The organism is Methanofollis liminatans DSM 4140 (genome assembly GCF_000275865.1).
Lineage (GTDB): Archaea > Halobacteriota > Methanomicrobia > Methanomicrobiales > Methanofollaceae > Methanofollis > Methanofollis liminatans.
In genome coordinates, this window is sequence record NZ_CM001555.1 from 827,706 (window position 1) to 884,101 (window position 56,396).

At 57.0% G+C, this 56,396-nt stretch carries 56 protein-coding genes and 1 tRNA gene; 33 read left to right on the forward strand and 24 right to left on the reverse strand.

The window, feature by feature from the left end:
- Positions 1-471: 471 nt before the first annotated feature.
- Positions 472-1,668 carry a DUF92 domain-containing protein gene (locus METLI_RS04165; protein WP_004038311.1) on the reverse strand — a complete coding sequence of 399 codons (1,197 nt, stop codon included), beginning with the start codon at positions 1,666-1,668 and terminating at the stop codon, positions 472-474.
- 117 nt (positions 1,669-1,785) lie between these two features.
- Between METLI_RS04165 and METLI_RS04170 the strand changes: the two genes are divergently transcribed.
- Both METLI_RS04170 and METLI_RS04175 read left to right on the forward strand, forming a co-directional pair.
- A complete protein-coding gene (locus METLI_RS04170) occupies positions 1,786-4,374 on the forward strand; it encodes a valine--tRNA ligase (protein WP_004038312.1) in 2,589 nt (862 codons plus the stop codon).
- Positions 4,375-4,460: 86 nt separating this feature from the next.
- Complete coding sequence (locus tag METLI_RS04175) at positions 4,461-4,667, forward strand: hypothetical protein (RefSeq protein ID WP_004038313.1); 207 nt, start codon at positions 4,461-4,463, stop codon at positions 4,665-4,667.
- 349 nt (positions 4,668-5,016) lie between these two features.
- On the opposite strand, the gene tmk is transcribed toward METLI_RS04175, so the two are convergent.
- The gene (tmk, locus tag METLI_RS04180) at positions 5,017-5,604 is read right to left on the reverse strand and encodes a dTMP kinase (RefSeq protein WP_004038314.1); all 588 of its coding nucleotides are present in this window, start codon (positions 5,602-5,604) and stop codon (positions 5,017-5,019) included.
- Positions 5,595-6,260, reverse strand: a complete 666-nt coding sequence (locus METLI_RS04185; protein WP_004038315.1) for a HisA/HisF-related TIM barrel protein — start codon at positions 6,258-6,260, stop codon at positions 5,595-5,597. The genes tmk and METLI_RS04185 overlap by 10 nt, the downstream gene beginning before the upstream one ends.
- A 44-nt stretch (positions 6,261-6,304) precedes the next feature.
- On the opposite strand from METLI_RS04185, the gene METLI_RS04190 reads away from it, so the two are divergent.
- Genes METLI_RS04190 through METLI_RS04205 form a run of 4 tightly spaced genes read left to right on the forward strand, consistent with a single transcriptional unit; the run spans position 6,305 to position 9,529 of the window.
- Positions 6,305-6,991 (forward strand): (5-formylfuran-3-yl)methyl phosphate synthase, encoded by a 687-nt coding sequence (locus METLI_RS04190; RefSeq protein ID WP_004038316.1) that lies wholly within the window; start codon positions 6,305-6,307, stop codon positions 6,989-6,991.
- A 5-nt stretch (positions 6,992-6,996) separates the two neighbouring features.
- Entirely contained in the window at positions 6,997-8,463 is a 1,467-nt protein-coding gene (guaB, locus tag METLI_RS04195; RefSeq protein ID WP_048104057.1) for an IMP dehydrogenase, read from the forward strand.
- A 42-nt stretch (positions 8,464-8,505) separates the two neighbouring features.
- Positions 8,506-9,138, forward strand: a complete 633-nt coding sequence (locus METLI_RS04200) for an ArsR/SmtB family transcription factor (RefSeq protein WP_004038318.1) — start codon at positions 8,506-8,508, stop codon at positions 9,136-9,138.
- A complete protein-coding gene (locus METLI_RS04205) occupies positions 9,119-9,529 on the forward strand; it encodes a CS domain-containing protein (protein ID WP_004038319.1) in 411 nt (136 codons plus the stop codon). The genes METLI_RS04200 and METLI_RS04205 overlap by 20 nt, the downstream gene beginning before the upstream one ends.
- A gap of 63 nt (positions 9,530-9,592) precedes the next feature.
- Here the strand turns inward: METLI_RS04205 and METLI_RS04210 are convergent, their stop codons facing one another.
- Positions 9,593-10,528 (reverse strand): SDR family oxidoreductase, encoded by a 936-nt coding sequence (locus tag METLI_RS04210; RefSeq protein WP_004038320.1) that lies wholly within the window; start codon positions 10,526-10,528, stop codon positions 9,593-9,595.
- A gap of 623 nt (positions 10,529-11,151) precedes the next feature.
- Here METLI_RS04210 and METLI_RS12735 point away from each other — a divergent pair.
- Together METLI_RS12735 and METLI_RS12740 are read left to right on the forward strand one after the other, a co-directional pair.
- Positions 11,152-12,339, forward strand: coding sequence for a polysaccharide pyruvyl transferase family protein (locus METLI_RS12735; RefSeq protein WP_004038321.1), 1,188 nt, complete (start codon positions 11,152-11,154; stop codon positions 12,337-12,339).
- Positions 12,336-13,637: a Coenzyme F420 hydrogenase/dehydrogenase, beta subunit C-terminal domain gene (locus tag METLI_RS12740; protein ID WP_004038322.1), complete on the forward strand. Its 1,302-nt coding sequence runs from the start codon at positions 12,336-12,338 to the stop codon at positions 13,635-13,637. Before METLI_RS12735 ends, METLI_RS12740 begins: the two co-directional genes overlap by 4 nt.
- A gap of 34 nt (positions 13,638-13,671) precedes the next feature.
- Here METLI_RS12740 and METLI_RS04225 read toward each other — a convergent pair whose 3' ends face one another.
- Positions 13,672-15,045 (reverse strand): lipopolysaccharide biosynthesis protein, encoded by a 1,374-nt coding sequence (locus METLI_RS04225; RefSeq protein ID WP_004038323.1) that lies wholly within the window; start codon positions 15,043-15,045, stop codon positions 13,672-13,674.
- Positions 15,046-15,259: 214 nt separating this feature from the next.
- Between METLI_RS04225 and METLI_RS04230 the strand changes: the two genes are divergently transcribed.
- Together METLI_RS04230 and METLI_RS04235 are read left to right on the forward strand one after the other, a co-directional pair.
- Positions 15,260-16,480, forward strand: coding sequence for a glycosyltransferase family protein (locus METLI_RS04230; RefSeq protein ID WP_004038324.1), 1,221 nt, complete (start codon positions 15,260-15,262; stop codon positions 16,478-16,480).
- 375 nt (positions 16,481-16,855) lie between these two features.
- Entirely contained in the window at positions 16,856-17,821 is a 966-nt protein-coding gene (locus METLI_RS04235) for a glycosyltransferase family 2 protein (protein WP_004038325.1), read from the forward strand.
- A 41-nt stretch (positions 17,822-17,862) separates the two neighbouring features.
- On the opposite strand, the gene METLI_RS04240 is transcribed toward METLI_RS04235, so the two are convergent.
- From METLI_RS04240 to METLI_RS04285, 10 genes are all read right to left on the reverse strand, one after another.
- Positions 17,863-19,761, reverse strand: a complete 1,899-nt coding sequence (locus METLI_RS04240; protein ID WP_004038326.1) for a hypothetical protein — start codon at positions 19,759-19,761, stop codon at positions 17,863-17,865.
- 262 nt (positions 19,762-20,023) lie between these two features.
- Positions 20,024-21,214 carry a glycosyltransferase family 4 protein gene (locus METLI_RS04245; RefSeq protein WP_157203212.1) on the reverse strand — a complete coding sequence of 397 codons (1,191 nt, stop codon included), beginning with the start codon at positions 21,212-21,214 and terminating at the stop codon, positions 20,024-20,026.
- Positions 21,215-21,229: 15 nt separating this feature from the next.
- Positions 21,230-21,661, reverse strand: coding sequence for a Rossmann-fold NAD(P)-binding domain-containing protein (locus METLI_RS04250; protein ID WP_004038328.1), 432 nt, complete (start codon positions 21,659-21,661; stop codon positions 21,230-21,232).
- A complete protein-coding gene (locus tag METLI_RS04255; protein WP_004038329.1) occupies positions 21,658-22,758 on the reverse strand; it encodes a DUF354 domain-containing protein in 1,101 nt (366 codons plus the stop codon). Before METLI_RS04255 ends, METLI_RS04250 begins: the two co-directional genes overlap by 4 nt.
- Before the next feature lie 61 nt (positions 22,759-22,819).
- Entirely contained in the window at positions 22,820-23,866 is a 1,047-nt protein-coding gene (locus METLI_RS04260) for a glycosyltransferase family 2 protein (RefSeq protein WP_004038330.1), read from the reverse strand.
- 403 nt (positions 23,867-24,269) lie between these two features.
- On the reverse strand, positions 24,270-25,472 hold the full coding sequence (locus tag METLI_RS04265; protein ID WP_004038331.1) for a magnesium transporter: 1,203 nt from the start codon (positions 25,470-25,472) through the stop codon (positions 24,270-24,272).
- Between the two features lie 26 nt (positions 25,473-25,498).
- Positions 25,499-26,437: a ribonuclease Z gene (gene rnz, locus METLI_RS04270; protein ID WP_048104059.1), complete on the reverse strand. Its 939-nt coding sequence runs from the start codon at positions 26,435-26,437 to the stop codon at positions 25,499-25,501.
- Positions 26,434-27,210: a sugar phosphate isomerase/epimerase family protein gene (locus METLI_RS04275; RefSeq protein ID WP_004038333.1), complete on the reverse strand. Its 777-nt coding sequence runs from the start codon at positions 27,208-27,210 to the stop codon at positions 26,434-26,436. Before METLI_RS04275 ends, rnz begins: the two co-directional genes overlap by 4 nt.
- Entirely contained in the window at positions 27,207-27,755 is a 549-nt protein-coding gene (locus METLI_RS04280) for an AAA family ATPase (protein WP_004038334.1), read from the reverse strand. The genes METLI_RS04275 and METLI_RS04280 overlap by 4 nt, the downstream gene beginning before the upstream one ends.
- Entirely contained in the window at positions 27,752-28,558 is an 807-nt protein-coding gene (locus METLI_RS04285; protein ID WP_004038335.1) for an anaerobic ribonucleoside-triphosphate reductase activating protein, read from the reverse strand. Before METLI_RS04285 ends, METLI_RS04280 begins: the two co-directional genes overlap by 4 nt.
- A gap of 242 nt (positions 28,559-28,800) precedes the next feature.
- On the opposite strand from METLI_RS04285, the gene thiC reads away from it, so the two are divergent.
- The 12 genes from thiC (at position 28,801) to METLI_RS04345 (ending at position 40,797) form a co-directional block, all read left to right on the forward strand.
- Entirely contained in the window at positions 28,801-30,075 is a 1,275-nt protein-coding gene (gene thiC, locus METLI_RS04290; protein WP_004038336.1) for a phosphomethylpyrimidine synthase ThiC, read from the forward strand.
- A 240-nt stretch (positions 30,076-30,315) separates the two neighbouring features.
- Positions 30,316-30,750 (forward strand): carboxymuconolactone decarboxylase family protein, encoded by a 435-nt coding sequence (locus METLI_RS04295; RefSeq protein ID WP_004038337.1) that lies wholly within the window; start codon positions 30,316-30,318, stop codon positions 30,748-30,750.
- Positions 30,750-31,337, forward strand: coding sequence for a 5-formyltetrahydrofolate cyclo-ligase (locus METLI_RS04300; RefSeq protein WP_004038338.1), 588 nt, complete (start codon positions 30,750-30,752; stop codon positions 31,335-31,337). The genes METLI_RS04295 and METLI_RS04300 overlap by 1 nt, the downstream gene beginning before the upstream one ends.
- A 71-nt stretch (positions 31,338-31,408) precedes the next feature.
- Positions 31,409-33,841: a CDC48 family AAA ATPase gene (locus METLI_RS04305; protein ID WP_004038339.1), complete on the forward strand. Its 2,433-nt coding sequence runs from the start codon at positions 31,409-31,411 to the stop codon at positions 33,839-33,841.
- A gap of 163 nt (positions 33,842-34,004) precedes the next feature.
- Positions 34,005-34,781, forward strand: a complete 777-nt coding sequence (locus METLI_RS04310; RefSeq protein WP_004038340.1) for a tetratricopeptide repeat protein — start codon at positions 34,005-34,007, stop codon at positions 34,779-34,781.
- A 96-nt stretch (positions 34,782-34,877) separates the two neighbouring features.
- Positions 34,878-35,795 (forward strand): beta/alpha barrel domain-containing protein, encoded by a 918-nt coding sequence (locus METLI_RS04315; RefSeq protein WP_004038341.1) that lies wholly within the window; start codon positions 34,878-34,880, stop codon positions 35,793-35,795.
- A gap of 75 nt (positions 35,796-35,870) precedes the next feature.
- A complete protein-coding gene (locus METLI_RS04320) occupies positions 35,871-36,776 on the forward strand; it encodes a class 1 fructose-bisphosphatase (protein ID WP_004038342.1) in 906 nt (301 codons plus the stop codon).
- Positions 36,773-37,555: a fructose 1,6-bisphosphatase gene (locus METLI_RS04325; protein ID WP_004038343.1), complete on the forward strand. Its 783-nt coding sequence runs from the start codon at positions 36,773-36,775 to the stop codon at positions 37,553-37,555. Before METLI_RS04320 ends, METLI_RS04325 begins: the two co-directional genes overlap by 4 nt.
- A gap of 121 nt (positions 37,556-37,676) precedes the next feature.
- Entirely contained in the window at positions 37,677-37,913 is a 237-nt protein-coding gene (locus METLI_RS04330; protein WP_004038344.1) for an LSM domain-containing protein, read from the forward strand.
- Between the two features lie 7 nt (positions 37,914-37,920).
- Positions 37,921-38,262, forward strand: coding sequence for a helix-turn-helix transcriptional regulator (locus tag METLI_RS04335; protein ID WP_004038345.1), 342 nt, complete (start codon positions 37,921-37,923; stop codon positions 38,260-38,262).
- 224 nt (positions 38,263-38,486) lie between these two features.
- On the forward strand, positions 38,487-39,059 hold the full coding sequence (locus METLI_RS04340; protein ID WP_004038346.1) for a flavin reductase family protein: 573 nt from the start codon (positions 38,487-38,489) through the stop codon (positions 39,057-39,059).
- 121 nt (positions 39,060-39,180) lie between these two features.
- Complete coding sequence (locus METLI_RS04345; protein WP_004038347.1) at positions 39,181-40,797, forward strand: putative manganese-dependent inorganic diphosphatase; 1,617 nt, start codon at positions 39,181-39,183, stop codon at positions 40,795-40,797.
- A gap of 897 nt (positions 40,798-41,694) precedes the next feature.
- Here the strand turns inward: METLI_RS04345 and METLI_RS04350 are convergent.
- From METLI_RS04350 to METLI_RS04380, 7 genes are all read right to left on the reverse strand, one after another.
- Positions 41,695-43,392: a CHASE4 domain-containing protein gene (locus tag METLI_RS04350; RefSeq protein ID WP_004038348.1), complete on the reverse strand. Its 1,698-nt coding sequence runs from the start codon at positions 43,390-43,392 to the stop codon at positions 41,695-41,697.
- 269 nt (positions 43,393-43,661) lie between these two features.
- Positions 43,662-43,733 (reverse strand) — tRNA-Arg (locus METLI_RS04355).
- 70 nt (positions 43,734-43,803) lie between these two features.
- Positions 43,804-44,466 carry a hypothetical protein gene (locus METLI_RS04360; RefSeq protein WP_004038349.1) on the reverse strand — a complete coding sequence of 221 codons (663 nt, stop codon included), beginning with the start codon at positions 44,464-44,466 and terminating at the stop codon, positions 43,804-43,806.
- 126 nt (positions 44,467-44,592) lie between these two features.
- Positions 44,593-45,759 (reverse strand): ArgE/DapE family deacylase, encoded by a 1,167-nt coding sequence (locus METLI_RS04365; RefSeq protein ID WP_004038350.1) that lies wholly within the window; start codon positions 45,757-45,759, stop codon positions 44,593-44,595.
- A gap of 11 nt (positions 45,760-45,770) precedes the next feature.
- Positions 45,771-46,286: a hypothetical protein gene (locus tag METLI_RS04370; protein WP_004038351.1), complete on the reverse strand. Its 516-nt coding sequence runs from the start codon at positions 46,284-46,286 to the stop codon at positions 45,771-45,773.
- A 100-nt stretch (positions 46,287-46,386) separates the two neighbouring features.
- Complete coding sequence (gene moaA, locus METLI_RS04375; RefSeq protein ID WP_004038352.1) at positions 46,387-47,265, reverse strand: GTP 3',8-cyclase MoaA; 879 nt, start codon at positions 47,263-47,265, stop codon at positions 46,387-46,389.
- Positions 47,252-47,854, reverse strand: coding sequence for an RlmE family RNA methyltransferase (locus METLI_RS04380; RefSeq protein ID WP_004038353.1), 603 nt, complete (start codon positions 47,852-47,854; stop codon positions 47,252-47,254). Before METLI_RS04380 ends, moaA begins: the two co-directional genes overlap by 14 nt.
- Positions 47,855-47,954: 100 nt before the next feature.
- Between METLI_RS04380 and METLI_RS04385 the strand changes: the two genes are divergently transcribed.
- Both METLI_RS04385 and METLI_RS04390 read left to right on the forward strand, forming a co-directional pair.
- A complete protein-coding gene (locus METLI_RS04385) occupies positions 47,955-48,698 on the forward strand; it encodes a DNA polymerase sliding clamp (protein WP_004038354.1) in 744 nt (247 codons plus the stop codon).
- Between the two features lie 2 nt (positions 48,699-48,700).
- Entirely contained in the window at positions 48,701-49,684 is a 984-nt protein-coding gene (locus METLI_RS04390; RefSeq protein WP_004038355.1) for a DNA primase large subunit PriL, read from the forward strand.
- Between the two features lie 8 nt (positions 49,685-49,692).
- Here the strand turns inward: METLI_RS04390 and METLI_RS04395 are convergent, their stop codons facing one another.
- Positions 49,693-49,875, reverse strand: a complete 183-nt coding sequence (locus METLI_RS04395; protein ID WP_004038356.1) for a hypothetical protein — start codon at positions 49,873-49,875, stop codon at positions 49,693-49,695.
- Between the two features lie 80 nt (positions 49,876-49,955).
- On the opposite strand from METLI_RS04395, the gene METLI_RS04400 reads away from it, so the two are divergent.
- The 9 genes from METLI_RS04400 (at position 49,956) to METLI_RS04440 (ending at position 55,264) form a co-directional block, all read left to right on the forward strand.
- Positions 49,956-50,504 carry an HD domain-containing protein gene (locus METLI_RS04400; RefSeq protein ID WP_004038357.1) on the forward strand — a complete coding sequence of 183 codons (549 nt, stop codon included), beginning with the start codon at positions 49,956-49,958 and terminating at the stop codon, positions 50,502-50,504.
- 32 nt (positions 50,505-50,536) lie between these two features.
- The gene (locus tag METLI_RS04405) at positions 50,537-51,109 is read left to right on the forward strand and encodes a thiamine-phosphate synthase family protein (RefSeq protein ID WP_004038358.1); all 573 of its coding nucleotides are present in this window, start codon (positions 50,537-50,539) and stop codon (positions 51,107-51,109) included.
- Positions 51,100-51,294 carry a 30S ribosomal protein S17e gene (locus METLI_RS04410; protein WP_004038359.1) on the forward strand — a complete coding sequence of 65 codons (195 nt, stop codon included), beginning with the start codon at positions 51,100-51,102 and terminating at the stop codon, positions 51,292-51,294. The genes METLI_RS04405 and METLI_RS04410 overlap by 10 nt, the downstream gene beginning before the upstream one ends.
- A gap of 11 nt (positions 51,295-51,305) precedes the next feature.
- Positions 51,306-52,181, forward strand: a complete 876-nt coding sequence (dapA, locus tag METLI_RS04415; protein ID WP_004038360.1) for a 4-hydroxy-tetrahydrodipicolinate synthase — start codon at positions 51,306-51,308, stop codon at positions 52,179-52,181.
- A complete protein-coding gene (gene dapB, locus METLI_RS04420; RefSeq protein WP_004038361.1) occupies positions 52,174-52,938 on the forward strand; it encodes a 4-hydroxy-tetrahydrodipicolinate reductase in 765 nt (254 codons plus the stop codon). The genes dapA and dapB overlap by 8 nt, the downstream gene beginning before the upstream one ends.
- A 61-nt stretch (positions 52,939-52,999) precedes the next feature.
- Positions 53,000-53,173, forward strand: coding sequence for a DUF362 domain-containing protein (locus METLI_RS04425; RefSeq protein WP_004038362.1), 174 nt, complete (start codon positions 53,000-53,002; stop codon positions 53,171-53,173).
- Positions 53,174-53,427: 254 nt separating this feature from the next.
- The gene (gene asd / locus METLI_RS04430) at positions 53,428-54,444 is read left to right on the forward strand and encodes an aspartate-semialdehyde dehydrogenase (RefSeq protein WP_004038363.1); all 1,017 of its coding nucleotides are present in this window, start codon (positions 53,428-53,430) and stop codon (positions 54,442-54,444) included.
- Positions 54,445-54,471: 27 nt separating this feature from the next.
- A complete protein-coding gene (albA, locus tag METLI_RS04435) occupies positions 54,472-54,750 on the forward strand; it encodes a DNA-binding protein Alba (RefSeq protein WP_004038364.1) in 279 nt (92 codons plus the stop codon).
- Positions 54,751-54,817: 67 nt separating this feature from the next.
- A complete protein-coding gene (locus METLI_RS04440) occupies positions 54,818-55,264 on the forward strand; it encodes a hypothetical protein (RefSeq protein ID WP_004038365.1) in 447 nt (148 codons plus the stop codon).
- Here the strand turns inward: METLI_RS04440 and METLI_RS04445 are convergent.
- Complete coding sequence (locus tag METLI_RS04445) at positions 55,254-56,390, reverse strand: DUF373 family protein (protein WP_004038366.1); 1,137 nt, start codon at positions 56,388-56,390, stop codon at positions 55,254-55,256. The two genes, METLI_RS04440 and METLI_RS04445, sit on opposite strands and share 11 nt — an antisense overlap.
- Positions 56,391-56,396 lie beyond the last annotated feature (6 nt).

Sequence of the window (56,396 nt, forward strand, 5' to 3'; positions counted from 1 at the left end):
TGTGTCGGGGGGCAGCCAGCCCCCCGGCTGGTGTCATCTCGATTTTCAGGAACCCTCACGCTCTCAGCGCGAAGATTTGGAACTTGTTCTGTGAGTGGAGCGGACACCGCGCCGGGGTTGCACCCCCGGACCCCTGCATACGATTGCCCCGAATATGCGGGGACGGGAGGGGCGGAGCATCTGTCGATGAAAACTGATGGGCCGGCGAGCCGGCGTGGTTTTCCCGTTCCTGCCCCAATCGGAGTTCTGATGGGCAGCAGGCCCTCGGCAGAGGCGTAAAGGCTCCCATCTGCTCCTGGAAACGGTCGGGCGAATGGCTTCGCCCAGACCATCTCGTAGCCCGGTTCCACGATAAAGGGAAGATCTGTCATACCCTCACCAGGGCACCTTCAAGCGATCTCGATCGTTGCTGGAGGGGAGCTGTTCAACAGAGCCGAAAATCGTGATTTTCTATCATCCCTGCGACTGCGCTCAGACGAGCAGCGCCAGCACCAGCGCGAAGATCCCGCCGGCAAGGGTGGCGACGAGGTTTGTCCCGGCATTCCCGAAGACGCCCTTATTCTCCAGGGTCGCCCCGACGAGGCTGTCCACGTTCGTCCCGAAAAACCCGGCAAGAATGCCGATGATGGCGACGTCTGGACCGACGACCCCGAGCGCCCATGCCGCGAGGGAGATTGCCACGGCAGCGGCCAGGGCCACTCCCTCGCCGAGCACCGTCACCCCGCCGTTCGTGCCCGGGCGCACCCGTTCGAGGGTCGTGATCAGGTAGGGGTCGCCGCCCATGACGCCGATCTCCGACGCAACGGTATCGGCAGCCGCCGATGCCACGCTCCCCAGAAACAGGGCGATGAAGGCCGGGTGCCCGGTGATCCCGAAGAGGACGGCCCCGGCCGTTCCCACCAGCCCGTTTGCAAAGACGTTAAAGTAGCCGCGCACCCCGCCGTGGGACTGGGCGACGCCCAGGGCGTCCTTCTCCCGGTACCGAAACTTCGTCGCCAGCGACCCCAGCATCATGAACAGGAGCATGATCAGGAACCACCTGACATCTGCAAAGACGATGAGGAGGATGCCGATGATCGCCGCCGAGAAGAGGCCTGAGAGGTCTGCGACCCTGAACCGGTAGGAGAGGACGACGAAGACGAGGGTGATCACGGCCGCCATCGTCAGAATGCCGAGGTCGACCGAGTAATCGATCTCGTAGAAGAGCTGCATCGCCATCGCCACCCCGAGCCCCTCGATCATCAGGGTGTCGTCCCTGCCGTTCAAGGCGGCCCTGAGGAGGACGGCGACCAGCACCCCCAGGATCACGGTGAGGGGCGAGAAGACGCCCACGTACCACATGGCGAGGACTGCCGTTATGCATGCGGTGAGGATGAACGGGACATATGACCGGGCGTGATCGCCGCTGAGCCTGAAGGCGAACTCGCCGATGACGACGATCGCAAGCGTCGCTGCAAAGACTGCAAGGGAGAGGAGCCCCAGACCGTACAGGGCGGCGATGACGATGATGGATATGGAGGCATATCTTGTCCCCTTGATCAGGAGCAGCACCCCTGAGAAGAGGATCACCAGGAGGGACAGGAGCCATGCGGGCTGGATCAGCGGCGCTATCAGGATCCCAAGAAGGGCAAGGACAGTGGCAAGCGCCGGCCCGGTTTCCCGTATCATTCAGTGTTATCATAGGGGGTTCTCAGACATGAACTTTGTAGTGCGATGCGGCCGCCGCCCTTCATTCTGCGGAGCGTATAATTCTTTTAAAAACTTGAAAATACAATAGGAATGAAGATGTCATCCTCGCATACAATCCCAAAAAACTATGACTTCCGGGAAGTGGAGGACCGGTGGCAGCGCACCTGGCGCGACGAGGACAATTACTTCGACCCGTCTTCTCCAAAACCGCAGTTCGTCATCGATACGCCCCCGCCCTACCCCACGGGCAACTTCCATATCGGCAACGCCCTCAACTGGTGTTATATCGACTTCATCGCGCGCTACAAGCGGATGTGCGGCTATAACGTCATGTTCCCGCAGGGCTGGGACTGCCACGGCCTCCCCACCGAGGTCAAGGTGGAGGAGATCCACGGGATCACGAAAAACGACGTCTCCCGCGAGGAATTCAGGCAGATGTGCCGGGACCTCACCATCGGCAATATCGAGAAGATGCGCGCCACCCTCCGCCGGTGCGGCTTCTCGACCGACTGGAGCCACGAGTACATCACGATGCTCCCTGAATACTACCGCAAGACGCAGCTCTCCTTTTTACGGATGCTCAATGCGGGCTATATCTACCAGAGCGAACACCCGGTGAACTTCTGCACCCGTTGCGAGACGGCGATCGCCTTTGCCGAGGTCAGCTACGAGCCCAGGGAGACGAAGCTCAACTTCTTCGACTTCGACGGCGTCGAGATCGCCACCACGCGCCCCGAGCTCCTCGCGGCCTGCGTCGCCGTCGCCGTCCACCCCGAAGACGAACGCTACCGTCCCCTCGCCGGGAAACACCTGAAGGTTCCCCTCTTCGGCCACGACGTTCCGGTGCTGCAGGACGGGGCCGTCGACCCCTCCTTCGGGTCGGGCGCCGTGATGATCTGCACCTTCGGCGACAAGCAGGACGTCCACTGGTGGAAGGAGTACGACCTTCCCTTGAGAAAGGCGATCGACCGGGCAGGGCGGATGACGGCGCTCTGCGGCCGGTACCAGGGGATGAACGCGAAGGAGTGCCGGGAAGCGATCCTCGCCGATATGGAGAAGGCCGGGATCCTGCGGAGGCAGGAGACGATCGAGCAGCGCGTCGGCACCTGCTGGCGGTGCAAGACCCCGATCGAGATCCTCTCCGAGCGGCAGTGGTTCATCAGGGTGAAATCCGACGAGATCCTGGAGGCAGCGCACCAGGTCTCCTGGTACCCCGAGCACATGCGCACCAGGCTGGAGAACTGGGCCGGGCAGATGGAATGGGACTGGTGCATATCCCGCCAGCGGATCTTTGCGACCCCGATTCCGGTCTGGTCCTGCGCGCAGTGCGGCGCAATCGTGACGCCTGACGAGGCCGACCTCCCGGTCGACCCGACGACCGAGCGCCCGAAGCGCCCCTGTCCGCAGTGCGGCTGCGAGGAGTTCGTGGCCGAGCACGACGTCCTGGACACCTGGATGGACTCTTCGATCTCGGTGCTGAACATCACCGGCTGGGACGGCAGCGGCACCCCGCCGATCTTCCCGGCGCAGATCCGGCCGCAGGGCCACGATATCATCAGGACCTGGGCCTTCTACACGATCCTGCGCTCGGTCGCCCTCACCGGCCAGAAACCGTGGGACTCGATCCTGGTCAACGGCATGGTGCTCGGCGAGGACGGCTTCAAGATGTCCAAGAGCCGGAACAACATCATCGCCCCGGAGACCGTGGTCGTCGAGTACGGCGCCGACGCCTTCAGGCAGTGGGGGGCGATGGGGGCGGCCACCGGCCAGGACATCATGTTCAACTGGAACGACGTGGTCGCCGCCTCCCGGTTCCAGACGAAGATGTGGAATATCGTCCGCTTCGTGCTCACCCAGATCGAGCGCGAGCCGGTTGAAGACGGCCCGGTCACCGCCGTGCTCGACCGCTGGCTCCTTGCAAAACTCTCAGAGACCGTTGCCGAGGTGACGAACGCCCTCGATACCTACCAGTTCGACCAGGGGCTGCGGGCGATCCGTGACTTCACCAGGAACATCCTTGCCGACGACTACATCGAGCTCGTGAAAGGGCGGCTCTACTCAGACGACGCCGAGCGCGCCAGCGCCTGCCGCGCCCTGACCACCACCCTCGACGCCCTCTGCCGCCTCCTGGCCCCCTATGTGCCGCACTTCGCCGAGGAGTGCTGGGCGCAGTTCAGAGAGGGGAGCGTGCTCGTCCAGCCCTGGCCGGCATTTTCCTGCGAGGACGAGGAGGCCGAGCGTATTGGCGACCGCCTTGTCTCCCTCACCGCCGAGCTCCGCCGGTACAAGCACGACCTCGGGCTTGCCCTGAACGCCCCCTTCGGTAACCTCGCCATCTACGCCCCCGAAAAGGTCGATGACGCCGGAGACGTTGCCCGGGCCCTGAACGCCGCCATCGCCTGGCGGACCGGGGAGCCGCGGCTTGAAAAGGTGCCCGCGGGCGTGGAGTTCAACATGGCGGTGATCGGTCCCGCGCTCCGCAAGGGGGCAAAGGGCTTCATGCAGGCCGTCGAAGCCCTGCCGGCCGACCAGCTCCAGAACCCGCCGGCGACGGTCATCGTGGACGGCGCCGAGGTCGCCGTACCCGAAAACGCCTTCACCCCGAAGTTCGCCTACCAGGTGGAGGGCGAGGCGGTGGACGTCCTCACGATCGGCGAGGTCACCGTCACCCTGCGGCGGGCCTGAAACGCCCCCGCACTTTTTTTCGCGCAACCTCTATCTTCCGGGAGGGGCACACTTCTGCATGGACAGGGCCGGAAGAAGGGATTGCGATGTCTCGTGACGCGTTGCTCATCGGTATCGCCTGCGTGGTTGTGGGTGTCGGCGTCTGGGCGGTTTCGGGGAACCTGGCCGTCGGCGGCCTGCTCTTCCTTCTCGGTGCGGTCCTGGTCGTTATCGGGCTCGCTCCTTCGGAGTACGATGAAGAGGAACAACTGGACACCGAAGAGGAGATCCTGAACGTCTATGATGAGGAGTGAGGGGCAGGCTAGGTTCGCCGTAAAAAGGGAGGATTTGTTGGCTCTTTTGAAATCCGATTCTGGCGTTCTTGAGCCGGGGGAATGGTGCCCCCGGACCCCCGCTCAGGATAGGTGGGGATACGGCCCTCTCCCTCCCCGGATGTCCTGTTCGCTCTTCCCGGAGCCCATCGCAATGGGGGGTCGGGGTTGAAACCCCCGGCAGGCAGTATGGGGAAGGCGGGGGATCCGCGCTCCCTCCCTGCGATTACAGGAGAGACATCAAACTCAGTATGAAGGTTTCAACAAAGCCGAAAAAGAGTATACTGATAGATTCTATTCCTGTCTGAACTGCGCCCCTGATGGCCGGGTTTTACTGCGCCCGCCGCCTGATCTCGTCAGCCACAAACCCGCAGACGTCCTCCTGCGGGAGCAGGGCGTCGACGAGCACAAACCGTTCGGGCTCGGCCCGGGCGAAGGCGAGATAGTTTTTCTGCACCCGCTCGAGCACCTCTGCGTCCTCGAAATGTTCCCTCTTTGCCTTGAGCCGTTTTTCCGCCTCACTAACCGGCAGGACGCAGAGGAAGGTGAGGTCGGGAACGAGGGTGAAGGGGGCATGGACGGCCCTGAGCCATGTGATGGGATCGGGGATGACGCCCTCCAGGGTCACGCCCTGGTAGGCGTAGCGGCTGTCTGAATAACGGTCAGAGACGACGATTTGCCCTCTGGCGAGGGCCGGGCGGACGACGTGCGCAAGGTGGGCGGCATGATCGGCGACAAAGAGGAGGCACTCGGTGACCGGGTCGGTGTTCTCGGCGATCGACCGGCGCACCGCCTCGCCCACCCAGGTGGCCCCGGGCTCGCGGGTGATCACCGGGTCGAGATCGGCGAGGGCGGCATGCAGGCCTTCGACAAGGGTGCTCTTCCCGCTCCCGTCGATCCCCTCGATCGTCACGAGCATGTCCGCCCCTCCCGCAGCCATTCGAGAGGAATCGTCCCGCGGTGCACGCCGGTCGCCACGATGGCGCCGTCGAACCCGGCCCCTTCGAGGGTGTCGAGGTCGCGCACCCCCGCGACCCCGCCGCCCCAGAGGAGGCGCCCGCTATATGCGGCCCTGAGGTCTTCGAGATCGGCAGGAAGGCCGCACGCGGTCCCGACGCCGGAGATATGGAGGAGGATGCAGCCGGCAAAGGGCAGATCTTCGGCCCGCTCCAGGACCGAGAGCGGCGCCTCGCCCGAGGGGATCACCTGCCCGTCCTTGATGTCCACCGAGAGGTAGCAGCCCGCATACCCGGCGAGATCCTCTCCGGCGGTCTCGGTCCCGATCACATTGACCACGCCCTCCATCAGGTCGGCAGGGGACCGGCAGCCCCGGTCCACATAGCACCGCCGCACCATCCCGGCGAGGTCTCTCACGATTCGGTCGTGGTCCCCCACCCCGCAGATCCGGTCGAGATCGGCGATATAGAGGTATTCTGGCTGCATGTCCGCAAGGTATGCCATCGGTTCAGCCGAGGCGGCCAGCCCCCAGTTGAGCGGGGCATAGGTCTCCCGCTTCCCTTTTGCCCCGTGGACGACAACGCCGTCTTTCAGGTCCATTGCAAGGATACATTCCATGTGTTCAACGTAATCACTATTAGGATTAAGGATCATTAATTCCTATGCGATTATTGGTCAGCCCTAGCAGTATCGAAGAGGCCCGATCCGCACTCGCCGCAGACATTATCGATGTCAAAAAGCCGTCCGAGGGATCGCTTGGGGCCAACTTTCCCTGGGTGATCCGCGCGATCAAGGAGATGGCGGAAAAACCGGTCAGTGCTGCTATTGGTGATTTTGACTATAAACCGGGCTGCGCATCCCTTGCAGCGTATGGGGCGGCCTGCGCCGGTGCCGATTTCATCAAGGTCGGGCTCATGTTCGACGGCAGGGACCGGGCCTTTGACCTCGCCAGAGCGGTTGTGAGGGCGGTCAAGGACGATTTTCCGGAAAAAACCGTTGTTATTGCAGCATATTCCGACTATGAGCGCCTTGGCACGATATCACCCTTCGCTGCCGCGGAGGCCGCGGCTGAGGCCGGCGCCGACATCGCCATGATCGATACCGGGATGAAAGACGGTAAAAGCACCTTTGAATTCATGGACGCCGACACCCTCGCCTCCTATACCGAGGAGAACCGGAGTCTCGGGCTTGCAACTGCCCTTGCAGGTTCGCTGAAGTTCGAGGATCTCTCTGCCCTCAAGATCATCGACCCTGAGATCATCGGGGTCAGGGGCATGGTCTGCGGCGGCGACCGGAGTTGTGTCATCAGGCCCGAACTGGTGGAAAAAGCACTCGCGATGATCAGGTGATCATGATGTATGCGGAAAAACTCGCTGTCCCGACGGCTCTCACCTTCGACGACGTTCTGCTCGTTCCCGCCGCTTCGTATGTGGAGCCGAACGATGCCGATGTGCACTCGATCTTCTCAAAGAACATCCCGCTGAATATCCCGCTCGTCTCGTCGGCGATGGATACCGTGACCGAGGCGGGAATGGCGATCGCCATCGCCCGTCTCGGCGGCATCGGCGTCATTCACCGGAACATGCGGCCGGAGCGTTCGGTGGACGAGGTAATCAGGGTGAAGCGCGCCGAAGACCTGATCGAGCGCGAGGTGCTCTCGGTCGGCCCCGAGACCACTCTCTCCGAGGTTGAGGAGTTGATGAACAAGCACGGTATCGGCGGCGTCCCGGTGATCGAGGATAAAAAACTCATCGGGATCGTTTCTCGCCGTGACATCAGGGCGATCGTGCACCGGCGCGGGAAAGAGTCGATCCGCACGATCATGACCCAGTCTCCGATCACGGCCCAGGAGGACGTCACCGCGGAGGCGGCGCTTGAGACGATGTACGCAAACAAGGTCGAGCGCCTGCCGGTCACGAACGGCGACGGCCGTCTGCTCGGGATCATCACGATGCAGGACATCCTGGAGAAGCGCTCGTACCCCCTCGCCAATCGCGATGCAAAGGGCAGCCTCCGCGTCGCCGCCGCCGTTGGCCCCTTCGACTTTGAACGGGCGACGATGCTCGACGAGGCGGGCGTCGACGCCCTGGTGGTGGACTGCGCCCACGGCCACAATATGCATGTGGTCAAGGCCGTGCGCGAGATCAAGGGGAGCGTGAAAGCCGACGTGGTCGCCGGCAACATCGCCACCTCAGAAGCGGCGATGGAACTTGCCGACACCGTCGACGGGCTCAAGGTCGGGATCGGGCCGGGATCGATCTGCACCACCCGGATCGTCGCCGGCGTCGGCGTTCCGCAGGTCTCGGCGATCGCGAGTGTCGCCGACGTCGCCGCCCCGCTCGGGCTCCCGGTGATCGCCGACGGCGGTGTCCGTTACTCGGGCGATATCGCAAAGGCGATCGCCGCCGGTGCCAACGCGGTGATGATGGGCAGCCTCTTTGCCGGGACCGACGAGGCGCCCGGGCGGATCATCGCGATCCAGGGGCGCAAGTACAAGCAGTACCGCGGCATGGGCTCGCTTGGCGTGATGAGCCATGGCGAGTCCTCAGACCGCTACTTCCAGAAGAAGGGGATCGGGAGGACGAAGTATGTCCCTGAAGGCGTTGAAGGGGCAATTCCCTACGTCGGGAATGTCTCCGACGTGATCTACCAGCTGGTGGGCGGGCTGAAGTCGGCGATGGGCTACACCGGCTCGGCCACGATCGACGACCTGCGCACGAAGGGCAGGTTCGTGCGGATCACCGCGGCCGGTATGGGCGAGTCGCACCCGCACAATATCCTGATCACCGACGAGGCCCCGAACTACCGGCTGACCGGGTGATCCTCTTCTTTTTTATAGTGGTGTCACTAACATAAAGTAAAGATGTTTGATGATGGAGAGACCTCCCGTCTCCTTGATATTCTCGGCAACCGGAACCGGAGGCGTATCATCGATCTTCTCAGGCAGAAGCCCTGCTTTGTCACCGAGATCTCGGACAAGCTGATGGTCTCGCCCAAGGCCGTGATCGAACATCTCCAGATGATGGAGGAGGAGCAGATCCTCTCCTCGTTCCATGACAACCGCCGGCGGAAATACTACAGCCTTACGCGCGAGATCTGCATCGATATCCGCTATGGCGGGGAGGACACGGCTCAGGCTGTTTTGCCGGGCGGATCGCGTGAGGAGAAGTATCTCGCCGCCCTGTCGATGCTTGCCCGGATGCTCCGCACGCGCGATACCCTGATCGCCAACCTTGAGGAGATCGAGCGCGATATCGATGCACGGATGGACGAGGTCGTCAGGTACAGCCAGGACCTGCTCTCCAGCGAGACCGAGATGGACCTTGTGCTGGCGCTCGCCCACTGCACGCTCTCCCTCCGCGACCTTGAGGATTACACCGGCCTTGAGGCCGGGCCCGTGGAGCAGATGCTTCAGGACCTGATGGTAAAAGGTATCGTCGAACAGAACGGAAACCAGTACATGCTGCGTGGTCCCTATGCCGAACAACCCCTATGACGAGATATTCAGGAGCATCGCGAAGATCCTTGAAGACGTCCTCGGCGAGAACGGGGAGCCGCCCAGGATCATCGGGTGCACGATCATCGCCTCAGGCGGTTCTCCTGGCCGCGCCCCCGGACAGGACGATGCCGGCCCGGATTTCTCGTACGAACTGACCGAGAGCGAACGGTGCGTCTATATCACGGCCCGGGTGCCGCCGGCCTGCGAGGGGCGGGCGTCGGTGGCCTTCGGGCCTCAGGCTGTCACCGTTACGATGGGCGAGCGTCAGGTGACGATCGATCTCGACGACGAGATCGATCCCGGGCAGAGTTCGGTCTCGGTGAACCATGGCGTGCTCGATGTCGTGTGCGTGAAACTACCGCGAGAGGGGCCTGTCTCCTCTCTCTGAGGAGACATCTTTTTTGCAGGCTTGCACCGCTCCTTCTTCCGTGAAAAAAAGTGCTGTTCCTGCTCAGGCACTGCGGGGGTTCTCCGCCCCTTCTTCGATCCAGCGCATCGTTTCTGCGAGGCCTTCCTGGATTGTAAATTCCGGCCTCCAGCCGAGCACCTCGCGAGCTCGCGAGATCTCGGCAAGCGAGTGACGGATGTCGCCGCCCCTTGGCGGGCCGTAGCGTATCGCCACCTCCTGTCCGGCCGCCTGCATCATGCTCCTGGCAAGGGTGTTCAGGTCGGTCTGCTCGCCGCGGGCGATGTTGAAGACCCCTTCTGCGTCTGAGGCCATCGCACGCAGGTTCGCCTGCACGACGTCCCTGACATAGACGAAGTCCCTGGTCTGGCCGCCATCGCCGTGGATGGCGATCGGATCCCCGTTCAGGATCCGGGAGGCGAAGATCGAGATCACGCCCGAGTAAGGCGAGGAGGGGTCCTGTCTGGGGCCGAAGACGTTGAAGTAGCGGAGGCAGACGGTCGAAAGTCCGTAAAGCCTCGAAAAGACGGCGGCGTAATGCTCGTCCGAGAGTTTCTGGGCGGCGTAGGGCGAGAGGAGGTCGGGCGCCATCTCCTCCCTCTTCGGGAGTTCGGGGTTTTCGCCGTAGACTGCGGCGGACGAGGCCATCACGACCTTTCGCACGCCGCAGTCCCTCGCTGCGATGAGGACGTTGAGGGTGCCGGTCAGGTTTACCGCGTGCGTTGCAAGGGGGTCTTCGACCGATCGCGGCACCGAGGCGATCGCTGCCTGGTGGAAGACGCCGTCGGCTCCGGCGAAGGTCTCCTGCAGGAGGGGGAGGTCGGTGATGCTCCCTTCGACGAACTCGCAGTCGATGCCCGTGAGGTTCTCGCAGTGCCCGGACGAGAGGTCGTCGATGACGACGACCTCGTGCTCTCCTGAGAGCACCTCGGCGATATGGGAGCCGATGAATCCGGCTCCGCCGGTGACGATGTAGCGCATGGGAATGGGTGAATAGTGGAGGGGGGATGGAGATATGCCTGTCGATTGATGGGTGAAGACGATTGTTAAGGATACATTTTTTTATTATGGTGGGTGTGGCTCTTCTGGCGTTTTTTTCTAGATTAGTGCTGGATCTCTTCAAGGCAGGAGAGACTCTGGCGGATTTTCCTGTTGTCCGTGTCCGGTCGGTGTCTAACCGATGCCTGCCCCCCCTCACCAGATTAATATAAAATGAACATTATTCTCTGTGTATTAATGGAGGTATGCTCACCTGTTGTATCGCCCATTCGGGTATCAATTGTCCACCGGATCCCCGTCGTACATGGAAGAATATAGGGGGGCAAATATAGTGGATAATAGGGTCCATCGTTTTCCTGACCATATGATCTCAGAGGATCTTTCATATTCTTAAGGGGCAGGACGTTGCAGATCCAGGCGCACCGGAGTTTTGCCGTTCAATGATCTCATGGGATGTACGATGCAGATGTATAACATTCTCCGGCAGAATGCTGAGATTTTCTTCACCTGCCGGGAAGAGTACGGTGAATCTGTAACAGCCAACCAAAATCATGGATTAAAAAAATTCCTTACTGCTGCACAAACGGGGGGTTGAAGAGATCAGCATGGTAAAAATATTAGCAACAGGTGTACAAATTGAAGAGAATTTTGGGGGTCCATCGATATTACATGGTCTTCAGGAAGTCCTGGCGGAACTCTATGGTAACGATTATGAATTAATTTATTATCAGATAACTCCATTCGACGGCTACGCGTCACGAGATTTTAACTTTAAAGTACGAACTGTACCACTCTCATTTAAAAATTTTAGTTTTTCTCTTCTGAGAAACAAGGAAATAAAAGAATTTATCCAAGATCTAAAATCTTCGGATATTATTGTAGATTTGTATGGAATTTGTTTTTCTGATAATTTAAACGCTCAGAAGTTTAGTTATTTGAAGTTTTTTTTAAATACTCTCTATGCATTCAGGATTTTAGCCATTGCAAAACTTTTTCATAAAAAAACAGTTAAGAACACCTGTAGTTTTGGACCAATGAAAAAGAAATTAAACCAGAAGTCTGCAGCGTTTGCCTGTAAATATCTGTTCGATGTGGTGTCTGCAAGAGAGACGAAAAGTCGTGATGCTCTCATTTATGATGCAAAAGTAAAAAAAGAGATTATTTTATCGCCAGATATTGCAAATATGATGACATTCTCAAAGGATAAAATATCTGGTGAGAAAAAAGTAGGAATCTCTACCAGTCACCAGATAATCCGGCAATGGAAAGGAGAAACAGGGTATATTGAATGTATAGTAAATTTATGCAGACATATTTCTCAGACATCTGGAATGCCGATTGTTTTAATTCCCAATGAAATTCAGCCGTTATCTGATATGGATGATATTGTCGTGTCAAGGAAAATTCAAGATATATTAAAAAAAGAAGATATTCCTGTTGAAATCATCGATTCGGCCCATATGTCTAGTAAACAATTAAAAAACATCATCGCATCCTGTGAGGTCCTTATTGCAAGCAGATATCATTCATGTGTTGCTGCTTTGTCTTCTGGAGTTCCAACCCTTGTTGTTGGATGGCACTACAAATATGAAGAACTTCTCCACTGGTATGGTCAGGATGAATGGGGGATATCAGCTGACGAATGTACTTCAGAAAAACTGATTTCAACCTTTAATTCATTCTGGGAAAGCAGAGATAAATCTAAAAGTATAATTGTCGCCAAATATCCTGAAGTGAGAAAAGTGGTTCTTGAAACCGGAAAAAGACTGTTCCAAAAAAACGGTGATGTATGATAATAAATAACATCTCCAACATCTCAAGCAATGCACTTTGCACTGCCTGCGGGGCATGTGCCGGTATCTGTCCATCAAATGCAATTGAAATTGTTACAAACACTGCCGGATATCTTGCTGCAGTTATTAACACCAAATTGTGTATCGATTGCGGGAAGTGTGCGAAAATATGTCCAAGTAATCCAGAAAACAAACCTTCAATTGAGACAGATGACATTTTTCATGGGGTATGTCTTGCAGGATATGTGGGGTGTGCAAGTGATAATATCATCAGACAAAGATCACAGAGTGGTGGAATTGTAACAGCATTGCTCTGCTATCTTTTCGAACAAAAAGAAATTGAAGGTGCAATAGTAAACAATCTAAATCCGGAAACAAAAAGACCTCAAGCAGTTTTTGCATCATCAATGTCTGAGATAATTGAGGCAAGTGGATCATATTATGCCCAGTCATCTGTTGTTAAAACAATTCTTGAACATTCTGACAAAAAATCCGCAGCCGTTGTTCTGGGGTGCCAGGCTGAAAGTCTTCAATTGATTCGGGAAAAATATCCAAATATCAATTTACCGACATATACCATTGGTCTGGTTTGTGCAGGCCAGTACAGCGGGGATATGATTGATGATTTAATTGAGCAAAGTGGATGTGATGGCGAAAAAATATCGGAATTCCGGTTCAGGGATAAACGTGTTGGCTGGCCTGGCGATGTTCATGTCAAAACTCCTAGTGGCGATTATTGGCTTCCAAAGGAAAGACGGCATAGCTTAAAGCAGGTCTATGAACTGCATCGCTGTATGGTCTGTTACGACCAGATGAACATATTCTGTGATATTGTATGCGGGGATCCATGGGGTATTTCTCATAAACAAAATCCTGAAGGGTATACGGTTGTTATTGCCAGAACAACGAAGGGAAAAAAAATCCTGGAATCTGCTGCTAAAGATGGAGCAGTTATACTCGAAGAACTATCGCCGGAAGACATTCTCCGTGGTCAGACCGTTGATGGAAGGCATAAAACGAAATTCTATAATGCCCGTGATATTTTCCGTGAGCATAAATGGTTGTTCCCATACCCGGATGATGATTTCAATAATATTCCATATGCCTCTGTGGAAAACAAAATTAAAATGCAAGGGGAATTAAATGAAAGATTAATATATACGCGTGATCTGTATCTGACTCCAGATAGGGAAGAGTATCTCAGAAAAATTATATTGAAAAAGAAAGAGTTACAGGGAAATATTCTTCGGCACCTGAAAGAGAAGATCAAGCGTTTTGGAAGGGTTATTCTAAGGTAAATATCTTTTAAACGGTGTTCATTCCAATAAATCTTTAAATGTTTGTATTAATTGACGATGTAAAGTTAGATATTGCTTTTAAGTTTAGTCCAATCATAATAATATACATTATAACGATAATCAGTGAATAGGCAATAAGCGTTGTTAAAACATCCGCTCCAAGCACTTTGCACATGTAAAACCCGATAATTACCGCTAACGTACGAGTAATATCGAAGATGAGCTTCCAGTTGTTATACCCATATATATGCAAAAATGATGTCGGAGAGCAAACAAACGCCGCTATAACCATCAACGCCAGCGGCCAGCAATACCACCCTACTTCTGTCCATGCCTCTCCAAATATAATAGGAACAACAAAAGGAGCACATAATGCCGGGACACCTATCAGAGGAATACCAACCACTGTAAGATGTCGAAGCGTCTGTATGTAGAGTGTCCGAAGCTCCCGCGATTTCTCCCGCACCATCTTTGACGCTTCACCAAGGTACGCCTGCCCCATTGATCCAGATATGACATTGCCAGGTAGCACCACCAGTATATGGGCAAGTGCATAGAACCCTACAACCTGTGAGTCATAGAGGGCCAGCAGCATAAGTGGTGGGAGTTGCAATGACATGGTGTTGATAATGGAGGCTGGGAAATTAAATACAGGAAAACTTTTGTACGTTTTTGCAACATTGATCATACCGTTAAGGGATATTGTTTTGAGGCTCTCCTGTTCCTTCCTCCACATGACGCGAGCAAGTGTACCAATTCCAGCGATCTGAGAGACGATATGGCCGATTATCAGCCCTGTAGTTCCAAAAGAGAGAATGCCGAGGAAGATTTTGCAGGTCGAACCTCCGGCACCTTGGTTAATCTTTGTATAGGTGATCCTCTTGTAATCCCTCCGCCGGATAGCCCAGTAATTCAAGATGTTATAGAGCCCCATTCCAAAGAAACCTGCAAGAAGAAACCAGATATACTGCTCGATAGGACCTATATCAAAAATATAGATTAAAAGTTCTTTTCCAAAAAGGAGAGTGAGCGCAAAACCTGCTGTTGTAAGGCAGAGGAGCATCAAGCACAAGCCAAAGAGATTTACTGCATCTTCATCTTCTTTTGGCAATGTATAGGCAAATTCGTACCGGAGAGTGGCGCCGATCCCGAAAATTGCCAATAATGAAGAGTAAACTGCAAGAATTCCCAGATCAGATGGTGTGTAGAGGCGCGTGATGATCGGCATTGAGATGATGCCGATCACCTGGGCAACCGCGGTGCCGCTGCCGAGAATGAGTGCTCCTTTGTAGAGTGGATTATTCAAAATAAACACGATTGCTCGGGTGGCATATGTGTTTCTCTTCACGATTGGAATGAGATGGGAAAAGAAATTGGTTACTCCTCGTTCGTGCTGTTTGCCTGTCATTTACTCTTGGCTCATAGGCCCCTCAATGTGCCGGAAGTATGCTCTCTCATCGATTTTCATCTGGATGTGGACGATCTTGTTTCCATATAATTTTTTTTATCTCAAATGATTGCGGGATACTCTATCTTTACAGGATATCTGAGGTGTAACGTAGTTTGCTGAAATATTGGAGTGGCCCAATAGTATTATAATTGGTTTAAATATATAATCGATTATGAATATTCTTCTTTTAGACATCCACCCTCCAGAGGACAGCCGGATAAAACGGCATATCAGGTATCTGCTGGATGAGGGTTTTAACGTGTATAGCATCAACATCAATCGCCACTATAAGGATCTTGAAGAAGGGGCTTTTTCAAGAGCTGGAGAATCAGGTTACAGAAAAAACCTCTCTCCTGATCAGAAAGGAATGCTCAGAACGCTGCGCCACAACAGCTACCTCCTCTCCTCCAGCATAACGAATGATATTTTTCATATGCTGCAGACGATGGGGATGAATCTCGATCTCTTTACCATCATACATGTTCATGATCCCTGTCTTCTCCCGGCAGCAAAAAAGTTAAAAAAGCGGTTTGAAGAGGCAAAAATTGTGTATGACCGGCACGAAGCATATGAGAAATATGATATGCCCATCCCGATTTTGGGGAGAAAAATCACTCAGGTGCATCGATCTTTTGAAAAAATGGCTTCTCGCTCTGTAGATGGTGTTGTTACCATATCAGATGACTATGTGACCAGGTGCAGAGAATTTTTCCCGAATGCTATCGTGACCGCTGTTCCAAATTTTTCAAATTCGAATGATTATTCTTCAGAAGTCATTACATCAAAGATTTCCTGCTATGAAGCAGGTTCTGTTACAGATCTGGTCTATTTTGGCTCTTTAGGAAATGAACTGGATAGGGATATTGATCTCATCATGAGAATAGCAGAGGACACCCTCAGCCATTTTCAGAATGTGAGGTTCTTCATGGGAGGCCATACAAATAATGAATTATTATTAATGCATTTTAACCGACTCTCTCAAGAGTATCCGGGTCGTTTCCAGTATCTGGGATACACCCCCAGATCTGATGTCGCTTCGATAACTCAGGGCGCACATATCGGTTTTTTCTTATTGCGGCCTGATGCCCTGTACTGGGTTAAATGCTCGCCCAATAAAATCTTTGAATATCTTGCCTGCGGAGTGATCCCCGTAATCAGAGCAGATTGCTACTATTCAGATGATCTTGCTTCATGCTCGTTGATGTATGATAAATCTGCACCGGATGAAAATATTATTCTTGGAGTACGGGAGTTGATCAGCAGGCCCGATCTGGTAAAAGGTATGATGGAAAGGGCGTTTAATTTGCATACAAAATTTTCATTTGAAAGCGTACAGGCACGGTATCTTCAATTATATCAGGGCCTTCAAGGTAATCTGAATGAGGGTGGTTAAATCTCTGTGCCTGAGAGTGCCCCTCATCCTCGTGCCATGAGAGGATCGATCTCCTGCACACATTCATCCTTCAAGGTGTGAGCGGGAACCTGGCCGTTGTGGTAGAATCGTTGAATGTTGGCCGGATGACGAGGAGCTACCATCGCCGCTGGGCCTGTGGACCCACCTCAGAGGAGGGAGGACGAAGCAGGGAGCCGCGCCCAACAGGCGCGTGGCAGTTCAACGAATCCCGGTCTCTGTTTCAGTTGGGTTCTGACCGGATCACCAACGCATATCTGGGGTGTGCACTACTCTGATCTCCCTCTCAGGATCCAGAGTAATAATAATATTAATAATAATATATAATATTATTAATATGTGGTGACAGGACTCGACATGGCAGATACTCCGGTGATATCTGTTGTTATACCTCTCTACAACAAAGGGCCTTATATCTCCCGTGCCCTGGACTCTATCCTCAACCAGACATTCCAGGACTTTGAGGTGATCGTGGTGGACGATGGCTCCACCGACGAGGGTGCAGAGATTGTCAGGGGGTTTGACGACTCACGGATCCGGTTGATCCGGCAGGTGAACAGGGGGGTTTCGGCAGCGAGGAACACGGGGATTGAAACTGCCCGGGCTGAGCTGGTAGCATTTCTGGATGCAGATGATGCGTGGATGCCGGGGTTTCTGGAGACGATAATCTCTCTGAGGGAACACTATCCTGATGCCGGTCTCTATGGTACAGCATATGAGGTCCATTTCCCTGCCTCAATCGTGCAGAGGGCCTCTATGAGAGAGGAAGGAGAGAGAGTCCTGTCATCGTATTTTGGTGCACTCGTTCATGCTGGATCCCCCCTGTTTAATTCATCCTCGTTTGCTGCTCCAAAAAATGTCCTTCTGGACGTGGGAGGTTATCCTCTTGATGTAAAATGGAATGAAGATGGCGCATTGTGGGGGAAAATTGCACTTCGGTATCCTGTGGCCTACAGCCCGGACGTCTGCTCTGTTTATAACCAGTACTCTGCAAATAACTCCGTCGGGATCACCGAATATCTCGAGGATCCATTTCTTCAATATCTTTCTACGATCCCTGGAGATGAACTTTTGAGGCGTGGAGATGCAGAAGATCTGCTGGAGTACTGCGATCTGTCTCGACTTGTTGTTATATCACGCAATATCTATTCGGGCCATGGTGCGAGGGCGCGATCTGAACTGTCATCGGTGAAATCACCTCGCTACACCTGGACCAGATACAAACTTCAGGTTTTATCATATATTCCCCGATGTGGGATGCGTCTCATACGCAAGCACGCAAAAACGCTCTCCTACATCAAAAGGAAAATTATTCGCACGTGAAAGTGTCGGCCAGAGATTATGCAGATCTCAGGACAATCGCATCAGCTAATGTAATATCCAGAAACATCGTCGTTCTCATACACTCTCTGCATTTTTTCGAGTTCCTTTAAATATTCTGGTCCCGGTATAACATTGCTCTCAACCTGTTTGTAGTATCCTTCCACCTGTGTAAACATTCGAATCGGTCTATTCTCCATATATCTTCTCCATATAAACACGCTGCCAGAACGATCCGACAGATCCATTGAATCGAAGGGATCATGCTTGTGCCCATAATAGACGCCAATAATACTGACGCCATATCTCAGATCACTAAATACTCTCTCCGAATGGCAAGATATTGTTTCTGCGCCCTTCATCTCTTGAATTGTGTATGTTGTCGAGATTGTTGATTCTTTTAGCCAGAGTGGACTGTCCAGGTTTGCTAAATTACTCGAAGTCGCCGTTAGCATAAAGAACGATAGGCAGGTGAAAACCACAAATATTACACATATCTGCTGCTTTCTGCTCATGAGCATGGAGATATGAATTATGGCAAATGCAGCCATGATCGCTAAAAAGAGGTATTCGAAGACGAACCAGCGGTGAGGAATAATATTTCGTATTCCAAAGAGGGGGAAAACGAAGGTTATCCCCAGAAGCAGTGTCGTGCAGACTAAGATTGAGAATGTCGTCCTTGATCTGAAATCGAAGGATAACCAGTAGAGTGCCCCGATCACTGCCAGGAATATCAGGAGCGCCAGGCCGAGGTTATTGACCAGGCTTTCAGACAGGGGTGGGAGCAGGGCCGCATATTCTGGAGCGGCCTCAGGCCTGTTTAAAAAACCTGCATGTTCTGTAACATAGGTGCTGAGCGTTGCAACGATCTGGTCAAAGAACGGGGGTCCGTCTGCACGATACTCCGCGATGAACCAGTGCTGCATAAGGCCTATAGCATATATCATCATCAACGCCGGGAAGAAAAATTTCCCTTTTTCAGAGAAAATTATGGTATAAAGGAACGAACCGGTGATTAAACCGACAAGTGCCGTGAATAATATAAATGAGGATATTGCATGCGCTATAATCATCGCAAACATCAGTATCCCTGCAGTTGCCAGCCAATTTTTTTTATTTTTCAGATTTGTAAGTTTATATATTGCAAATACCGAGAAAAAAAATATGATCGCTCCATAACTGGTCGTTTGAGGGGCGAATCCCCACCAATTCTGGTAATCACTGATATTGACGATGAGCATCCCTAAAAGTCCTATCTTTTCGCCAAACAACTCTCTTCCAATAAAGTAGACACAGATTGATGAAATTACAAGAGGAAGGATAATAGAGATCATTGATGCACCTTTTACCGGCAGGTTCAACATGATCTGAGTTAGTGCAACATCGATATGCATTATCGGAAAAAACTGTTCTTTACCGGAGAGAACTCCGATGTTACCAAGCTGCGATAACATCTCGTTCATTTTCAAATGGATCCAGTAATCGACACCAGAACCCCCGAAGAAATAAAATTTTGCGAGCTTAATATTCAACGACAGTACGATGATATTTACAATCTGGATAATAACATCTCTTTTTTTTGTTACCCCTGCGCATAATAACGCCACTATCCCCGTGCAGAGAGAGATCGAAATAAAATAGAAAATCGTTCGGTTTTCAGAAGCATGATACGTCACTAAACTTATGGCAAAAAGAATCAGAAAAGCAGCTTCGAGTACATTCTTTGTAGATTTGTCCTTACATATATGGATGTCCTCTCTCCGGGTGTCATTTATTCTGGATAATATCAAATATGCCAGAGAGGCGAAAAATAGCGCTCCACCAAGGGTTAGTAGATGGACTGTAGGGGATTTCAGGTACAGGCCCATAATGAAGGCTCCGCCTCCTAACCCCAGAATACAGGTGATGATATCCAGTTTAAGCCCTCTGATATACTCTGACATGCCTTTGTGTCGTGTTTTCATATTTTATCACTGAACCGGGGGGGCTGAAGGGAAGGTAAATCTAAATCCCTGCTCTATGACCAAAGCAAAAATTGGCTACCATTTTAATCGACTTCAGGAGTGGTGATACCTCATCAAACATGTGAAATACTATACTGCTATATAATTGTGACTGAGATCCTGAATTCACTCTGGCTCTGCGGATCATTTATGGAGCAAGAATAGGGCGATAAAATCGTCCCCTTGAAGTTTCTGATTCTTTTCAAACAGCCCCGGATCTCACATACACGTCGATAATCTCCTTTGCTATATTCTCCCACGTGTACCTATCCGCATACCGTACGATCACTTCCCGGTCCCACTCATGGTTCAGCGCTACGAGGATCTTATCCGCCAGATCACCAGAGTTGGAGGGTTCGACGAGCAGGCCATATGCATCTGAGGTGATGATCTCCTCACTTCCCCTATTTCGTGCTGAAACAACAGGCTTGCCACAGGCCAGAGCTTCGATCTGAACAACACCGAAACTTTCCGAGAGACTTGGCAGGACAAAAATATCACAGGCATTCATCCAGAGTGGTAGGGTGTCACCTGGCACAGACCCGAGCAGTTTCACCCGCTCTCCAAGGTGCAACCGGTCGATCTGCCCCTGTAGCCTCTCTCTCTCCGGTCCTGCCCCACCAATAAAGCAGAACACATCATCCCGATGGTCACAGACCTGTTGCATCGCACCGATCAGGTAATTAAATCCCTTCCTTTTGATCAGATTTCCCAGCGTGAAGATGATCTTGGGGCCTCCAGGCAGGCCGAGCCGCTCCCTTGCAACTGCCGTGTCAAGAGGGTGAAACGCCGGGGAAAATCCGTTGGGAATCGTATAGACGCATGTGTTGTGGCGTTGCAGAACAGGAATGTCCTTTCTGTTTACCCTGATAAGGGCATTGGCGCCCGACCAGGCAGTATTGATGAGGGCGTGGTTCATCTCTAACTCCTGGTCAAACCAGTTGCCGTTCTCGTGTATGGTGGTGATCACCGGCTTTCCATATTTCTCCTTCAGCCTGACACCGATATAACCGGAGGGCCAGGTGAAATGGGCATGGATGAGATCGAAGTTGAGGCGGTGATCTTCGATGCACCTCTCCGCCCCCCTCAGCCGGTTATCGATCAGGATCCTGCTCATCCGGAAGGTGGGGATATAGATACATCGTGGATAGTAGACCTCCACATTATCATAGGTATAGTCCTTGCAGAGTCTGTCTTTCTTAAGGTAGCCAAAGGAACGGAGCACCGGCGCAATTACAATGATCTTTTTGAAGTATTGTTTTATCTCAGCAATCTGATGCTTGACAAACATCTCAGCGATAAAAGACTCGTCTTCATTGGCGTAGGAGGGGGTGAGGATCAGGAGAGTCTTATTCTTCAGGCTCTCCAAAGAGTTACTCTTAGTGTTTAGCATACCGCTCATCGATACTCAGACCAACCTTTTCCCAATCCCCAGGTACACAATCTCTTCACCGCCTGTGAGCAGATTCTCCCCGTCCACGACCACCGACGAGGCCATGCGCCCCTTCACCGTTTCCACGGAGATCCACTGGAACAGGTCATGGTTCACGAGGGAGGGCGCACACTCCGCCCCGGAAAGCACCCCCTCGACGATCTTGATCACGGGCGATTCCCCGGGATCGTTGATGTTCTTCTTGTAGTTAAGGCCCATGAGGGTTATCTTCGCCCTGTAGAGGTGCTTGCTGACCTGCTGGAGACCCCATTCGGTGAGGCTGACGATGTGCATCTTCGTGAGCGCTTTGATCTCTCCAGAGATCTCAATGAAGCGGTGCGATCCTGTGGTGGCGTGGGAGAATGGATAACTGGCAGGAGAGTCTGCATGTGCAACAGCATTCCTCATAATGCGCCCCCAGGGATCGAAGCACAGGAATACTGCACTGCGGGGTGCTCCCTCATCTCCTTAAAACTCCTGGGATAATTCTCGATAAACCAGACCATAAATGCGGTCACATCGCATTTTTCCCGCACCAGGGCCTCTCCCTTTTGTTTCCCCTCCTTTCTCAGGTTGGTGTTCTCCAGCAGTTTTTTCGCCTCGGCAAGCACGGCCCCGTCGGTACAGGGCCGGGAAGAAAAATCGGTGATCAGGTGATACTTCTTCTCTTCCTCGGTGATATATCCCAGCCCGAGCGTGTTCACATAGATGGCGTGGGTGCCCAGGACCGCACACTCTGATGCGGTGGTCGCTCCTTCACCCACATAGAGCGTCGCATAATAGAGCAGGTCGTGCAGCCTCTCAGGTGAAACCCGGATACGGTACTGGCTCAACGCTTCGGGCAGCCCCTCTTCTGAGGTGATCAGGACGCGTCCATACCTCTCCAGCTCCTTTACCAGCCCTATCCTATCCCTGACGCCGTGATGGCCGACGTCATGGCTTGCATTCCAGGAGACGAAGCGGACAACAATGATCTTCTCGTCAGGGCTCAGCCCCAGATCGTCCAGAATTGCTGGATCAGGCTTAAAATAGTTCGGGTGGAGGTAGGCGAGTTCGTGGTAGCCGTCGTAGCGGATCTGCTTTTTTCCGATATCCTTTTTAAAACAGGATGGGGTGCAGACGCTGTCCGCAAAAGGGAACGTGATGCCGTTTGCAAATGCTGCGTGCTCGGTATCTGTAAAGACAATGGATTTTTTTCCTAATACTTTTGCTACATGTGCAATTGCAGGATTGCCGATACCCACCAGGATGTCGGGATCTGATCTTCGTGCAATATTGAATATTTGAAAATCTCTTTTTATCCATTCTTTCATCAGATTGAATGTCCCCCGCTTTTGCTCACCAATTGAAGTGTATTTGATATCGTACTTCGATAATAACTCCAGTGACATCTCTTTGTTTCTGGCAGTAATCTGGATATTGTGCCCCTTTTTCGTCATTTCTCTGATAAAATTTTTAAAGAAATGCACGTGGGCCGGATGACCTATGTCAATAAGGATCTTCATGTTCGTAGCACCTCCATCCTTTCAGGAGCATTATCGATAATCTCAGCACTTTTTCCCCCAGCTATGCTGCTTTTTTCCCGTTCAATTCCGCCTGCATATCAAAGAACATCGCAAAGAACAGGAACTGCATCCCGAAGATAAACATCAGGAACGAGATCCCCCCGTGCATGAACAGCACGTTATAGCCCATCACGAACTTCTCCCACAACGTGATCAGGCCGCCCAGAACCCCCAGCGGCGTGAGCACCGCGCCGGCCGCGTAAAAAAAGACCAGCGGGTGGAAACTCATCTGGACGTACTTTGTCCGAAGCCGCAGGAGGAAGTTGCCGAGGAGGAGGTTCGAGACCCGCGGGATGTAGGTGGAGTAGCGGATCTTCGACTTCTCCCGGCCGTAACGGGCGGGAATTGCCACATCCCTGACGGTCATGTTGTGGATGTTTAACCATACGAGAAGATTGTTGCAGTAACCATATCCCTGGTAGACCTCGGTGAGAGGGAGCTCGGAGAGGGCCTTCCCCGAGATCGCCGTGTATCCGTTCTGCGGGTCCATCATCTGCCAGTAGCCCGAGGCGATTTTGGTGAGGAAGGTGAGGACGGAGTTGCCGAAACTCCGCCACCCCGGCATCCCCTTCCGGTAGGCGTCGCTGACCAGACGGTTTCCTTTCGTATAATCGGCCTTCCCCTCAACGATCGGGTCGAGGAGGGAGGGTAGATGGGCGGGGTCCATCTGGTTGTCCCCGGCCATCACCGCCACGACGTCCATGCCGTCCTCGACGGCCTGCAGGTATCCCGAGGTGATCGCCGCTCCCACGCCCCGGTTCGGGCGGTGGTGGATCGGGACGACTCTGGCGTCGTACCTGGCATATGCGTCGATGATCGCCCCGGTCCGGTCCTGAGAACCGTCGTTGACAACGTACACCCGCGCCACATACCCGGGGATCGAACCCATAGTGTCGCCGATCAGGTCCTCCTCGTTATATGCCGGCACCACCACGGCGACCCGTTTTCCGCGGTAATCTGGTTCCTCAACAGCGGGGGTGAACGGCAGAGTTTTCGTCGTTGATTTCGCCGATACAACCTCCGAGACCCCTGAGGCCATAGCGGTCATTGGCCCTCCTCATATCTGACTGAATCCTTAAACAAAGATGCATCCCCCCGTATGCTTGTGAAATGTCGTCTATCTGGCAATTTTATCGTTAGAATATATTTCATGTGTGATATTCATAATTGTATATAATTGTTTTTACTCATTTTATTTGCCGATAGGTCAGATAAATGTTTGATTTTTCAGGAAATGGTATTGGTATAAAGGGTGGCATGTATAAAAATTTAGATAAATATTAAAATCCGAGCTATGTGGTTTTAATATCAAATTCTGAGTTAAAGTCCGGGAATAAATATGGGTGCGAGCACGCATTCTTCACAAATTTTCCCGGTGGGTGCCTGTGGGGAAGGATAGCGTGGATCTCATTAAGCCTGATATCTTCCGTCGTTTGCGTATCGGTGTTTTTTCAGAGGACGATCTCAATGACGGTGATGAGCGCCACGGCGCCGAGGAGGTCGATCGCCGAGGTGATCACCGGGATGCCGAAGTTGTCCGGGTCAAAACCGTAGCGAAATGAGAGCGTCGCCGTCAGGTAGGCAATGCCGTTGACCATTGTTATTACGCCGAGGCCGGCGGCAGTGGCGATCGTGACCATCGCCAGGAGTCCTGGAGACGACACGTCGAGGACGAGAGCGGCGAGATGGGCAAGGGCGGCCATCAGGGGCATGAGGAGCAGGGTGAAGAGATAGGCCTGTGCGAAGTGTACGGTCACGCTCCCCTGCGGTGCGATTGCCGGGGTGATGATGCCGAGGTGCATGCCGGTACCCAGGCGCGAGCAGAGAATCCCTCCGATAGAACCGCAGATCCCGGCAAACGGTGGTATCAGGATGAGGAGAGCACCAAGACTGACGAGCCGGTCGAGAGACGTCGAGTAGGCGATGCCGGCGAAGGCCCCGAGGACGCAGAGGGGGATCAGAAGAGGAAGAACCTCCTGCACAATGCCCCGTCCCCGTCCCCCCGCGACCCACGCGTATATGCTCATCGCCCCTGCAAGGACAATGGCGATGCCGAAGAGCCCCACCCTGACCGAAGGAGGGAGGGCGAGGACCGCGACCGCCGTCATGGCAAGCACCGGGATGGTGACCAGGTCGCCAAGGGTCGTCACGGCCGGGGCAGCGATCATGTCCAGATCGACGCCCCGCCGGTAGGAGAGAACCGAGATCAGGACGGTGAACCCCATCAGGATCAGCCCTGACAGGATTCCTGCCACAAGGGAGATGAGCACCAGGTCGCCGGCACCGATCACCGGGAGACCTGTTGCTGCGCTCAGGAGCGGGGCGATGACCCCAAGGGCCGCTGCGGTGGCGATGGTGAGGAGTAAGGAGGCGTGGAGGTTTCCGGCCAGCACCCCGCCCTGCTCGAAGGTGCCGGAAAATTCGCCGAGGTGCATGGAAGAGGAGAGTCTGGACGCAAGCACTCCTGAGATGCTCCCCCGCATGTTGATCGTCGGCGGGACGAGCACCATCAGCCCGGGAATCAGGGTGAGGAGGTCACTGATAGAGGAGAGATACGAGCCTGCAACGATGGCGACGCCCGTGCTGATGAGGAGTGCAACAAGCCCGGTCAGAAAGAGGCGCCTCTCGCGCCCCCGTACACCCGCCTGACTCATCGTCACACTCCCCTGTCATGCTCACTTCACTCCCTGAAGGGGATCTCGACCATCGTCAGGTCGGACGGTGCGAGTACCTCTCCCTCAAATCTCTGCCCTGCATCCTGTATATGGTTTGCCGTGGACGTATAGCGCGAGCTGATATGGACGAGGGCGAGCGTCTGTGCTCTGAGCGCCGCCGCCGCCTCTCCTGCCTCGCCGGCGGTGGAGTGGAAGACCTCGCCGGCACGGTCCAGTTCGGTGTCGTCGAAGGTGGCATCGTGGATGAGGAGATCGGCGTCTTCGAGCCCTGATATCGGGCCGTGATGAAGCGGCCTGGTGTCGCCTGAGTAGATGACCGTCCGGCCGCGCCGCGGCGGGCCGAGGATCTTGTCGGGCGTGACGGTGACCTCCTCTCCGTCCCGCACAACCGTGACCGCTTCGCCCCGCTGGAGGCGGCCGAAGAGCGGGCCTGGCTGAACGCCGAGGGATATCGCCTTTTCCCGGTCGAAACGCCCCGGACGGCTGTCCTCCCTGAGGACATAGCCGAGGCTCGTCATGCCGTGGCAGGTCGCGAACGCCTCTACCTGATAACCGTCGAAGCGGACGATCGATCCCGGTGCCAGCGTGACTGGCTGGAGGTCGAAGCTGAGTCGGGTTCTGCCGATCTTGAGTGTGTAATCCACAAAATCATGGACTCCTTCGGGCCCGTAGACGGGGAGGGGTTCGGTCCGGCCGTTGAAGGCGAGGGTCTGGACAAGACCCGGAACGCCGAGGAAGTGGTCGGCGTGCCAGTGGGTGATGAAGATGGCGTCGACGAGAAAACCGGTCCTCGCCCGCATCATCTGCTGCTGCGCCCCTTCGCCGCAGTCGAAGAGCAGGGTGTCAGAGCCCCGCCTGATCATGACGCAGGAGGGGTTCCGGTTCGGCGTGGGCAGGGCCCCGGCCGTTCCGAGGAAGTACACCTGCAGGGTCTCTCCGGCTATACAAACCACCTCCTGAAGACATCGAGGCTCTTTTTTGCCTCTTCGATGCTCCGTCCCTCGATCACAACCACCTCGCCCCCATATCCCGCCGCAATGGCATGGCCGACTTTTTTCCAGTTGATGGTGCCGTCGCCGAGGGCGAGGTGTTCGTCAGAGCTGCCATGGTTGTCGTGGATATGGAGATGGCTGGCGTTTTTGATCTGGGCGAGAAAACCGTCGACTTTCCTGACGGTGTTTGCATGGCCGATATCGAAGGTGATTCCGATCCCTTCGATCCCCTCGGTGATCCCGAGGAGTTCTAAGGGGTCGTGGCAGAGGAATTCCGGAATATTGATCATGTTCTCCAGGCAGGCCACAACGCCGTGATCGCATGCGCACCGCCCGATCACCCGCAACGCCTCTTTCTGCTGCTCCCATACCTTTTCTGGCAGGAGTTTTCCGGCCGGGGAGAGATACCCCGGATGCATGGTGACCCGATCGGTGAGGTCGGCGGCGTGCTCGATGCAGGAGCAGATCTGCCTGACCGATTCCCGCCAGATGGGGTCGTTGATGGAGGCGGGGTTGAGATCGGCATACGGGGCGTGCACGGTCACGGCAAGGCCCGTGCTTTCGATGACGTCACAGATTACCTGTTTGTTCGCCGGTTTTTCCAGGCGGTAATTGCCGTCCGCCGAGATCTCCCACCCGGAGAAATCTGCTTCCTCTATCCCGAAGACCCATTCGGGTGATTCCCATACCTTTGACGATGAGGAAAAATACGGTTTGACGCTCATTCGCACCCTCCGACGGCGTCGAGGAGACGGGCGACCCGTCTGCCGTATTCCTCTACCGTGGCTTCATTCTCGATATATATGTCTGCCGTGGCAAGGGCGTCGCCAAGCCCCCACCCGAGTTCGCGCTCGTCCCTCCGTCTCAGGTCTTCGGCCGAGTGCGGGTCGTCTGAGCGGCCGCGGCTGCCGAGGCGGCGGAGCCTTGTTTCAAAGGAGGCCCTGACCCCGACAAGTAGAAATGCGGGAAAACGCTCCCTGAAGATCGCCACCTCGGCCCCGCCCCTGATCCCGTCGATGAGGGCGACCGGTGCGCCGGTCTCCTCCACCGCCGGGACCGTGAGGTGAGCGACGGCGTCCATGCCGTAGGTCGCCCTCAGTTCGGCTGAAATTCTGCCCATATTCTCGTCGGTCAGCGGGAGGCCGGCACCGGCAACGGCACGCCTGATCATGTCTCCCATCACCACGACCGGGATGCCCCGGTCCGCTGCTATCCGTGAAAACTCGCCTTTCCCGCTTGCCGGCATTCCGACAACACCGATGACCTTCATCTCATACTCCGTATCCCGCTCATATCGATGCTCTCCCCGCGCATGATGCGCCTGCCCTCATAGACCACCTCGCCGTCCTCGCGGGTGCGGATCTTCACCGACCGCCTGATCCGGTCGGCGATCTCTGCAAACTCCCCGAACGTCAGGGGGGAGACGCCTCTGACGATCCCCTGCTGGAGGACCAGATCGACGTCTTCTGTCTCTCTTGATATATAGGGGATATCGTCCTCGCACCCCCTGAACACGGTCACGACCGCTTCAAACTCCGGGAGAACGCCGCTCTTATGCGCCTCGGTGCAGAGTGCAAGCGATTCTTTCACCCGGTCTGCATAGTCCACCTTGAAGAGGTTGCGATAATGGCTCCACCTGGTCTTGATGTCGAGGGAGATCTTGTCGACGAGGTGCTCTTCCAGGAGGACGCGGATGGTCCCGGGAAAGACGCCGTTCGTCTGGAGCCCGACGCCAAGGCCCATCTCTTGTACGCCCCGGGCAAGGGCGACGAGGGCCTCTTTCTGCATCGTCGCCTCTCCGCCCGAGAAGACCACGCCGGTGGTGAGGAGGGTTGTGTCCCTGATCATGGCGAGAATTTCGTCTATGTCGCGCTCGTCCCGGCCCTCCTGCAGGGCGACGTTCTGGCAGTAGTGGCACCTGACAGGACAGCCGCGCAGGAAGACCGTGCAGACGGCCCTGCCTCGCCAGTCCACGGTGCTGAGTGGTATGAACCCTCCGAAATTCGCCTTCAAAAACCCACCGTCGTTATATCTTGGGTGAGGAGTTTTATAGAATCTATCTTGCAGGAACATGTGGTTAGGGGGGGTTCAGAATTTTGCCTCGACGTAGGTGAATGGACGGTTGCAGGGCATGCCGGTGCCGGGGAGGTTAACAATGCGAACGGGCGAATAAACCCGGCAAAAACGGCCTGAACTATCTGATAAATCCATCTTGCACAAACGTAAACAAATTTACTTGTGGGGCGATCAAGCACATTTGTGCCAGAAAATGGAAATACGAGCCTTTATCTGGTTATTTTTCCAACGAGATAGGTATGAGTCTCTTAGAGGATGCCAGGCGTGGCGTCATCACCGAAGAAATGAAGATCGTGGCGGCAAATGAAGGGGTCACCGAGGAGTTTGTCAGGCGCGGCGTTGCCGAAGGCCATATCACCATCCCGGTCTCGCCGTATCGCAAGGTCAAGATCTGCGGGATCGGCGAAGGCCTGCGCACCAAGGTGAACGCCTCCATCGGCACCTCCACCGATATCGTGGACGTGGACCAGGAGATCGAGAAGGTGCGGATGGCCGAGAAGGCCGGCGCCGACACCCTGATGGAGCTCTCGACCGGCGGCGACTTCCTCGAGATCAGGCGTCGCGTCATCGAGAACACCTCGCTCTCGGTCGGTTCGGTGCCCCTGTACCAGGCCTTCATCGAGGCGGCCAGGAACCAGGGCGGCGTTGTCTTCATGAACCCCGACGATCTCTTCAGGATCACCGCGGAGCAGGCGAAGCTCGGCACGAACTTCATGGCCATTCACACCGGCATCAATCTGGAGACCATGAAGCGGCTGAAGAACCAGGGTCGGCACGGCGGCCTCGTCTCCCGCGGCGGCGCCTTCATGACGGCGTGGATGCTGCACAACGAGCAGGAGAACCCGCTCTATGCCGAATTCGACTACCTGCTCGAGATCCTCAAGGAGCACGAGGTCACCCTCTCCTTCGGGAACGGCATGCGCTCAGGCGCCGTCCATGACGCCACCGACCGGGCGCAGCTCCAGGAACTGATCATCAACGCCGAACTCGCCGACAAGGCGAACGCCTTCGGCGTCCAGACGATCATCGAAGGGCCGGGCCACATCCCCCTCGACGAGATCGAGGCGAACGTCATCGTCCAGAAGCGGGTCACCAACAGGAAACCCTTCTACATGCTCGGCCCCCTGGTCACCGACATCGCACCGGGCTACGACGACCGTGTCGCCGCCATCGGCGCCTCCCTCTCCTCGGCCTACGGCGCCGACTTCATCTGCTATGTGACGCCGGCCGAGCACCTTGCCCTGCCCACCCCCGAGGAGGTCTATGAAGGCGTGATGAGCTCCCGCATTGCCGCCCACGTCGGCGACATGATCAAGCTGAAGAAGCGCGACGCCGACCTCGAGATGGGCCATGCCCGCCGCGACCTCGACTGGGGCCGCCAGTTCGCCGTGGCCATGAACCCCGAGCGCGCAAAGGCGATCAGGGACGAGCGGATGCCCGCCGACACCGACGGCTGCACGATGTGCGGCGACTACTGTGCGCTGAAGATCGTGAACAAGAACTTCCACTTCTAAATCTTTTTTGTTCTTCTCCCGTTCATCCGGGAACCTTCCATCTCAGGTCCGCTCTCCGCGTGCTCTGTCTCGACCGCCCCGGCACACCTGTTCGTTCATCTGAAGAAACGAAGTCCTGAGATGGTCTTCAGCCCCTCGCGTCTTTTCGCGGCTTCGCGTGAGATTCTCCCCTCCCTATGGCAAATGTCCGCTGGAGGGGAAAGAGATAGACCCATATGAGTCGCCGTCGATAATGCTTTTATGAAGCCGGAAAACCAGAAGACCATCGATGAATTCCTCTCTCGTGCAGACGAGATGGGAGACGACATCATCGCACAGACAGAGGAATGGCTCGGCGTCGTGCCCTTTATCTTCACCCTGATGCGCGAACGCCCCGAAGCCTTCGCCCTCTCGGTGCTCGGCGACTACCATACCGCCCGCCCGGCAAGCCTCGACCCGAAGACCGCGGAGCTGGTGGCGATCGCCGCCGCTGCCGGTGCCGGTGCCGACAACTGCGTGCGGGTGCATATCGGAACGGCCCTGAAGGAAGGGGCGACCAGAGACGAGATCCTCGACACCATCCTCATCGCCGGCATCATCGGCAAGACCCATGTCCTTGCCCCGGCCCTCAGGGCGTTCAGGGACAGGCTGCCAGAGGCGGATTCTTTATCCACGAGTCCGAAGAATAGATCGTGATGAATACCGCGCCCATGGGGCAGGCTCAGATAAAGCAGGCAATGCGCCTTGAGGCGAAGGCCCGCCGGTGTGCCCTCTCCCCCGAAGCGATCGAGGAGAAAAGCCGGACGATCGCCGACCGCCTCCTCGCCCTCGCCGACGGCGCAGGGACGGTGATGGTCTATGTCTCAAAGCCCCCTGAGGTCGAGACTGCCGGGCTGATCGACGCCCTCCTTTCCGCCGGAAAACGGGTCGTCGTCCCGATCATCGAGAAGGAGCGGCGAACGCTTCGCCTCTCCTATCTGACCGATAGGTCGGTCCTTGTCGAGAGCACCTTCCATGTCCCCGAACCGATCGGCAGCGAGGTGCCGGCCTCCCCTGACGACCTCGACCTGATCGTCGTCCCGGTCGTCGGCTTCGACCGGACCGGCAGCCGCATCGGCTACGGCGCCGGGTATTATGACCGTTTCCTCTCCCGGGCACCCGATGTCCCGGTGGTCGGCGCTGCTTTTTCGTGCCAGGAAGTGCCGTCCGTCCCCTGCGAAGCCTTTGACCGCCGAATGGACCTGGTCGTTACCGAGGAAGAAGTTATCGCCTGCAGTTGTTAGTGCCGCATTGCGATCTTTTATATATTGGTGTCACTAACTTTGAGTAAATCCCATTCACTGGAGATATACTCATGCAGAAAGATCAGATTGAAGTAACGGTGAAGGAGGCCTATCACGAGGATGCCGGTCGGGGGATCGCACGCCTCGGCATGGACGTGATGAAGGCCCTCAACCTCGTTTCCGGCGATGTGATCGAGATCCAGGGCAAGCAGAAGGCCGCGGCCATCGTCTGGCCCGGCTATCCCGAGGACATCGGGAAAGGCATCATCAGGATCGACGGCAACATCCGCGGCAACGCTCATACCGGCATCGACGATACCGTCAAAATCCGGAAGGTGGAGGCAGGTTACGGCCAGAAGGTCGTCTTCCAGCCGACCCAGCCGATCCGTCTCGTCGGCGGCGAACAGTACCTCAAACGGCTGATGAACGGCAGGCCGGTCGTCGAGGGGCAGACCTTCAGGATCAATGTCCTGGGCAACCCCCTGACCTTCGTCGTCGCCAAGGTCTCGCCCCGGGGGATCGCGATCATCAACGACTCGACCGAGATCGAGCTGAAGGAGACGCCGTACAAGCCTGAGGAAGGGAAGCGCAAGGAGGTCTCCGACGTCCACTACGAGGACATCGGCGGCCTCGGCCGCGAGCTCGACATGGTCAGGGAGATGATCGAACTCCCGCTCAGGCACCCCGAGATCTTCGAGCGCCTCGGGATCGAGCCCCCGAAGGGCGTGCTCCTCTACGGCCCGCCAGGCACGGGCAAGACCCTGATCGCGAAGGCTGTCGCAAACGAGGTGGATGCCAACTTCATCTCCATCTCGGGCCCCGAGATCATGGGCAAGTACTATGGCGAGTCAGAGGAGCGGCTGCGCGAGGTCTTTGAAAAAGCGCAGGAGAACGCCCCGACGATCGTCTTCATCGACGAGATCGACTCGATCGCCCCCAAGCGCGAGGAGACGAAGGGCGAGGTGGAGCGGCGGGTCGTCGCCCAGCTCCTCTCCTTGATGGACGGGCTCAAGACCAGGGGACAGGTCGTCGTCATCGCGGCGACGAACATCCCCGACGCCATCGACCCGGCCCTGCGCCGGGGCGGGCGGTTCGACCGCGAGATCGAGATCGGCATCCCCGACCGGAAGGGGCGGCACGAGATCTTCCAGGTGCACACCCGCGGCGTTCCCCTTGCGGAGAGCGTCGACCTCCAGCATCTCGCCGACGTGACCCACGGCTTCGTCGGCGCCGACATCTCACTCCTGGTAAAGGAGGCGGCGATGCACGCCCTCCGGCAGGTGATCCCGAAGATCAAGATCGAGGAGGAGATCCCGGCCGAACTGATCGAGAAACTGCGGGTCACGGCCGAGGACTTCGACGAGGCCAGAAAGCATGTCGAGCCCTCGGCGATGCGCGAGGTGCTCGTCGAGGTGCCGAACGTCTCCTGGGAGGACGTCGGCGGGCTTGAAGACGTGAAGGCCGAACTCACCGAGGCGGTGGAATGGCCGCTGAAGTACCCTGAGATCTTTGCCCGGATGCAGACCAAACCCCCGAAGGGGATCCTCCTCTTCGGCCCGCCCGGAACAGGAAAGACCCTGCTCGCCAAAGCGACGGCGAACGAGAGCGAGTGCAACTTCATCTCGGTAAAGGGGCCTGAGCTCCTCTCGAAGTGGGTCGGCGAATCTGAAAAGGGCGTGCGCGAGATCTTCCGCAAGGCGCGGCAGGCGTCCCCGTCGATCATCTTCTTCGATGAGATCGATGCCCTCGTGCCAAAGCGCGGCTCGTATGCCGACTCCTCGCACGTGACCGAGAGCGTCGTCTCCCAGCTCCTCACTGAGCTCGACGGGCTGGAGGAGCTCAAAAGCGTCATGGTCCTCGGCGCCACAAACCGCCCTGACATGCTCGACGACGCCCTCCTGCGCCCGGGCCGCCTCGACCGGATCGTCTATGTCCCCCCGCCCGACCTGGAGAGCCGGAAGAAGATCTTCGAGGTCTACCTGAAGGGCACCGAGGAGATGATGGCATCTGACGTCGACATCGACGATCTCGTCGCCCGGAGCGACGGCTACGTCGGCGCCGACATCGAAGCGGTCGTCAGGGAGGCGAAACTCGCGGCGATGCGGGAGTTCATCGCGGCGATGAAGGACAAGACTGCCGAGGAGCGCACCGATGCCATCGGCAACGTCAGGGTCACGAAGAAGCACTTCGACACCGCCTTTGGAAAGGTGAAGGGCTCGCTCTCGCCTGAGAGCCTCGAAGAGTTCGAGCGGCTCTCCTGGGAGATCCTCTACTCCCACGAACAGCGTTCGGTCCTCGAAAAGGCCGCCGCCCTTGTTAAACGGGCCGGACTTGCGGCAGGGAAAGGCGGCGATGAGGTCGCAACCCTCGCAGGGGACCTCAGGAAGGCGGTCTACGCGAGAACAAAAGATCTCGCCGGGATCAGGGCCCTCTCAGAAAAACTTGAAGTCGCGCTCGAGAAGAAGAGGCCTGCAACCATTCCCGCGCCCATGCACGGGAGCTGACCTCCCCCCTTTTTCTACAGCGATGCCCCTGAACGAGAACTCCCTGGCTACATGCGCCCAAATCCACTTATTGCCCGATAAATTCCGTTCAATTTTGTATTCACTTGAATATGGCAGATTGAAAAAACAATGCCTTTATCATTGAGCGACATATTGAGTCCAGATGAAGCTGAAGTGGATCATCCTGATCCTGCTGGTCGTCGCCGCTTCCTGGGTCTATATCTCGGACAAAACCTCAAAAGACCCTGCGTTCATCGACTCGGCGATCGCCAACACCAGCACCGCCGCCGCCGGCACCCTGATCTCGGTGGGTCAGTACGATGCCGCGGTCGTCTTTGCCGATCTGGCCCTCCCGGTTGCGACGGCCGATTGCGATCTTCTCATGGAGAAGGGGAAGGCGCTCTCGGCGCTGGGAAGGAACGAAGAGGCCTCGGCCTGCTATGACCTGATCCTCGCGGAAGACCCGGACGCCGCCGACGCTCTTGCCGGCAAGGCGACGGCATTGTTCAGGATGGGAGATATGGAGACCTCGTATGCGTATGCGATGGATGCCCTCGCCATCGACGGCACCGATCTCGCCGCCCTTGAACGTGCCGGCGCCGCCAGCCTCAACCTCGGCAATTATGCAGAAGCTGCAGACTATTACGACCGGATCGTAACGCTCAGGCCCGGCGATGCGGCTGCATGGATCAGGAGGGGAGATGCCCTCCTCTCCATCTCGATCCTGATGGAAGAGGAGATGAAGACCGCCTTCTCAGACCTGGGAAAGCCCGGTGCGACGATGGGCACCTTAAATATCGATCCCTATATGGAGGCGATGGAGTGCTACAACCGCGCCATCAGCCTTGACCCGATGGTTGCGCCCATGCTTGCGACCAGGATGATCGCCCGGTCTCAGATGACGATCAATACCTGTCAGGATATCCTCGAAAACCTCTGAACCGGCCTGATCGCCACCCCCCTGTTTTTGTTTCTGCACCGTCCCCTGACGCCTTTCCAGTAAAACATAAGTACCGGGTGAAATGATTGAGTCTGTATGTCTGCGAATGTTTCCGTATCTGTCCCTGCCGATGTCCCTGACGAGGTAAGGGAGACCTATATCGATAACTTTTCGACCATCACCAAGGGAACGGGCCGCCTCATGCTCTTTGCCGGCGACCAGAAGATCGAACACCTCAACGACGATTTCTACGGCGACGGGATCCACCAGGACGATGCCGAACCCGAGCACCTCTTCAGGATCGCAAGCCAGGGGCGCATCGGCGTCTTTGCGACCCAGATCGGGCTGGTCGCCCGGTACGGCCGGGACTATCCCGAGGTGCCGTACCTCGTCAAACTCAACTCCAAGACGCACCTGGTCAAGACCGCCCAGAAAGACCCGGCCAGCCCGATGATCACCACGGTGGCCCAGGTGGTCGCCCTCAGGAACCAGACCGGGCTGAAGATCGCCGCTGTCGGCTACACGATCTATCTCGGGTCGGAGTTCGAGGCCCAGATGCTCGCCGAGGCCGCACAGGCGGTGCTTGAGGCGCACCAGCACGGTCTTCTCACGGTGCTCTGGATCTACCCCCGCGGTGCGGCGGTCAAGGACGAGAAGGACCCGCACCTGATCGCCGGGGCGACCGGTGTCGCCGCATGTCTCGGTTCGGACTTCGTCAAGGTCAATGCCCCGAAGAAAGAGGGGACGGCGTCGGCTGTCCTCCTCAAAGAAGCCACCCTCGCCGCAGGGCGGACAAAAGTCGTCTGCGCCGGCGGGTCGAGCGTCGATGAAGCGAAATTCCTCAAGGAACTCTACGAGCAGATCCACACCGGCGGCTGCTCCGGGAACGCCACCGGGAGAAACATCCACCAGAAGTCCCTCGAGGAAGCGGTGCGGATGTGCAATGCGATCTCGGCGATCACCATCGATGGTGCGTCCCTTGAGGATGCCCTGGCCCTTCTGAAGGGCAACTGAACAATATTTTTCCGTCCTGAAGAAGGGGGCGCACTCTATAAGGGACGGAGTTGAGAATCACAGGGAGAGGATATTATGACGACGTTGCATGAGTATCTGGAGTCTGCAGGCTGCGAAACCGACCTCTGCACACTGATAGAATTGATCGCAGAGCAGGCGCAGCCGATCAGGGAGGCGTTCATCACCCATCAGGCATATGCCGAATCCGAGAACGTCTATGGCGAGCGGCAGGCTGCGATGGACACCTGGTCTGACGAACTGATCACCCGCGTCCTCGGGGAGTCCGGGCTGGTGCGCGCACTCTCGTCAGAGGAGCAGGACGAGGTCAGGACATTTCCCGGGGCGAAGGCCGAGTATGCCGTGGTGATGGACCCGATGGACGGGTCGTCCCTGATCCAGACGAACCTCGCCGTCGGGACGATCGTCGGCATCTTCGGCGGCGGCGACGTCCTCCAGCCCGGGCGGGACCTGAAGGCGGCGCTCTATATGCTCTACGGCCCGATGACCACCCTCACCCTGACGGTGGGGAAGGGCGTCTGCATCTTTGCGATGGACCACGGCGGCGTCTACCGCCTTCTCGAACGGGACGTGCGGATCCCTGACGGAAACCTCTACGGCACCGGCGGCGGGAGGCCTGACTGGATCGATCAGCACGCCGCCTTCATCACCGCCGTCGAGGCGGACGGGGCAAAACTCCGGTACACCGGGTCCTATGTTGCCGATTTCCACCAGATCCTCAAATACGGCGGGATCTATTGTTACCCGGCCCTGAAGGGAAAACCGAAGGGAAAACTCAGGCTCCTGTACGAGGCGATCCCGGTCGGCTTTATCGCGGCGCAGGCCGGCGGTGCGATCACTGATGGCCATATTGACCTCCTCGACCTCAAACCGGCAGAACCGCACCAGCGCACGCCTATCTATGTCGGGTCGATGAACATGATCAGCCTGGTGAAGGAGACGTTCGAACGGTCGCGGGTATGATCACTCTCACGGTCCTGACGGCCGACTTCGGCGGCTTCCCTGCAGGGCTGCGGGCCCACCCGCTCCTCGTGGAGAAAGCGGCAAAACTGCTCAGGGCCGAGCACGGTAAGCGGATCATCGACTCGTTCACCACCAGGGCGGGAGGGAGACTGGCCTCTGTGTTCACCTCAGCAGGGGAGGATGGGGCTGTTTGTGTCGTTGACGACCTCTGTGCGGCATGCAGGATCGTTTCAGGTGAGATCGGATTGTCCGGGAGCGGCGGTGCCGAAACGGTCAGCCTCACCTTTGAAGAGCGGCCCGGAGAGGCGGTGCTGGTCTTCCTCTCCGCCGGTGCCGCCCCGAGCGTCTGGGGCATGCCCCTCTGCCGGATCTTTGCCGACCCCTTCACCTCTCCGGCTCTGGTCAGGGAACCCCTGATGTGCGGGGGGTTTTCGTTCACCTGCGACGACGGGTCGGTCTTTTCCACCCCCGCGGAGATCTGCGGTCTCCTTCGTCACCTCGAAGGCGGGCGCCTTCCGGTCAGGGTCGAACGGCAGGATCGCCTGCCGGCGGCGGCAGCCGGCCGCGGCCCTGACCCGGCGCTCATCGTCAGGGCAGGGAAAGGGCTGCCGGTCGTCGGGGAGGCCATCACCGCCGCGGCCGGAAATGGTCTCATGGCGGTCAGCCTCTGCGATATGACGCCGGTCCGTCCGAAAACGGCGTGCCTGGGCTTCAGTATCCATGACGGCATGCTCATCGGGCCTGCCGACCTCTATGACGATCCGGTCTTTGGCCGCTGACGCTGCGGTGGAACCGCCGGGGAAGGCCGAAGATCGATGAGGTATCTGCAGGATCGTGGCTGATTGAAGGATTCCGGGCTGATGGAAAGATTCAATACCTTCGACCGCCACATAACCTCAGATGGTCAACAGTATTGTTCTGCCGGTCAAAAAGGTATATTCTCTTGTTGATTCCAGGATTAATGTTGAAATCAAGGACGAGGGAAGGAAGTTGCAGGGCAGGCTTGTTGCGGTGGACGAACACCTGAACCTGCATATGGAAGAGACGATCGAGTACACCGGCGAGCAGCGCGGGCGCAGCCTTGGCACGGTCGTTATCAGAGGGAACAATATTCTGACGATCTCGCCTCTTGTCTGATAGGATTATGCCGTCCGTTGAAGACGAAGCCCTGAAGATCATCCAGTCAAGGCCCGAGGGGGTTCTCCAGAGCGAGCTCTGGAAACTCCTCGACATCGACAGCCGGAAGTGCTCGCGCGTCGTTAAGAAATTATTCGATGCCGGCCTCATCGACCGGATCGAGTTCAGGGAAGAGGGCATCAAGACGTATCAGCTGAAGGCGCGGCAGCAGGCGGTCGACCCGGCGCTCCTGATGGCCGGCGAAGAGCTGATCCCCTGCATCGCCTGCGAACTCGACTGCATCGTGGAGCAGTGCCCTCTGCTCCTTGACTGGATGTACGAGCTCGCAATAAACGAGGTCAACGAGTAGCCCCCGTGATTTTCCGCGCCTCCTGCCCCTGATCCTTTTTGATCGGGGTGCCTGAGGCGCCCTGTCGGATCGATTTCCTGCCGGCAGGAAGGATGTTCATCTTTTATCCTGGTATTTTTGAGAGATTCTTCCTGTTTCATCCGGGGGGCCTGGCGAAGTGTTTTCCGGCCTCCCCCCGGCACTGATCGCAACTGACTTACCGCCCGCCGCCCCTATTGGAGGGCATGAAGCAATCGATAGGTGCGAAAACGCTCCTCTACCCGCACCCGGTCCTGATCGTCTGCACGTACGACGCCGCGGGCACCCCGGATGCCATGACCGCCGCCTGGGGCGGCATCTGCTCGTCCGACCCTCCTTCAGTCGCCGTATCGGTCCAGAAAGTGCGAAAGACCTACGAGAACCTGATGGCGAGATCCGCCTTCACCGTCTGCATCCCGCCGGCCCGGTATGTGGCAGAGGCCGACTACTTCGGGATCGAGTCCGGGAGAAATGCCGACAAGATCAGGGCCGCAGGATTGACCGCCGTGCAGAGCGACGTGGTGGACGCCCCTTATATCGCAGAGTTCCCGGTGGTGCTCGAGTGCAGGGTCTCGCAGACCGTCGAGATCGGCATCCACACCCAGTTCATCGGGGAGATCGTCGACGTGAAGGTGGACGGATCCGTCCTCGGATCTGACGGAAAACCAAACGTCGAGAAGATCGCCCCCTTCATCTATGACTCTGCCGCCCGAACCTATCGCGCCGTGGGATCAGAGATCGCACGCGCCTTTTCGGCAGGGCTCGCCCTCAAGAGGTAAAGTCTGGTGCTCTTGGCCCCGCCGAGGTCAGGGACAGCCTCCCCCCTCCCTCGGGGCAAGGGGATAAGAGGGCGGACGGGCAAGTCTATAGCGGCAACCCTGCTCCACGCGGAGGATCATCATGAATAAGGTCTATGTGATCGGGCACAGGCACCCTGATACCGACAGCATCTGCAGCGCAATCGGCTATGCCGAACTCCTCAACTCGAAAGAGCCTGGAAAATACGTCCCGGCCCGGTGCGGCGATATAAACCCGGAGACCAGGTTCGTTCTGGAACGGTTCGGCGTCGAAGCCCCGCTCTTCATCGAGAGCGTCGAGCCGAACGTCTCCGATCTCCCCTTCACCTATCCGCTGAGCGCGCGCGCCGACGTCCCGACGATCGAGGTCGTCGCCATGATGGACGAGCACGGCGTGCGGAACATGCCGATCGTCGATGACGAAGGGCGTCTTCTCGGTCTGGTGAGCGAACACGGCCTTGCACGTGCCTACGTGACGCGTACGAAGATCCAGCAACTCTCGATCACGCCCATCAAACTCGAAACCCTTGCAAAGATCCTGGATGCCCGGATCGTCGTCCCGGGCAAGGATCTCCTGGAAGGGAGGGTGCACATCGCCATCGACGCCCTCCACGTCTCCCTCTCCCGCCTCACCTCCAGCGACGTCGCCATCGTCGGCGACAACGAACCGGCGCAACTGGCCCTGATCTCCGCGGGGATCGCCGCCCTGATCATCGCCGACGGTTCGCCGGTCGGCGACCGGATGATCAACGCCGCCGTCGCCAGGAACGTCGCCGTCCTTGCCACGTCCCTCGACGCCTTCGGGGTCGGTAAGATGATCAACCTCTCCCTTCCGGCGAGCATGGTGATGGCGACCGACGTCCCGCGGATTGCGATCTCCGACCCGCTGGAATATGTCAAGGACGTCGTTTCGAACTCCAAGTACAGGACGGCCTGCGTGGTCGAGGGAGACAACCGTCTCCTCGGCATGGTCTCCAGGAACACCTTCGTCGACGACATCCACAAGTCGGTGATCCTGGTCGACCACAACGAGTACTCGCAGGCCGTGGACGGTATCGAGAAGGCCGACGTCATGGAGATCGTCGACCACCACCGCCTGGGGGCGATCACCACCTTAAAACCGATCCGCTTCCTCAACGACCCGGTGGGCTCGACATCGACGATCATCACCCGCAAGTTCATCGAGAGCGGGGTCGAACCGACGCCCTCGACGGCCGGCCTTCTCCTCTCGGGTGTCCTCTCAGATACCCTTGCCCTGAAGATGTCCACGACCACCCCTGAAGACGAGCGGGCGGTGAACTACCTCGCCGGCATCGCCGGTGTCGATGCCGGTGCCTTCGGGATCGAACTCGTCCAGCAGGGGATCGAGCTGGAGAACGTGCCCCTCCACGAACTCCTGCTCAGGGATACGAAGCACTACAACCTCTTCGAGAAGAGCGTGGTCATCTCGCAGGTCACCGTCCCTTCCTTTGAGTTCTCCGCCTCCCATGCAGGAGAGATCAGGGCAAACGTGGCGGCGCTCCGCGAAGAGACCGGCGCGGATTTTTTCGTCGCCCTCTTCACCAACGTCTTTGAAAATGCAAGCGACCTCTTTGCGGCGGCGGACGAGGTAAACCTTGCAAAAATGGGCATGGCCGAGCAGCCGAAGAGGCTCGACGGCGTGATGTCGCGGAAGAAGGATTTCCTTCCCCAGTTCGGGAACATGCTCAGGCGCCTCTGAGGCGCCGGCTTTGTAGGCCCCCTCATTTTTTTCGGATGCGAGCGTGACGCATTCGCATTCCACCATCTTCGCGCCGGGAGGACCGGGGGGCGGCAAGCCCTCCGGGAGAGGTCTTATCGATTTTCCAGAAATCGCACATCCTCGACGTGAAGAGACGATATAACGAATAGCGAAGTTCGCCTCTGCCCGGGGGTTGCACCCCCGGACCCCTGCACACGATTGCCTCTGAAATGAGGGAACAGGAGGAGCGGTGCATCTATCGATGAAAAAATCCTGATGGTCCGGTTGGCGTGGCTTTCCCGTCCCTGTCTCTATCGTATTTGCAGGGGGGTCAGGGGCGGCCAGCCCCCCGGTAAGGGCTGCTCGATTTTCCAGAACCCTCACGCTCTCGGTGCGAAGATGCGATAATTACTCAGGGTGGAGAGGACACCGCGCCGGGGGTTGCACCCCCTGCCCCCTGCATACGATTGCCCCGAATATGCGGGGACGGGAGGGGCGGAGCATCTCTCGATGAAAAATAATGGATGGACGTGCCGGCGCGGTTTGCCCGTCCCCGCCCCTATCGTATTTGCGGGGGGACCGGGGGGCAGCAGGCCCCCCGGCAGGGGCATAACCTGATTTCCCGTATGCTCACACAACGCCATCCTCTGCCCGGGGGTTGCACCCCATTGGAGCGGATTGCCCCGAATATGCGGGGACGGGAGGGGCGGAGCATCTCTCGATGAAAAATGATGGAACGGCGTGCTGGCGCGGTTTTCCCGTCCCTGCCCCAATCGCAGTTCCGAGGGGCAGCAGACCCCCGGCAGAGGGGCACCGATCCCCCATCTGCTCCCGGAAACTGGCGGGCGAATGGCTTCGTCCAGACCATCCTGTAACTTTTCATACCAACCGGGGCGTCTATTTTTCCTCGCCGATCCGGTAGTGCTTCCTGAGGAACTCCCTGACCTTCTCAGACTCGATATAGCCGCGATCGAGCTGGTTGACGAGGTCGTCGATGATCTCGACCTGCGTCAGGACGGATTTCGCCTCTTTGCAGGAGTCCATCTCGACGATCGCCTGAATAACCTGGAGGGGATTTCTGATCTCGTCGTTTAATATGGCGAACTGCTCGAGGTTCTGCTCAATCTGGCCGAACGCCTCGTCCTTGAGTCTCTCCATCTCGAGCCGTTCGGTGATGTCGCGCCCGATGACGAGCAGGTACGCTCCCGAACGCAGGTCGAACCTGTTCGCCGTGATCTCGGCGTTCCGGTGCGTTCCGTCTGCGGTCTGATACTCCCACGAGAAACTGAGGGACTCGCCGGCATACGCCCTCCTGATGTACTCCCTGATGGCGTCGGCAGAGCGCTGGCCGTCGGGCTGGTACGCCGGGGAAAGGATCTCGATCGGCGCCCCGAAAACCTCTTCCCGGGTGCGTCCGAGGACCTCGAGGGCGCGGGTGTTGCAGTCTTCCAGGCGGTCCCCTCTGATGATGAAGATACTGTCGTTTGCCGAGCGGAAGAGCGTGGAATATTTTTCCTCCGATTCCCGGAGAATCTCCTCATACTCTTTCTGCTGCTCAATCGAAGACTGGAGGGACGAAAAGAGGGCGTTCATCGATGTTGAAAGCGTCTCGATCTCGGCGACACCTCCTTCGCGCATGCGGCGGGAATAATCCTGATCCTTCCTGATGGCGGTGACCGTGCCGCTCATTATCTCGAGAGGGGATATGAGGGTTCTGTTGAGGGAGATGATGAGGACGATCCCTGCCATCGCGCAGATCACGGTGATGATGATAATATAGGCATAAATGGCCTCCAGGCCCTGAAGGTAAAGGTGGCGCGTGAGGTCGATCCTGGTGGTGAAGGCGGGTTTTCCGTTGATATCGGGGATGGTAATGATCCCTGAGACGATCGTTTTGTTCTCCGAGGGTGCGATGATGATCGGTGTGCCGTCTTCCGGCCCCGGGTTCTGGGAGAGGCCGCTGTAGATGGAGGGGTCGCCGGCGGACCGGATCGTGACCGGCATCTGGGTGATGTCTGAGATCTCTCCGGTCAGATCGTCGTCGATGTACCGCCCCATGATCAGGGTGCCGACTGCGGGGCCCTCGCCGGTGCTCCGCAGCACGGGTTCTGCGGCGACGATCATCGGCCCTTCGGGGAAGACGATGATCCCCTCGACGGTGTCGGAGCGTTGAGCCCCCAGGGATTCTTCGATCCGGGTGAGGAAATTCTCCGGGATTTGAACGGCGGTCTGGTTTTCGTGGTCGAATGTTCTGCCGTAGACCGGCATCCCTGTGCTGTTCAGGATGAGGAAGCAGTCCAGATCTGTATTGATATAGGTCTCGTCGACGAGATTGGAATCGATATATGCCTGATTCCTGTTCTGGACAAAGAAATAGGTGTCGTCCCACGTTGCCCAGTCCCTGCCGGTGACTCCCAGCGTATCGATCTCACGCTGGATGGTGTGGTTCACCAGATTGCAGGACTCTGTCACGGCGGTATATTCGGTTTCTTTCAGATTCTGGATGAGAAGATAATCTGAGGCGAAAAAGATGCCGCCGATCAGGGCAGAAGCCACCAGGATCATAACAAGAACGACATGCGTGAGCAGTTTCATTTTTTATCTGATCCAGTGTCTGGTGCCGGCGTGCTGCTTGAAGCGTGAGGGTCGGCCGCGGTGGTCTGACCTTTTCCCCCTGATCGGGCAGGGTCCGGTTGATGTAATTTATTTTATTATTTCTTATTTAGATGATCCTTTTTTGATCCAGAAATAAAATTTTGAGTTCTTATAAATATGTTGAAATTTTGATGTCAATGGAGTTCCTATAACTGTCTGAAGGGTCCGATAAAATTTCCCTGAATCGGAAGAACATGAAAAAAGGAAAACGCCCCGGCCGGGATTTGAACCCGGGTCAAAAGCTCCGCAGGCTTCTAGGATGTCCACTACCCTACCGGGACACAATGGTTGTGCCTAAAAAAATAGGTGTTCATCCCATATAATCGTTCCTCATCCTTCCTGCCGCCGGGGTCAGACGGACACGGCGTTTTCTCCCTCGATCTTACCTATTTTTATAGAAATGTCGGCAACAACCGCAGTGCCGCGCAGGTCTACCTGATAGGCCCCTCCCCTGAGCACCAGCAGTTGTTTGGATCTCCCGACCGTGTACTTCCCGTTGAAACCGTCCTGTGCTACAATATTCCCGTTTGCGTCCCGTATCGTCACCTCGAGATGACTGTTCGGGCTGATGCGCGTCACCGTCGATTTCTCTTCGTCCCTGTCGCCGTAACTGCTCTGATAGACGATCGTCCTCGTTTCCGTTTCCGGCGTCACAACGATATCTACGATCAGGGGGGGATATGTGGCATTGATCGTCCAGGCGTGGGCTTCACCCTTCAGATCGATCGTCTCACGAAGCACTTCGGGGTACACCGGCTTATCCTGGGTATTCTCAGGCAGTTGACGGGAAGCCGGGACTTTGGCCGGTGTCGTTGTCGCGGGATACGGTGTTGCCGGGCTCACATACTCGCTATCCAGTATCGCCGTGGTCGTTGGCGTGCCAGCCGGTGCCGTCGTCTCTTTGACCCAGAAGGGCGTGTCCGAACTCCCATCTCCCGGCGTCGCCTCAACGCACCCTGCCGCCATCAGGGCGATGCCGACGAATATTACGAGGCCCACCTGCAGAAACTTCATCAAATACCAATATATCCTCCAGATATTTATTGGTTTATGGGATGCAAAAAACGGATTGTTTATATATTTGATCCATCTTCCCGGATTTCAAATTATATAGATTTCTCACGCTGTGATCGTGCCTGATCAGCAATAGGAGAGTATCACATCCTGATAAATCTCTTCTGCGCACTGCAGGGAGCGAATCGAGACTCGCTCATCGATGCCGTGGATCGTCGTCACCTCTCCTGGCCCGTATTCCACCGCCGGAAAACCGGCCTTTCTGAGGTGGCGGGCATCGCTCGCCGCCCACTGGAAGATCGGCACGGGGTCGCCCGGGTACACTCGCCTGATCGCACCGCAGAGCCGCTGTACGATCGCCGACGACGGCGAGGTGCAGGACGGATCTGAAACTGCCGTCACCTTCATCCCGGCCGAGGGGACGCGCGATGCGATCTCGGAGACGATCTCCCCGGCGCTGCACCCCCACGGGATCCTGAGGTCGAGGTCGAGTTCGCAGTGTTCGGCGACGATATTCGCCTTTTCACCGCCCCGTATCACCCCCGGATTGAACATCACCCTCCTGAGGATGTGGTTGAGCCCCTGTATGCCGAAGAGCTCCTCGAGCACCAGGGAAGACCTCCCTATCATCCCCTCCATCTCGTGGCTGACCCGGTACTCCCGTTCGTGGATCTCCTGGAGGAAAGAGATGAGATTGTGCGCCTCCATGATCGCGCTCCTCCCGACCGCGGGGTAGAGGGAACTGTGGCCGGGCTTGCCATGAAACGTGAAGGATATCCGTGCAAGCCCTTTCTGGCCGATGCATGGGGAGAGCGGCGGTGTCGGCTCGGCGATGAGGGTGTCGCAGGGGCGCAGCACATCTTTTGCGAGCAGGTACTCGATCCCGTGCCCGGTCCCGGTCTCCTCGTCGCAGACAAATACGACCTCTGCCCGTGGTTCGACCCCGGCGTCGACGACCTTTCCCAAGGCGGCAAGGAGGGCGGCGCAGCCCCCCTTCATATCGCTGCTCCCCCGCCCCCAGATGAAACCGTCCTCCTCGACCCCTTCGAAGGGGGGATGGCGCCACCCCTCAGGGATTGCCGGGACCACATCGATATGGCCGCAGAGGAGGAGGGATGGATTCTCGTGCCTGGTAATCAGGTTGCACCGGCGCCCGTCCCTGGAGACGACGGCGCTCCGGATCCCGATCCCTGCAAGGACGGCCCCGATATACTCGGCGGCGTCTCGCGTGTCTCCTGGCGGGTTCTCGCTCCTGATCCGCACCAGATCCCTGCAGAGGTCGGCAACATCCATGGCAGGCCCCGTCAGGCGCCGAGGCTCTTCCTGTACTCCTCGAAGATGGAGGCAAGAGAGGCGCCGTTGTAGATGCTCTTGAAGAATGCCGGGGTAAAGAATTCCTCAAGGACATCCTGGAAGAACGAGGCCGGGATCGGACGGAGGCTGGCAGGGTCGAGCGAGATCCTGAAGCTCCGGTAACTCGCCGGGTTCTCTTCATCATAGATCGCCTGCCAGAGGTTTGGCAGAGTGCTGAACTTCTCCGGGTTCTCCTTCTTGAGCCAGTTGATGAAACCCGGGAAGAGCTGCCGGTCTCCCTTCTTCTCCTCATCGATCCGCCACCGCATGTACTCGCGGTTCATGATGTTCTTTGGCGACTGGTAGTTGAAGGCGAAGGAGTTGAGCGTGTACTCGATGTGCGCAAGCGAGTCAAGGAAATAAAAGTAGAGAACCGGATGAAAGTCGGCAGGGTCTTCGAGGATGATTGATTTTCCGTAGAAGCTCTTCAGCACCCTGAAATATTCGTCTTCGTCGAGGGCGTTCATATCATCCTGTTTGCCTGTCCTCCAGATATATCATTGTATTCTGGCACGGCGACCGCAACGGCGGACCCGGCCGCGGCGGCTCTGAAAATACAGTATAGGGTTATTTAAAAAAGGGCTCTCTGGCCCTGACCGCCTGCTCGAAGAGCGCCTCCAGTTCGGCGCCCTTCTTGCCCCTGATATCGACATGGTTGTCGGTACGGAGGAGGCAGGGTTTCAGGTACCCGTCAGACGTCACCCTGAGACGGTTGCAATAGGCGCAGAACTCGGTGTTGTGCAGGGGGCGCACGACCTCGACCTCGGCGCCGTCCATGCAATATTTCTTGCGGTGGTGCATCCGCCTGGTCAGGATCTCCTGCGAATGCTCTGCGATCTCTTTCTCAAGCCTGTCGACATCGCCGTGCATCTGGCACTCGTTGAACTCCATCAGCTCGATCACCTGGAGGATCAGGTTCTTGTTCCCCCGGACAAGGGCGAGGAAGTCGTCGATCTCGTCTTCGTTCTTCCCCTTCAGGAGCACCATATTTAACTTCACCGGCGTCAGTCCGGCGTCGACGGCGGCCTGGATCCCGTCGAGCACCTTCGGGAGGAGATCCCTCCCCGCGATTTCCCGGTAGCGTTCGGGCCTCAAGGTGTCGAGGCTGATATTCACCCGGGAAAGCCCTGCCTCCTTGAGGCCCTGTGCGAGGCCGCCAAGAAGGGTGCCGTTGGTGGTGAGGGAGGACTCGATCCCCGGAGGGACAGCCCTGACGATATCCAGGATATCGCGGCGCATCAGGGGCTCCCCGCCGGTGAACTTCACGCTTTTGATCCCGAGTTTTGCAGCGACCCTGAGGATCTCCCTGATCTCATCGAGGCTCATCTCACCCTCGGGGGCCACCTCGCCTTCGGCATGGCAGTAGATGCAGTTGAGGTTGCAGCGCGGGGTGAGGCTGATCCGCAGGTTTGTCACCGGCCGCCCACAGTCGTCACGGAGCACCATCTTTCTCCCTCCTGAAGTTTTTTGCGATAATGTAGGTTTCCCGGCTTCCCCGGCGGGAGGAAACAGGCCTAAACGTCTTGACCGAGAGGAAATGTTTTTTCACGTCTGCAAAAAGCTCGGGAAAATCTTCTCCCTGGAACGTCTTGCATATGAAGTTCCCTCCATCTTTCAGGACCGAAACCGCGAAATTGAGGGCTTCCTCCCCGAGGCCGATCGCCCGCGCCTGGTCATAACTCGTTGCCCCCGAGAGTTTCGGGGATGCATCGCAGGTCACGATCGAGATCGCCCCTCCCGCGAGCTCCTTCACCTGTTCCTGTACTTCAGGGGTTGTAAAATCTCCGACGACGGTGATGACTCCTTCCAGCGATGCAATCGGGTTGAGGTCGACACCGATGATCGTCCCCTTCGTCAATGTCCTGAGCACCTGCAGCCAGCTCCCTGGTGCCGCACCAAGGTCGACGACGGTGTCGTCCTCCCTGATCACCGGGTGCCGGTTCTGGATCTCAAGCAGTTTGTAGGCGGCCCGGGCTCTGAAGCCCTCTCTCTTCGCCTTATTGGAGTATTTGTCCCGTGTCCACTGTGATGTCATGTTCTGTTCCTGTTATGTTCGACAGGGCTTTGTTGCGATACCAGATAGAATAAAAAATATCATGATATAATGTATAATAGAGTCTTATAAGGGGTTTGTAATGTTAAAAGCAACGATTGATACAGAGACGTTCAGGGAGTCTATAGACGCTGTGGCGGCGTTGGTGACTGAATGCAGGCTCCACATCGACGGAAATGGGGTGCGGACCCGCGCCGTGGACACGGCGAATGTTGCCATGGTGTCCCTCCAGCTGGACCGGGATGCGTTTGAGACCTACGAGGCAACCCCTGAGGATATCGGTCTCGATATCGCAAAGATGAAGAATATTATCGGGATGATGGGCAAAGACGATCTCCTCTCCCTCAGCCTTGCCGAGGGCAGTCACAAACTGGAGCTCGCCTTCGGGAGCTACCAGTACTCGGTGACTCTTCTTGATGTCAACACCATCCGAAAAGATCCGAACCCGCCCACCATCGAACTCCCCGGCAGGGTGGAGCTTGCGGGCAGCGCCCTTTCCTCTGCCATCAAGGCCGCCGACGTGATCTCCGACAAGATCGCTCTTGGCATCGACGCAAAGGCCGACCTGTTCTTTATGGCCGCCGAAGGGGATACCGATCATATCAAGCTGGAGCTCAACCGGGACCAGCTCCTCGCCCTCGATGCCGCCGAAGCGCGCTCCCTCTTCTCGCTGGACTATCTCAAGGATATGGGGAAGGTGATGGGGCGCGCCGAGCGGATCACCATCGCCCTCGGGGTCGACCACCCGGTGAAGTTCATCTTCGACCTCGCTGAAGGAAAGGGCCACGTCGAGTACCTGTTAGCCCCGCGCATTGAAGCGGATTAAGCATGGTCGATGTCCAGGACCTTGCAAAATACCCTTTTCTTGAAGAGGCCCAGGACTATGTGAGACGTGAGTCCGGAACGCTGGACATCCTCCTGAAATCCGAGCGGGGCCGTTCTCTCTCCGATGCCGCCGTAACCCGGGTTCTCGACGCCCTCTCTCGAAAAAACCCTCAGGAGTGCCGGACCTACGGCCGCGATGCCCAGGAAGATCTCTTTTCGTACGTCATCGCCCGGATGCTGGTCTCCTGCCTCAACGATCGCCTGCTTATCGAGCGCTTATCACAGTTTGAGGCGCAGAAGGCTTATCTATCATTTATCGAGGAGGAAAAAGCCGAGAAAGAGGAGATCGCGCGGGCGCTGGGCATTGATATCGGATTGAACTCCCTGCCGGTCCTGACCTATGTCCCTCTGGTCAGCGGGCTGCACGAGGAGCGGTGGAAACTGGTGAACCGGAGCGTGAAGGGCGGTCGTGTCCTTCTGCTCAGGATCGAAGCGGAAGAACTGATACGAGAACGGATGCGGGAGATCATCAGGGAGCGCCTCCCCCTCTCTGTCCCTGAAGAGGTCTGCCGGCAGTTTTTGCCCTATACCGAAGCGATCGCTGCCGCCGTCCAGCAGCAGGCGCTCGAGGAGTTCGGGGCGGTGGACGAATCGTCGTTCCCTCCCTGCATCTCCGCCCTGATCATGGCGGTCACGGCCGGGACCAACCTCCCTCATGTCGGGCGGTTTGCGCTCACCGCATTCCTCAACAACATCGGCCTCTCCACCACCCAGATCGTGGAGGTCTTCCAGCGGGCCCCTGACTTCGACCTCTCGATGACGATGTACCAGGTCGAACATATCTCGGGACGGTCGGGAACGGAGTACACCGCTCCGGCCTGCGCCACGATGCGGACGCATGGCCTGTGTGTCCGCCGGGACGCCATCTGCGAGAAGGTCAACCACCCGCTCACCTATTACAAAAGAAAAAAGAAGATGCGTGAGTGAATCGAGGCTCACGCGATTTTTTTATTGATGATGTAGCCGGCGCCGCTCATCGTGATCAGGAAGAGCACAAAGGCGAGTATATACGCGATGCCAATGCTCTCCTTCATCAGATCGGGCAGGACGATCAGCAGCACGATGAAGACGAGCAGGCTTGCAACGCCGGTCAGCACGTCAAGTAAGCGTGAATCCATGTAGTATTCTCTTTTGCCCTCCCCCTATATCTCTTCTCCCTCGCCGTCACGTATTTCCAGCATGGGGTTCTTCATCCCCTATGGACTGGGAGGACGCATGCGAGGTTCTCAGACGATATGTCGGATCCGACTCCCTGAGAAAACACTGCATCGCAACGGCGGCGATCATGCGGGGTCTTGCCGTGCATTTCGGGGAGGACGCCGATCTCTGGGAGGCGATCGGGATCCTCCATGACGTCGATTACGAGACGGTGGGCGGGGACATGACCAGACATGGCGTCGAGGGGGCGGCGCTCCTCAGGCAGGAAGGATTCTCTGAGGAGATCTGCCGCGCGGTGGAGCGGCACAACCATCTGCTCTATGGGCCGTACACGCAAACGGTCGATCGCTCTCTCCAGTCGGCCGACAGCATCAGCGGTTTTCTGATTGCATGCGCCCTTGTCAAGGGGGGGGCGATCACCGCCGTCACGCCCGGAACCGTGAAGAAAAAGCTGAAGGACCGTACCTTTGCCGCCGGGTGCGAGCGGGACCGGATCGCATCGGTGAACGGGCTTATCGATCCGACGCTCTTTTATGAAATTGCGATTGCGTCGCTTGCCGGCAGAAGGGATGAGCTTGGGCTGCGTTAGCATTATGCCTCTGCCGGGCGAGTAGATCTCCCATGAGCGATGATGAGCGGGAGCAGGTGCTCAGGGATCTCCGGGCCGCCGTCGATCTCCTGGTCGGTGATATGGACCCGCGCCTCATTCCTGAGGTCGGCACCAACATCGCCTATGCTCTTGAAAAGGCGAAAGAGCCATCTGACGTTGCGGCCGTCGAGGGGCGGATCGTCTCTCTGGGTGGGCGGGCGCACCCGGTCGGTGGGGTGGCCTTCGGGGCGAGCGACCATGTGGCGCGGATCGTGCTGACGGCGATGCGTTTTGACCGGAGGGTCAGGTCGGCCGCGAACATCAGGTTTGCCGATCCGCTCCTGGAAGCGCTGGAAGAGATGATGCTCGACATCAGGTACTTCGACCGGGCGCAGGAACCGCCTGGCATCAGGACGATGGACTGGGGGGTCGCATCCTGCTGCAAGACCGGCGTACCCGACGTGATCTATGACCGCGGCGATCTCGGCAAGGAACCGATGATCCGGATCCTCGGTGAAAATCCCCGCGAGGTCGCACACAATATTCTTAAACTGTCAGGACGCATTAAAAATACAAATTCGTGGGACAGGTGCACATGGGAATAAAACCGACGTATATTAAAAGCCTTGGTCAGGAACTGATGACGAAAAACCCGAAACACTTCACCGGAGACTTTGACGAGAACAAGCAGGTCGTCTCTGAGGTTGCCGTCATCGAATCCAAGCGCGTACGGAACAGAGTTGCCGGCTACATCACCAGAAAGCAAAATACTAAAAAGCCTTTGGTGTAAACACCTTACTCATGTTTGAGGGTGTTTACCCAGCGATAATAACTCCTTTTATGCGGGGTCCGGACTGCGGTCTCGACCTCGTAGGTCTTCGCTCCAATATCGAGTACCTCATCTCCCGGGGAGTTGACGGTATCGTACCCTGTGGTTCTACCGGGGAATCTGCGACGCTGACCTTTGAGGAGCACGAGCAGGTGATCGGCGTGGCGGTCGATGCGGCCCGCGATCGTGTGCCGGTGCTTGCCGGGACTGGTTCGAACAACACTGCTGAAGCGATCAGGTTCACCCGTGCAGCCTCGGATCTCGGTGCCGACGGTGCGCTGGTGATCAGCCCGTACTACAACAAGCCGAACCGTTCCGGACTTATAAAGCATTTCACCATGCTTGCCGACCTCGACCTCCCGATCGTGCTCTACAATGTGCCGGGGAGGACCGGACAGAATCTTCAGCCGGACCTTGTCATCGAACTTGCCGACCACCCGGGGATTGTCGGGATCAAGGAGGCGAGCGGGAACCTCGAGCAGGTCTCGCGGATCATCGAAGGCACACGCGACAAGGATTTTGTGGTGCTCTCCGGCGACGACGCCCTCACCCTCCCGATGCTTGCCCTCGGTGCTGGGGGCGTGATCTCGGTCGCCGCCAACATCGAACCTGCGCGGATGGTGGCCCTGTATGGAGCGTTTATGGAGGGCGATCTGGCTGAGGCGCAGAGGATCCACTATGAACTCGCCCCTCTCTTCCGGGCCCTCTTCATCGACACGAACCCAATCCCGGTAAAGACGGCTGCGGCCCTGCGCGGTATGGCCGCAGGCCCGGTGCGCCTCCCCCTTGACGCCCTGGACGCCGCAAAGGCGGCAACGCTTGCGGAGGTGCTCAGGGGCTATGATTAAGGTCGTGGTCTGCGGGGCGCTCGGGAGGATGGGCACGGCGATCGGTCGCCTTGTTTCGGAATCTCCTGACCTGGAGCTCGTCGGCGGGGTCGACGTCAAGGCCGGCAGTTTCTATGGCGTCCCTGTCGTTGAGGCGGCGCGACTCGACGCCTTCCTCGAAGAGACAAAACCCGACGTGCTGATCGATTTCACTATCGCAAACGCTTCGGTCGGGAACATCAAGGCGGCGGCCGCGCACGGGGTGGCGCTCATCGTCGGGACGACCGGGTTCTCTCCCGAGCAGCGCGAGGAGATCCGGTTGGCCGTGGAGGGGCACGTTCCCGCCGTGATATCGAGCAACTACAGTGTGGGCGTGAACATCTTCTGGACCCTGATCAGGGAGGCCGCCAGGCGCCTTCCAGAGGGCTATGATATCGAGGTGACCGAGGCCCACCACCGCTACAAGAAGGACGCCCCGAGCGGAACGGCAAAGACGATCCTTGAGATCCTCGACGAGGAGGTCGGTCCCCGCACTCATCTCCACGGGCGTGAAGGCATGATGGAGCGGGGCGACGAGATCGGCGTCCACGTGATCCGCGGCGGCGACATCGTCGGCGACCACACCGTGCTCTTTGCCGGAAACTACGAGGTGCTGGAACTCTCGCACCGCGCCTATGACCGGGGTGTCTTTGCGAGCGGGGCCGTGCGGGCGGCGGCATGGGTGATCGGCCGCAAACCCGGTATCTATGGGATGGCCGACGTTCTCAATCTCTCCTGAGTTCGCCTGTATCGAAACCTATTTCTCTTTTTTTTAGAAATACATGGGAAGGAGAACTACTATGGTAGCAGTTGTTGACCCTGATCTCTGTGTCGGTTGTGAAACCTGTGTTGATGAGTGCCCGTCTGAAGCAATCACCATGGAGGACGGCATCGCCGTCATTGATAAGGATAATTGCGTTGACTGCGGGACCTGCGTCGATGTCTGTCCCTCGGCCGCCATCCATATGGAGTGAAGGCTGACCGAAAGGGCGTAGGGTCATCCTTTATGCCCTGCTCTGTTTTTTCCTGCTTCGGTCCTGTACCGTAGCATGCGCGCTTCTGCGCGTTTTCCGTCCGGGCCGTCCCTCTCCTGATGATTCTTCCTGCTCTTTCGACCTGTTTTTGATCGCGCGCGGTATCGTGAGATGCTCTCTTTGATCTGTGAAAGAAACTGGCATATTCGTGAAAGCAACCTTTTAATAAACCTCTGGCTATAGTAATGCTATCCATGATTAATGTAGGTATTCTTGGTGCCACCGGAGCCGTAGGGCAGAGATTTGTCCAGCTCCTTGCAGATCACCCCTGGTTTCGCCTCCATACCCTGACCGCCTCAGAACGTAGCGCCGGCAAGCGGTATGCCGATGTGGTGAACTGGCGGCTCGACGTCCCGTTTCCCGAATCGGTCGGCGACCTGACGGTCAGCCCCACCACCGCCGAGGCGGTGAAGGACTGTGATATCGTCTTCTCTGCGCTCCCGGCCGATGTGGCGCAGGGCATTGAAGAGGATGTGGCCGCGAACGGTGTCGGCGTCTGCTCGAACGCGAGTTCGCACCGCATGGACCCTGACGTGCCGCTCGTCATCGCGGAAGTGAACCCGGATCATCTCGGGCTCATCGACGTGCAGCATGACCGCGGGCGGGACGGCTTCATCGTGACCAATCCGAACTGCTCGACGATCATGCTCACCCTCGCCCTCGAGCCCCTGCGGACGTTTGGCTTCTCGTCGGTTCAGGTGGCGACGATGCAGGCGATCTCAGGCGCCGGTTTCAATGGCGTGGCCGCGATGGATATCTATGACAACGTCGTCCCCTTCATCAGAAGCGAGGAGGAGAAGATGGCGACGGAGCCGCGAAAGATCATGGGTTCTTTTGACGGCTCAGGCGTGGAAATGGCGCCCTTCTCGGTGAGCGCATGCTGCAACAGGGTGCCGGTGATCGACGGCCATACGCTTTCTGTGTGGGTGGATATCGACCGACCCCTCGATGAGGTTAGAAAGGCATTCCTTGAGTATGCGGCACCGTTCTCAGGGCTGCCCACGCAGCCTGCAAAGTCGGTCGAGTACTTTGACCAGCCCGACCGCCCGCAGCCAAGGCTCGACCGCAACCGGGGCAGGGGCATGACGGTTTCTGTCGGAAGGTTGCGTGAAGGGGTGCGCTTTACGGCGCTCGGCCACAACACCATCCGCGGCGCGGCCGGGGCCTCCGTCCTGAACGCTGAATTAATCTATATGAAGAAGTATCTCTGATAGACTATCAGCAGAGAGAGGTGGACAATGTTGAAGGACAACACAGTATTCGTTGGAAACAAACCGGTCATGAACTATGTGCTTGCAGTCGTCACCCAGTTCAACAACGGCGCAGATGAAGTGGCCATAAAAGCCAGGGGCAAGGCAATCTCCCGGGCAGTCGACACGGCCGAAATAGCAATCAACCGTTTTCTTGAGGGAGTTGCAAAAAAAGAGATTCTTACTGGGACCGAGATGATCGACACAGACACCGGAAAGACCAATGTGTCCAGCATTGAGATCGTGCTCTCCCAGCAGCTCCGCTGAGGGGAGAAAACCAACCCTTTTTTCCCGACCAGAAAGGATATATGATCTCCTTCAGAGAAGATCGTATATGCAATCTCTGACGCGCTGCCTTGTGATCCTGCTCTTCATCGCGGCACTTGCCGTCCCTGCGGCTGCTGCGGAGAACAGGTACGGTTATATCACAGTCCAGAGCGTCGATATCGCGCTTGCCAATCAGGATGCCACGGTGACGCTGAATTATACGATCGACGAAGGCATCCAGCTCCTTGTACAGTTCCTTGGCATGAGCGATCTCCGCACGAAGGTGCTCACGATCGCAAACTTCGAGAACGCGGAGATCATGGAGATCGATATGGATCATGCCGTCATCCGGGTGGCCGGGGCAGGTCTCGATTACGGCGACGGGGCATACTGGTTCCCGAAGCACGATTTCGGCGCGGTGATCCCCCTTATGACGGTGAGTTCGCCTCAGGACTCCCGCACTTTTGTCAACATGAGCGAGTTCCCCCGGGGAATGGGGTATTTCAGGGCGTAACCGCGTTTCTGATAACTTCTTCCTCTTTTTCTTTCTTTTCAATCCAGCGGTTGACGACCGACTGGATGTAGACGCCGGCGAAGGCCAGGACAAGTCCGCCGATCATCGCAAAGACGGCGTACTGGATCCCGATCACGTCCTTGAACGGGAAATTTTCGATATCTGAAAGGGAGAGCATGTAGATGCTGATCCCATAGATGATGATCCCGATGGCGCTGATAAAGAAGGGGAGGACGATCACCCTGCCAAGGTCGTGGGTCTCGTTGAGGTAGACGTCGATGATCCGCCCGATCGAGCCGATGAGCCCGGCCGCCGTGAACCATCCGATCGCCCCGTAGGCGAAGGTAAGAACGTAAAAGAGGAGGCCCTCGTCAGAATAGTAGACGAGGAGGCTATAGAGCCCGATGATGATGCCGACGATCACAAACAGGATCGCCGTGATATAGGAGACAAAGGTGACCCTGCCCCGGCGCAGGGCGACCTGGAGGGAGGTGATGGTGTAGCCGAAGAACTCGTCGAAACCGAGACCTTTGAAGAGGAGGTAGAATCCAATCGCCCCGACGACGACGATCGTCGCTCCTTCTGGATAGCCGATGAGGTAGGCGATCGCGTAGATGAGCATGCCGAGCCCGACCGGGATCAGGACCGTCCGCGCGACCTTCGGGTCGTCGAGGAGTTTTTTTATGATATAATAGGTGCCTTCGAGGTTTGGCATCTGGGCGACGATCACCCGCCGAATCCCGCTCACCGGAAGGCGCGACTGTATGATCGGCAGGACATACTCGTCTTCGACGCCGTCTGATATGAGGATGCAGGATGAAGCGCGGGTCTTTTCCAGGACTCTGTCGAGGTCGTCGCCGATCTTGCGGTCGCCTTCGAGCATATGCATGTGGTCTCCGGTCAGGATGACGACTTCGACCTCTTCTCCCCGTCCCACAAGTTCGTCGTGGGTCTTTACGGCCTGGAAGATGGCATTGACGTCTGAATCCTCTGGGTCGGCCAGAGCGAGCGTGCTTGCTGCATCGAGACATGCCGCTCGCCCGATTATCGGGCTCCTGACGCCTGCCTTGTAGCCGAGGTCGTCGTCCCGATCGATACAGAGGATAAGAGTCCTGCCGCTAACCATCTGATT

What these genes read in the sequence shown, in the direction of transcription:
- METLI_RS04165 (WP_004038311.1), bottom strand. Translation starts at nt 1,668, where the DNA reads ATGATACGGGAAACCGGGCCGGCGCTTGCCACTGTCCTTGCCCTTCTT.
- METLI_RS04170 (WP_004038312.1), top strand. Translation starts at nt 1,786, where the DNA reads ATGTCATCCTCGCATACAATCCCAAAAAACTATGACTTCCGGGAAGTG.
- METLI_RS04175 (WP_004038313.1), top strand. Translation starts at nt 4,461, where the DNA reads ATGTCTCGTGACGCGTTGCTCATCGGTATCGCCTGCGTGGTTGTGGGT.
- tmk (WP_004038314.1), bottom strand. Translation starts at nt 5,604, where the DNA reads ATGCTCGTGACGATCGAGGGGATCGACGGGAGCGGGAAGAGCACCCTT.
- METLI_RS04185 (WP_004038315.1), bottom strand. Translation starts at nt 6,260, where the DNA reads ATGGAATGTATCCTTGCAATGGACCTGAAAGACGGCGTTGTCGTCCAC.
- METLI_RS04190 (WP_004038316.1), top strand. Translation starts at nt 6,305, where the DNA reads ATGCGATTATTGGTCAGCCCTAGCAGTATCGAAGAGGCCCGATCCGCA.
- guaB (WP_048104057.1), top strand. Translation starts at nt 6,997, where the DNA reads ATGTATGCGGAAAAACTCGCTGTCCCGACGGCTCTCACCTTCGACGAC.
- METLI_RS04200 (WP_004038318.1), top strand. Translation starts at nt 8,506, where the DNA reads ATGTTTGATGATGGAGAGACCTCCCGTCTCCTTGATATTCTCGGCAAC.
- METLI_RS04205 (WP_004038319.1), top strand. Translation starts at nt 9,119, where the DNA reads ATGCCGAACAACCCCTATGACGAGATATTCAGGAGCATCGCGAAGATC.
- METLI_RS04210 (WP_004038320.1), bottom strand. Translation starts at nt 10,528, where the DNA reads ATGCGCTACATCGTCACCGGCGGAGCCGGATTCATCGGCTCCCATATC.
- METLI_RS12735 (WP_004038321.1), top strand. Translation starts at nt 11,152, where the DNA reads ATGGTAAAAATATTAGCAACAGGTGTACAAATTGAAGAGAATTTTGGG.
- METLI_RS12740 (WP_004038322.1), top strand. Translation starts at nt 12,336, where the DNA reads ATGATAATAAATAACATCTCCAACATCTCAAGCAATGCACTTTGCACT.
- METLI_RS04225 (WP_004038323.1), bottom strand. Translation starts at nt 15,045, where the DNA reads ATGACAGGCAAACAGCACGAACGAGGAGTAACCAATTTCTTTTCCCAT.
- METLI_RS04230 (WP_004038324.1), top strand. Translation starts at nt 15,260, where the DNA reads ATGAATATTCTTCTTTTAGACATCCACCCTCCAGAGGACAGCCGGATA.
- METLI_RS04235 (WP_004038325.1), top strand. Translation starts at nt 16,856, where the DNA reads ATGGCAGATACTCCGGTGATATCTGTTGTTATACCTCTCTACAACAAA.
- METLI_RS04240 (WP_004038326.1), bottom strand. Translation starts at nt 19,761, where the DNA reads ATGTCAGAGTATATCAGAGGGCTTAAACTGGATATCATCACCTGTATT.
- METLI_RS04245 (WP_157203212.1), bottom strand. Translation starts at nt 21,214, where the DNA reads ATGCTAAACACTAAGAGTAACTCTTTGGAGAGCCTGAAGAATAAGACT.
- METLI_RS04250 (WP_004038328.1), bottom strand. Translation starts at nt 21,661, where the DNA reads ATGAGGAATGCTGTTGCACATGCAGACTCTCCTGCCAGTTATCCATTC.
- METLI_RS04255 (WP_004038329.1), bottom strand. Translation starts at nt 22,758, where the DNA reads ATGAAGATCCTTATTGACATAGGTCATCCGGCCCACGTGCATTTCTTT.
- METLI_RS04260 (WP_004038330.1), bottom strand. Translation starts at nt 23,866, where the DNA reads ATGACCGCTATGGCCTCAGGGGTCTCGGAGGTTGTATCGGCGAAATCA.
- METLI_RS04265 (WP_004038331.1), bottom strand. Translation starts at nt 25,472, where the DNA reads ATGAGTCAGGCGGGTGTACGGGGGCGCGAGAGGCGCCTCTTTCTGACC.
- METLI_RS04275 (WP_004038333.1), bottom strand. Translation starts at nt 27,210, where the DNA reads ATGAGCGTCAAACCGTATTTTTCCTCATCGTCAAAGGTATGGGAATCA.
- METLI_RS04280 (WP_004038334.1), bottom strand. Translation starts at nt 27,755, where the DNA reads ATGAAGGTCATCGGTGTTGTCGGAATGCCGGCAAGCGGGAAAGGCGAG.
- METLI_RS04285 (WP_004038335.1), bottom strand. Translation starts at nt 28,558, where the DNA reads ATGTTCCTGCAAGATAGATTCTATAAAACTCCTCACCCAAGATATAAC.
- thiC (WP_004038336.1), top strand. Translation starts at nt 28,801, where the DNA reads ATGAGTCTCTTAGAGGATGCCAGGCGTGGCGTCATCACCGAAGAAATG.
- METLI_RS04295 (WP_004038337.1), top strand. Translation starts at nt 30,316, where the DNA reads ATGAAGCCGGAAAACCAGAAGACCATCGATGAATTCCTCTCTCGTGCA.
- METLI_RS04300 (WP_004038338.1), top strand. Translation starts at nt 30,750, where the DNA reads ATGAATACCGCGCCCATGGGGCAGGCTCAGATAAAGCAGGCAATGCGC.
- METLI_RS04305 (WP_004038339.1), top strand. Translation starts at nt 31,409, where the DNA reads ATGCAGAAAGATCAGATTGAAGTAACGGTGAAGGAGGCCTATCACGAG.
- METLI_RS04310 (WP_004038340.1), top strand. Translation starts at nt 34,005, where the DNA reads ATGAAGCTGAAGTGGATCATCCTGATCCTGCTGGTCGTCGCCGCTTCC.
- METLI_RS04315 (WP_004038341.1), top strand. Translation starts at nt 34,878, where the DNA reads ATGTCTGCGAATGTTTCCGTATCTGTCCCTGCCGATGTCCCTGACGAG.
- METLI_RS04320 (WP_004038342.1), top strand. Translation starts at nt 35,871, where the DNA reads ATGACGACGTTGCATGAGTATCTGGAGTCTGCAGGCTGCGAAACCGAC.
- METLI_RS04325 (WP_004038343.1), top strand. Translation starts at nt 36,773, where the DNA reads ATGATCACTCTCACGGTCCTGACGGCCGACTTCGGCGGCTTCCCTGCA.
- METLI_RS04330 (WP_004038344.1), top strand. Translation starts at nt 37,677, where the DNA reads ATGGTCAACAGTATTGTTCTGCCGGTCAAAAAGGTATATTCTCTTGTT.
- METLI_RS04335 (WP_004038345.1), top strand. Translation starts at nt 37,921, where the DNA reads ATGCCGTCCGTTGAAGACGAAGCCCTGAAGATCATCCAGTCAAGGCCC.
- METLI_RS04340 (WP_004038346.1), top strand. Translation starts at nt 38,487, where the DNA reads ATGAAGCAATCGATAGGTGCGAAAACGCTCCTCTACCCGCACCCGGTC.
- METLI_RS04345 (WP_004038347.1), top strand. Translation starts at nt 39,181, where the DNA reads ATGAATAAGGTCTATGTGATCGGGCACAGGCACCCTGATACCGACAGC.
- METLI_RS04350 (WP_004038348.1), bottom strand. Translation starts at nt 43,392, where the DNA reads ATGAAACTGCTCACGCATGTCGTTCTTGTTATGATCCTGGTGGCTTCT.
- METLI_RS04360 (WP_004038349.1), bottom strand. Translation starts at nt 44,466, where the DNA reads ATGAAGTTTCTGCAGGTGGGCCTCGTAATATTCGTCGGCATCGCCCTG.
- METLI_RS04365 (WP_004038350.1), bottom strand. Translation starts at nt 45,759, where the DNA reads ATGGATGTTGCCGACCTCTGCAGGGATCTGGTGCGGATCAGGAGCGAG.
- METLI_RS04370 (WP_004038351.1), bottom strand. Translation starts at nt 46,286, where the DNA reads ATGAACGCCCTCGACGAAGACGAATATTTCAGGGTGCTGAAGAGCTTC.
- moaA (WP_004038352.1), bottom strand. Translation starts at nt 47,265, where the DNA reads ATGGTGCTCCGTGACGACTGTGGGCGGCCGGTGACAAACCTGCGGATC.
- METLI_RS04380 (WP_004038353.1), bottom strand. Translation starts at nt 47,854, where the DNA reads ATGACATCACAGTGGACACGGGACAAATACTCCAATAAGGCGAAGAGA.
- METLI_RS04385 (WP_004038354.1), top strand. Translation starts at nt 47,955, where the DNA reads ATGTTAAAAGCAACGATTGATACAGAGACGTTCAGGGAGTCTATAGAC.
- METLI_RS04390 (WP_004038355.1), top strand. Translation starts at nt 48,701, where the DNA reads ATGGTCGATGTCCAGGACCTTGCAAAATACCCTTTTCTTGAAGAGGCC.
- METLI_RS04395 (WP_004038356.1), bottom strand. Translation starts at nt 49,875, where the DNA reads ATGGATTCACGCTTACTTGACGTGCTGACCGGCGTTGCAAGCCTGCTC.
- METLI_RS04400 (WP_004038357.1), top strand. Translation starts at nt 49,956, where the DNA reads ATGGACTGGGAGGACGCATGCGAGGTTCTCAGACGATATGTCGGATCC.
- METLI_RS04405 (WP_004038358.1), top strand. Translation starts at nt 50,537, where the DNA reads ATGAGCGATGATGAGCGGGAGCAGGTGCTCAGGGATCTCCGGGCCGCC.
- METLI_RS04410 (WP_004038359.1), top strand. Translation starts at nt 51,100, where the DNA reads ATGGGAATAAAACCGACGTATATTAAAAGCCTTGGTCAGGAACTGATG.
- dapA (WP_004038360.1), top strand. Translation starts at nt 51,306, where the DNA reads ATGTTTGAGGGTGTTTACCCAGCGATAATAACTCCTTTTATGCGGGGT.
- dapB (WP_004038361.1), top strand. Translation starts at nt 52,174, where the DNA reads ATGATTAAGGTCGTGGTCTGCGGGGCGCTCGGGAGGATGGGCACGGCG.
- METLI_RS04425 (WP_004038362.1), top strand. Translation starts at nt 53,000, where the DNA reads ATGGTAGCAGTTGTTGACCCTGATCTCTGTGTCGGTTGTGAAACCTGT.
- asd (WP_004038363.1), top strand. Translation starts at nt 53,428, where the DNA reads ATGATTAATGTAGGTATTCTTGGTGCCACCGGAGCCGTAGGGCAGAGA.
- albA (WP_004038364.1), top strand. Translation starts at nt 54,472, where the DNA reads ATGTTGAAGGACAACACAGTATTCGTTGGAAACAAACCGGTCATGAAC.
- METLI_RS04440 (WP_004038365.1), top strand. Translation starts at nt 54,818, where the DNA reads ATGCAATCTCTGACGCGCTGCCTTGTGATCCTGCTCTTCATCGCGGCA.
- METLI_RS04445 (WP_004038366.1), bottom strand. Translation starts at nt 56,390, where the DNA reads ATGGTTAGCGGCAGGACTCTTATCCTCTGTATCGATCGGGACGACGAC.